General features: G+C 60.3%; 40 protein-coding genes and 1 tRNA gene (1 of these 41 only partly in view). 32 read left to right on the top strand and 9 right to left on the bottom strand.

Annotated features, from left to right (window positions below; genetic code table 11):
- The 3 genes from C1722_RS10680 to C1722_RS10670 form a co-directional block, all read left to right on the top strand.
- Positions 1–196, top strand: the final stretch of a protein-coding gene (locus C1722_RS10680) for a TetR/AcrR family transcriptional regulator (RefSeq protein ID WP_102379216.1). The gene continues 395 nt to the left of window position 1, outside the view; 196 of the gene's 591 nt are visible here — the last part of the coding sequence; the start codon falls outside the window, past its left edge; the stop codon is at positions 194–196.
- 102 nt (positions 197–298) lie between these two features.
- Complete coding sequence (locus C1722_RS10675) at positions 299–829, top strand: hypothetical protein (RefSeq protein WP_102379215.1); 531 nt, start codon at positions 299–301, stop codon at positions 827–829.
- A 29-nt stretch (positions 830–858) separates the two neighbouring features.
- The gene (locus C1722_RS10670; protein ID WP_102379214.1) at positions 859–2,892 is read left to right on the top strand and encodes an MFS transporter; all 2,034 of its coding nucleotides are present in this window, start codon (positions 859–861) and stop codon (positions 2,890–2,892) included.
- A 66-nt stretch (positions 2,893–2,958) separates the two neighbouring features.
- Here the strand turns inward: C1722_RS10670 and C1722_RS10665 are convergent, their stop codons facing one another.
- Positions 2,959–3,210 carry an FAD-binding protein gene (locus C1722_RS10665; protein ID WP_102379213.1) on the bottom strand — a complete coding sequence of 84 codons (252 nt, stop codon included), beginning with the start codon at positions 3,208–3,210 and terminating at the stop codon, positions 2,959–2,961.
- Between the two features lie 309 nt (positions 3,211–3,519).
- Here C1722_RS10665 and C1722_RS10660 point away from each other — a divergent pair, with 309 nt between their 5' ends.
- The gene (locus C1722_RS10660) at positions 3,520–5,376 is read left to right on the top strand and encodes a serine/threonine-protein kinase (RefSeq protein ID WP_102379212.1); all 1,857 of its coding nucleotides are present in this window, start codon (positions 3,520–3,522) and stop codon (positions 5,374–5,376) included.
- A gap of 366 nt (positions 5,377–5,742) precedes the next feature.
- Here C1722_RS10660 and C1722_RS10655 read toward each other — a convergent pair whose 3' ends face one another.
- Positions 5,743–7,476 (bottom strand): FAD-dependent oxidoreductase, encoded by a 1,734-nt coding sequence (locus C1722_RS10655; RefSeq protein ID WP_102379211.1) that lies wholly within the window; start codon positions 7,474–7,476, stop codon positions 5,743–5,745.
- 261 nt (positions 7,477–7,737) lie between these two features.
- On the opposite strand from C1722_RS10655, the gene C1722_RS10650 reads away from it, so the two are divergent.
- Together C1722_RS10650 and C1722_RS10645 are read left to right on the top strand one after the other, a co-directional pair.
- Positions 7,738–9,189 (top strand): response regulator transcription factor, encoded by a 1,452-nt coding sequence (locus C1722_RS10650; protein WP_180995150.1) that lies wholly within the window; start codon positions 7,738–7,740, stop codon positions 9,187–9,189.
- Between the two features lie 257 nt (positions 9,190–9,446).
- A complete protein-coding gene (locus C1722_RS10645) occupies positions 9,447–11,039 on the top strand; it encodes an FAD-dependent oxidoreductase (protein WP_180995149.1) in 1,593 nt (530 codons plus the stop codon).
- Positions 11,040–11,115: 76 nt separating this feature from the next.
- Here C1722_RS10645 and C1722_RS10640 read toward each other — a convergent pair whose 3' ends face one another.
- The 3 genes from C1722_RS10640 to C1722_RS10630 form a co-directional block, all read right to left on the bottom strand.
- Positions 11,116–12,561, bottom strand: a complete 1,446-nt coding sequence (locus C1722_RS10640) for a response regulator transcription factor (protein WP_102379208.1) — start codon at positions 12,559–12,561, stop codon at positions 11,116–11,118.
- A gap of 155 nt (positions 12,562–12,716) precedes the next feature.
- The gene (locus tag C1722_RS10635) at positions 12,717–13,589 is read right to left on the bottom strand and encodes a PfkB family carbohydrate kinase (RefSeq protein WP_102379207.1); all 873 of its coding nucleotides are present in this window, start codon (positions 13,587–13,589) and stop codon (positions 12,717–12,719) included.
- A 137-nt stretch (positions 13,590–13,726) separates the two neighbouring features.
- Positions 13,727–13,930, bottom strand: coding sequence for a DUF6724 family protein (locus tag C1722_RS10630; protein ID WP_102379206.1), 204 nt, complete (start codon positions 13,928–13,930; stop codon positions 13,727–13,729).
- A 217-nt stretch (positions 13,931–14,147) separates the two neighbouring features.
- Between C1722_RS10630 and C1722_RS10625 the strand changes: the two genes are divergently transcribed.
- The 18 genes from C1722_RS10625 (at position 14,148) to C1722_RS10540 (ending at position 37,495) form a co-directional block, all read left to right on the top strand.
- Complete coding sequence (locus C1722_RS10625) at positions 14,148–16,739, top strand: hybrid sensor histidine kinase/response regulator (protein WP_102379205.1); 2,592 nt, start codon at positions 14,148–14,150, stop codon at positions 16,737–16,739.
- A gap of 220 nt (positions 16,740–16,959) precedes the next feature.
- Positions 16,960–18,240 carry a serine--tRNA ligase gene (serS, locus tag C1722_RS10620; protein WP_102379204.1) on the top strand — a complete coding sequence of 427 codons (1,281 nt, stop codon included), beginning with the start codon at positions 16,960–16,962 and terminating at the stop codon, positions 18,238–18,240.
- A gap of 19 nt (positions 18,241–18,259) precedes the next feature.
- Positions 18,260–19,078 (top strand): hypothetical protein, encoded by an 819-nt coding sequence (locus C1722_RS10615; protein WP_102379203.1) that lies wholly within the window; start codon positions 18,260–18,262, stop codon positions 19,076–19,078.
- On the top strand, positions 19,075–19,485 hold the full coding sequence (locus tag C1722_RS10610; RefSeq protein WP_102379202.1) for a cyanophycin synthetase family protein: 411 nt from the start codon (positions 19,075–19,077) through the stop codon (positions 19,483–19,485). Before C1722_RS10615 ends, C1722_RS10610 begins: the two co-directional genes overlap by 4 nt.
- A gap of 4 nt (positions 19,486–19,489) precedes the next feature.
- A complete protein-coding gene (locus C1722_RS10605; RefSeq protein ID WP_102379201.1) occupies positions 19,490–20,770 on the top strand; it encodes an aminotransferase-like domain-containing protein in 1,281 nt (426 codons plus the stop codon).
- 75 nt (positions 20,771–20,845) lie between these two features.
- Entirely contained in the window at positions 20,846–21,829 is a 984-nt protein-coding gene (locus C1722_RS10600; RefSeq protein WP_102379200.1) for a D-alanine--D-alanine ligase family protein, read from the top strand.
- Positions 21,830–22,077: 248 nt separating this feature from the next.
- Entirely contained in the window at positions 22,078–22,683 is a 606-nt protein-coding gene (locus tag C1722_RS10595) for a YtxH domain-containing protein (protein WP_102379199.1), read from the top strand.
- Positions 22,684–22,800: 117 nt separating this feature from the next.
- Complete coding sequence (locus tag C1722_RS10590; RefSeq protein WP_102379198.1) at positions 22,801–23,739, top strand: PRC-barrel domain-containing protein; 939 nt, start codon at positions 22,801–22,803, stop codon at positions 23,737–23,739.
- Positions 23,740–23,763: 24 nt separating this feature from the next.
- Positions 23,764–24,633, top strand: coding sequence for a TVP38/TMEM64 family protein (locus tag C1722_RS10585; RefSeq protein WP_102379197.1), 870 nt, complete (start codon positions 23,764–23,766; stop codon positions 24,631–24,633).
- 176 nt (positions 24,634–24,809) lie between these two features.
- Positions 24,810–25,667, top strand: a complete 858-nt coding sequence (locus tag C1722_RS10580) for a TM2 domain-containing protein (RefSeq protein ID WP_102379196.1) — start codon at positions 24,810–24,812, stop codon at positions 25,665–25,667.
- Positions 25,668–25,804: 137 nt separating this feature from the next.
- Positions 25,805–26,743: a beta/alpha barrel domain-containing protein gene (locus tag C1722_RS10575; protein ID WP_102379195.1), complete on the top strand. Its 939-nt coding sequence runs from the start codon at positions 25,805–25,807 to the stop codon at positions 26,741–26,743.
- A gap of 540 nt (positions 26,744–27,283) precedes the next feature.
- Positions 27,284–28,828, top strand: coding sequence for a catalase (locus tag C1722_RS10570; protein ID WP_102379194.1), 1,545 nt, complete (start codon positions 27,284–27,286; stop codon positions 28,826–28,828).
- 277 nt (positions 28,829–29,105) lie between these two features.
- Complete coding sequence (locus C1722_RS10565) at positions 29,106–30,542, top strand: efflux RND transporter periplasmic adaptor subunit (protein WP_244902527.1); 1,437 nt, start codon at positions 29,106–29,108, stop codon at positions 30,540–30,542.
- A 5-nt stretch (positions 30,543–30,547) separates the two neighbouring features.
- On the top strand, positions 30,548–31,345 hold the full coding sequence (locus tag C1722_RS10560; RefSeq protein WP_102379192.1) for an ABC transporter ATP-binding protein: 798 nt from the start codon (positions 30,548–30,550) through the stop codon (positions 31,343–31,345).
- Positions 31,342–32,535, top strand: a complete 1,194-nt coding sequence (locus tag C1722_RS10555; protein WP_102379191.1) for an ABC transporter permease — start codon at positions 31,342–31,344, stop codon at positions 32,533–32,535. The genes C1722_RS10560 and C1722_RS10555 overlap by 4 nt, the downstream gene beginning before the upstream one ends.
- A gap of 82 nt (positions 32,536–32,617) precedes the next feature.
- Positions 32,618–35,224 (top strand): C1 family peptidase, encoded by a 2,607-nt coding sequence (locus C1722_RS10550; protein ID WP_146040650.1) that lies wholly within the window; start codon positions 32,618–32,620, stop codon positions 35,222–35,224.
- Positions 35,221–35,976 carry a peroxide stress protein YaaA gene (gene yaaA, locus C1722_RS10545; RefSeq protein ID WP_102379189.1) on the top strand — a complete coding sequence of 252 codons (756 nt, stop codon included), beginning with the start codon at positions 35,221–35,223 and terminating at the stop codon, positions 35,974–35,976. Before C1722_RS10550 ends, yaaA begins: the two co-directional genes overlap by 4 nt.
- 181 nt (positions 35,977–36,157) lie before the next feature.
- Positions 36,158–37,495: a serpin family protein gene (locus C1722_RS10540; RefSeq protein WP_102379188.1), complete on the top strand. Its 1,338-nt coding sequence runs from the start codon at positions 36,158–36,160 to the stop codon at positions 37,493–37,495.
- 232 nt (positions 37,496–37,727) lie between these two features.
- Here C1722_RS10540 and C1722_RS10535 read toward each other — a convergent pair.
- Positions 37,728–37,811 (bottom strand) — tRNA-Leu (locus tag C1722_RS10535).
- Between the two features lie 102 nt (positions 37,812–37,913).
- Here C1722_RS10535 and C1722_RS10530 point away from each other — a divergent pair.
- Together C1722_RS10530 and C1722_RS10525 are read left to right on the top strand one after the other, a co-directional pair.
- Positions 37,914–39,320 carry a Sapep family Mn(2+)-dependent dipeptidase gene (locus C1722_RS10530; RefSeq protein WP_102379187.1) on the top strand — a complete coding sequence of 469 codons (1,407 nt, stop codon included), beginning with the start codon at positions 37,914–37,916 and terminating at the stop codon, positions 39,318–39,320.
- A gap of 98 nt (positions 39,321–39,418) precedes the next feature.
- Positions 39,419–40,336 (top strand): tyrosine-protein phosphatase, encoded by a 918-nt coding sequence (locus tag C1722_RS10525; RefSeq protein WP_102379186.1) that lies wholly within the window; start codon positions 39,419–39,421, stop codon positions 40,334–40,336.
- Here C1722_RS10525 and C1722_RS10520 read toward each other — a convergent pair.
- Positions 40,287–42,686: a monovalent cation:proton antiporter family protein gene (locus tag C1722_RS10520; RefSeq protein ID WP_102379185.1), complete on the bottom strand. Its 2,400-nt coding sequence runs from the start codon at positions 42,684–42,686 to the stop codon at positions 40,287–40,289. The two genes, C1722_RS10525 and C1722_RS10520, sit on opposite strands and share 50 nt — an antisense overlap.
- A 27-nt stretch (positions 42,687–42,713) precedes the next feature.
- Positions 42,714–43,220, bottom strand: coding sequence for a MarR family winged helix-turn-helix transcriptional regulator (locus C1722_RS10515; RefSeq protein ID WP_102379184.1), 507 nt, complete (start codon positions 43,218–43,220; stop codon positions 42,714–42,716).
- A 564-nt stretch (positions 43,221–43,784) separates the two neighbouring features.
- Between C1722_RS10515 and C1722_RS10510 the strand changes: the two genes are divergently transcribed.
- Positions 43,785–44,396, top strand: coding sequence for an acetate uptake transporter (locus C1722_RS10510; RefSeq protein ID WP_102379183.1), 612 nt, complete (start codon positions 43,785–43,787; stop codon positions 44,394–44,396).
- 252 nt (positions 44,397–44,648) lie between these two features.
- On the top strand, positions 44,649–44,831 hold the full coding sequence (locus tag C1722_RS10505) for a hypothetical protein (RefSeq protein WP_102379182.1): 183 nt from the start codon (positions 44,649–44,651) through the stop codon (positions 44,829–44,831).
- Between the two features lie 344 nt (positions 44,832–45,175).
- Here the strand turns inward: C1722_RS10505 and C1722_RS10500 are convergent, their stop codons facing one another.
- Entirely contained in the window at positions 45,176–47,068 is a 1,893-nt protein-coding gene (locus C1722_RS10500; RefSeq protein ID WP_102379181.1) for an MDR family MFS transporter, read from the bottom strand.
- A 505-nt stretch (positions 47,069–47,573) separates the two neighbouring features.
- Here C1722_RS10500 and C1722_RS10495 point away from each other — a divergent pair.
- From C1722_RS10495 to C1722_RS10480, 4 genes are all read left to right on the top strand, one after another.
- Positions 47,574–48,845, top strand: a complete 1,272-nt coding sequence (locus C1722_RS10495; RefSeq protein ID WP_180995148.1) for an RNA polymerase sigma factor — start codon at positions 47,574–47,576, stop codon at positions 48,843–48,845.
- Between the two features lie 71 nt (positions 48,846–48,916).
- Positions 48,917–53,779 (top strand): leucine-rich repeat protein, encoded by a 4,863-nt coding sequence (locus tag C1722_RS10490; protein WP_180995147.1) that lies wholly within the window; start codon positions 48,917–48,919, stop codon positions 53,777–53,779.
- Positions 53,780–54,526: 747 nt separating this feature from the next.
- Positions 54,527–54,934 (top strand): MarR family transcriptional regulator, encoded by a 408-nt coding sequence (locus C1722_RS10485; RefSeq protein ID WP_102379178.1) that lies wholly within the window; start codon positions 54,527–54,529, stop codon positions 54,932–54,934.
- A 279-nt stretch (positions 54,935–55,213) separates the two neighbouring features.
- On the top strand, positions 55,214–57,671 hold a 2,458-nt coding region (locus tag C1722_RS10480), incomplete at its 3' end, for an autotransporter outer membrane beta-barrel domain-containing protein (protein WP_219724296.1).

Genomic DNA, 57,671 nt, shown 5'->3' with positions numbered 1-57,671 from the left:
GGAGGTCGGTGGGCTATGGAAGCGCGCGCTGGTGGAAAATGCGCAAGATTACGCCCCGCTCATCGGTCTCGAGAGGCTGCAAATCTTGTCAACCTTTCTTACGGGCCTGATCATTGACACGGCCATCTACGGCGCGTCCTACGATTCCGATACCATCCGCGCCGCCATCGTTGCGCTTGTGGGTGAAGACGAGTAGAAAACATTTTCAAAAAACTTTAATGTACAGATGTACATAATGCGCACTTTCTGGTATCTTCCTAATGTACAAATGTACAATAAATAAATGAAAGGACGAAACATGAGAAAGAAAGTGCGCGTTGCAGCCCTGCTTGCTTTGTTCTTGGCCATTGGCGGTGTGCTGGCCGGTTGTGGTGCAAGTCTTGATCGCGAAGTGGAAGTGCAGGGGATGACTCTGAAGGTTCCTTCCGATTGGCTCGAGGTCACCGGCAAGGATAACGACGACCTTGCCGGCACTATGCGCTACGTCGACACCGACGAGGACGAGAGCAACGTTGTGGTGGTTACCTACGATCTGAGGCCCGAAAGCGGGGAAGAGACCGCCGAACAGGACATTATGGCCAAGCGCGTGTGGGCTGAAGGCGAGTTGGGCGCCACCGAATGGGAAGATGAAGAGGTGCGCAGCATGGTCATCGACGGCGCGCAGGCCTCCGTGTACGAATACAGCTTCGAAAAGGAGATCGACGATGTTTCGCGCAAATACGAGTACGCCGTCGCCTACGTGTACAGCGAAACCGCCCATTACCAGATTCGCGTGATCGGCAGTGCGGCCTCGCTTGACGGCATCGTTGACAGCGTCGAGCTGGCGTAATGTCGGTGTCGAGGAAAGGCTGATCACTTATGGACAACAACATCATCATGAAGCCGTCCGCTATACCCAAAAAGTTGCTGTGGGCGTCGCTTGCCGTCATTTTACTGGGGCAGTTCGTCGTTACCATCGACCTTACGGTGCTCAACATCGCACTGCCGGATATCACGAAAGACCTGAAACCGACTTCTGAACAGCTGCTTTGGATCGTCGATTCCTATTCGCTTGTCTTGGCGGGCCTTATCGTGGCAACCAGCTCGCTTTCCGATCGCTTCGGAAGAAAGCGCATGCTGCTTATGGGCTTTCTGATCTTCGGCGGTGTATCTGCTGGCGCGTTGCTGGTGGAAGACCCCGAGCAGCTCATTGCTTTGCGTGCCCTGTTGGGTATCGGCGGTGCCGCCATCATGCCCGTCACTATCGCCATGATTCGCAGCATCTTCACCGATGCGAAGGAACGCGCCGTCGCCATCGCTGTGTGGTCGGCCGTGAGTGCCCTCGGCATGGCGTTCGGACCGTTGGTGGGCGGCCTGCTGCTCGATAGCTTTTCGTGGCACGCGGCGTTTCTCATGAACGTGCCGCTGATGGGTGTGGCGTTTGTTGCGGGCATTCTCATCCTTCCCGAGGTGAAGCTGAAAAATCCCGGCAGCTTCGACCTTCTGGGATCGGTCATGTTCCTTGTGGGCATGGTGGCGCTGCTGTGGGGCATCAAGCATGTGGCGGCCGAGCTCGAGTTCGATCGCGCAGGTATTATCGCGCTTGCTGTCGGATTGGTTCTCATGGCGCTGTTCGTGTTCCGCTGCATAAAATCGAAGAATCCCCTCGTCGATTTCTCCCTGTTTCGCAGTAAGCCGTTTTCTGCGGGCGTTGTTGCCACGCTGTTCTCCACGTTCGCCATGGCCGTGCTGCTGTATCTGTTGGCGCAGTGGTTCCAGCTGGTGAACGGCGACAATCCGCTTGAAGCGGGCATCAAGCTCGTGCCCATGGCCATCGCCAGCCTGATCGGCTGCATGTTGGCACCGGTGCTTGCGCAAAAGATGGGTCCGCGCAACGTGGTGGCAGGCGGCCTGATCGTCGCAGCCTTCGGTATGATCATGCTCGCGTTCTTCCGCGACAACCTGGAGCTTGTTCCCGTCATCGCTTCTACGTGCCTCGTGGGTCTCGGCTCGGGATCGCTGGCTCTCGGTGCGACGCTCATGATGCAGGAAACGCCTGCGGAGAAGGCATCGAGTGCCGGCAGCCTGCAGGAAGTATCCTACGATATGGGCAATGTGCTGGGTGTCGCCATCTTGGGAAGCGTCGCGTCTATCATCTACCGCGGAGGTTTGAGCACGGGCAAGCTGGCGGCTTTGGGCTTGGACGGCAAAACAATCGACCTCTGCGAGCAATCGTTCGCCGTTACTGCGGAAATCGCCAAACAGACCGGTTTGGACAAGCTGCATGATCTGGGTGCTGCGGCGTTTGACGACTCCATCGTCACCACTGCCATTATCGGCGGTGTCCTGACGATAGTGGTAGCCGTTATCGTGTGGGCGCTTATCCCGAAAGGAATGAGCATTGCCGAGAGCGAGGAGCCGGCAGAGGGGGCTTCGGCCGGGGAAGCGGATGGCGGCGCGACGGTTGTTCCCCCTGTTGAACCCGAACTTGCGCCCTCTGCGCAGCCGCAGGTGCCCGTTGCCGCGCCGGCTGCCGCCGCGCCTGCAATCTTGTCGGTTGGGGATGTGCCGGTTGTAGCTGTTGCCGCAGAACCTGCTGCCGGTGCGCTGGACTCGGTTGTCGATGCGCCGAATCCCGCTGCCATATGCCCGATTGAAGATGCGCCGAATCCCGCCGCACATGCCTCTGCCGCTGCGTCGGCTCTGGCTGACATCCCAAGGGATACGGTCGTGGTGACCTTGGTGCTGGACTCCGATGCGATGCGCGATATGGAATCCGTATGCCAAGAAATCGGCATGACGACCACTACGGCGTTCACCGTTTTCGCCAAGAAGGTGGTACGCGACCGCCGCATACCCTTTCAGCTTTCCGCAAGCCCCTGTGCCGCGCCAAGAAGTTCTGAAAACGGCTAAGTGAAACGGGGACTGTATCGAAACGATACAGTCCCCGCATGGCTTGCGGCTTCGGTCGGCCTTCGTTTACGCCGACGCTTCCTCTTTCGCTACTTCCTGCCCGGCGATTCGTCCGAACACGACGCAGTCGGTGATCGCGCAACTGCCGAGACGCACGGCCCCATGTGTTCCGCCGGCGATTTCACCCGCAGCGTACAGGCCGGGAATCGGCTGGTAGTCCTGGCCCATGACCTGCGCTTGCAGGTTCGTTACGAGGCCGTCCATGGTGTGATGGACCTTCGGCCAAAGCTTCGCCACGTAGAACGGGGTTCTCGCGATCCCTCTCGCTGTTCTGGAAGAAAGATAGAAAGCTCAACGGCCTCGAAGGGCTGTTCGTGGATATGGTTGTAAGCCTGTGCTGTACGTCCGCTTCGATTCGACCCGAGACGGTTTGAGCGCGGGGCCGGGCGGGGACGCGCGGCATGCAGCTGGTTTCTTTCCGTTGGGGTCATCGGATACCGAGTTCTCCTTCCGTTCCGTTGTCTTTCTCGGCAGGTGCACCTCGCACTCGAATGCGCTATCATAGGCGCAGACAACCCATGACGTGAAGGCTTTCTGAACCCGATACAACCGCAGCACGGAAGGCGCATGGCAAACGAACAGCTCATACTGAACCGGTATCGACCGATCGCCGAAGCGGGATCGGGCGGGTTCGGCACGGTCCAGGTTGCGTGGGACACGCGCATCCAGCGCCGCGTTGCCATCAAGTGCATCCAGCTCGATGAAAGCCAGGCGTTTCGCGCCCTGCAGGTCGAGGCGCGCGCCGCATACGGCGACTCGTACGGCAGTGCCGACCCCTACGGCGGCGACCCGTACGGCTACGACGAGCCTCTCGACCCGTACGCCGTTTCCCTTGAGAACCTTCCTGGACTCGACGAGGCTCGAACGGCGGCAATGCTCTCCGATCCGAACATCGTGGGTGTATACGATTTCGAGGTGCAGGGTGCAACCGCGTACCTCATCATGGAATACGTCGACGGCACCACGCTGACGGGCCTGCTTCAGCAGTACGGCGACCAGCTGTCGCTCGACGTGGTTGCCGCCATCTTCTCCTCGGTCGCCCATGCGCTTGAGGTCGCCCATGGTAATCAGGTGCTCCACCTCGATATCAAGCCCGATAACGTGCTTATCAACCATCAGGGGCAGGTGAAGGTGACCGACTTCGGTCTGGCCACGCTCTCCGATGCTTCGGGTTTCGGCACGGCAGGCGGCGGCACGATCGGCTACATGCCGCTCGAGCAGATGCGCCAAGAGGCGCTCGATGCTCGCTGCGATGAATGGGCGCTTGCGAGCATGACCTACGAGATGCTCACCGGCACGAATCCCTTCCTCGCGCCCGATCTGGTAAAGGCCGAGGCGGCTATCGAGGATGCGGAACTGCTGCTGCCGTCGCTGTGCTATGACGGGCTCGATCCGGAAGCCGACGACGTGCTGTTCTACGCGCTCGACCCCGACCGCGAGGAGCGCTACGACAACGTCGAAGATTTCGCCGAGGAGATGAGTCGCTTTTTCGGAAACTCCGCGCGCGGCCACAAGGAGCTTGCCGTGTTGGTGGGCCAAGCGGCCATCGAGGAGTTCGAAGAGGAGGAAGAGGTCGTCGAGCGCATCAGCCTGTTCGACCGCATCGGCACCGGAAGGCTCCAATCCATCTTTGTCCGTGTGTGGGCGGCGCTTGGCGTCGGACTCTTAAGCTTCGTATCGCTTTCGAACATCGAAGCGGTCGGCGGATGGGCGAATCCTGTGTTCTGGGGTCTGTTTGCGCTGTTCGTGCTTGCGGGGGTGCTGAAGCCCCACTTGGGCGCGCTGCTCTCGCTGCTCTCGCTTTCGGTGGCTCTTTTGTTCAACGAGGCGTTTGTGGTGGGTATTCTGCTACCAGTGTGCGTGATAGCCTGGTGGTTCTTCGTCGGTCGTATGGGAGACGAGGCTCCGAACGCCGTGCTTTCCCCCGTGCTGTTCGGCTCGTTTGGCTTCAATCCCGTCTCGCCGCTCGTTGCGGGGTTCTTCCTTTCCGTGAAAGAAGCCGTCATCACAGCGGCGATGGCGTTCGTTTTGAGCATCGTGCTTGCGGGCTTTGGCTCCAACAGCTTGCTCGGATGGAATGCGCTGGCATTTTGGGATTTCGGATCGCTTGATGTACAGCACAACATGGCCGTGCTTTTGCAGCAGCCCCTTACGTGGTGCATGCTCGCAAGCTGGCTCGGGGGAGCGGCGATCCTCGCTTTGCTGTGCCGTAGGCAGACGCGCTTCTCGGCGGGCCTCGGCGTCGTGCTGGCTTCGGCGCTCATGATCGTTGCGCTGTGCCTCGGCGCGTGGTTTTCCTCGGGCATGGTCTCGTGGATTCCCGCTTGGCAGTATGCGCTTCCGACGGTTGGAGCCGGTGTGGTCATGACTGTGGCCTGCGCATTCGGCGTGCCGATCCGTGCGGGAGAAGAAGATTGGGAATAAAAAAGTCGGCTCATTGCCGCTGAGAGCCATCGAGACGCGCTGGTAGATCGGTTCGGCGGCAGCCGCTTCTAGTTTATGGCAGAAAAACGGACTTTTTCGTCGCCAGAAGGCGCCGAGCATCTTCTAAGGAGACCGTTAGCACGCAAGCGGCTACGTTTTGCCTGGTTGTTGGCATGCCTTCTCGAGCGAGCCGTTGAGCCTGCTTGCGCTGCGACGAAAAAGTCCGTTTTTCTGCCAACTTGGGAGCGCTTTGCCCGCATATGGCATCCCTGGGCAAGCAGGCCGTCCGAGATTTGCTCTCGAACGGCCTGCTTGCTAAACAGCATTCGTGAAGCTTGGCGAATATGCGCGCTCGATGCCCTGCCCTTACTTCTCGGCGAGCGCTTTGCCCACCATGCGACCGAAGGTGGCGCATCTGCCGGCGTTGATGCCCACAGCGAGGTTCGGATAGGTTCCCGCGTAGAAGCCGCCCTGGTCGTTGCCGATGACGTAGACGCCCTCGATGGGCGCGCCGTCTTCGCCGAGGGGCTGGAGGCTTTCGTTCACCATGATGCCGTCGAGCGTACACAGGGTGAGGCCGCACGATTTCACGGTGCCGTAGAATGGGGGGTTGCGCAGTTCGGTCAAACGGAACGGTTCTTTGCCGAAATCGGGGTCTTGCTGGTTGTCGAAGTTCTCGTTCTGGCGTTCGCATGTTGCGAGGAACGTTTCCTTGTCAGTGATGCCGATCTTTTCAGCGAGCTCCTCAAGCGTGTCAGCCTTCTGGATGTAGCCGGCCTCGACGAAGCTTTCCATTTCGGGCGCAATCCACTCGTCAACCATTTCGGGCCAAGCGTCGTGGTCGGCTCCTTCGTGGTAGCAGATGGTCGAGCAGCCTGTGGTGTGCAGGCGGTAGATGTCGTCCTGCCAATTGGAATCCCAGATCTGATGCCAGAAGCGGTCGCCCACTGCACGCTTCGATGAGGCGTTCATCACGAAATCGTAGGGTGCGCTTTCGTTGTGGAAGCGGTTTCCCGCATGGTCGACGCGCAAAAACGGCTGCGAGCTAAAGAAGTAGTACCCATAGTTTGCACCCGTCGTATAGGCATCGCCAACCTCCTGATCCTGCGCGAGCAGGCAGCGGTTGAACGTGAGCGACGTATGCACGGCATCCATCTGTGCGCCAATGCGCATGAGCGCCTTGATGCCGTCGCCTGTGCAGGTAGGGAAGGCGTCGAACGTGCCGAGGCACGAGAGGCGCGTGGGCTGGAGCGCGGCGTACATATCCTGGTTGTATGCGTAGCCGCCGGTGGCGACAACGACGCCTCGCAAGGCGTTGATGCGGATGGAGCCGTCCTTGCTTTTCGCGTAGGCTCCTACAACCTTGCCGTCCTCCACGATCAGCGATTCCATCGGCGTTTCGAAGCGCTCTTCGCATCCTGGGAAGGAGGTGATGTAAGCGTCGAGGATTCGGGCGACATCCTGCTCTCGGGAGGGGTATTCGCCGTTGGTGCCGTGACCGGTCGCCCATTCTTTGTATAGCGTGCCTTCGGGCATGTTCCATTCGAGCTGTACTTCCATACCGTTTTCAGTCATGAGATCGGTGTACCAGTCGATGGCCTCGCCGGAGTTTTCGGCCCATTTCCGCACGAGGCGCGCGTCGATTTGGCCGAGCGCGTAGTGGTCCATGTCGTTTACGATATCGGCAGGCTCGATCGATACGCCATGCTCTTGCTGCTGTTTCGAGTTCACGGCGCCGAGAGCCGAAGATCTGACCGAGTTGCCCGCCGTCGACTTTTCGATAAGCAAGGTCTTGAGGCCGCTCTCGGCAGCGGATGCTGCGGCGAAATATCCCGAAGTGCCTGCGCCGATAACGAGCACGTCGAAGTCGAGTATTTCGGTGCAGTCGGCATCGCTCGTTTGCGGTGCTTCCCCGAGCCAATCCGCCTGCGAGGTCGGGGCGTTTGCGTTGGCAACGGTCTCGGCTTTCGCTTCGCCTTTTGCTTTCGGCGAACAGCCGGTCATGACACCGAGCGCCGCCAAGGCTCCCGCGGCTGCGGCTCCCGACAAAAAGGTGCGGCGGCTCACGATGGCTTTCGGTGCTTGCGTTTCTTGTTCCATGGTTGATCCCTCCTGTGCTTGTGTGTTGCGATTCCCTGCTGTCGTTTCGACCAAACGAGCATGCATCGAATGGGGGCGCAAGGCATCACCTGAAAGCTGGATTGTTGGGTTTTCACCTAGAATAGGTGACGGAAATCTCGTAGGTGATCCCTATGATGGCACAAGGGAAGAGGAATGGTTGCTCGGGCTTTGTGCGAGCCGCATCGTGCGGCGCGATCATATTGGAGCACATCGCAGCACGCGCCCGTATCAGGAGGATCGATGCGGCATTCGACTACGGTCAAGAGAAACAGTCTGGCGACGGCATTCGCTAAGATCGAGGAGAACCTGAAGGTTCGTTACTTGGGCATCGGGTTTGTATGGGCGTGGATCTACTGCTCGTTCGAAACCTCGGCGGTTTATCCCGACAGGGACGGCATCAGCATCAATGCGGATCCTTCGTGGTTGGTTTCGGCTACTGTGGTGGTCGCCGCCATGATAATCGGCGGTATCGTGCTGCGGAAAACGGACCTCTCGACGTCGAAGTGCATGCGTGTTGCGGCTCCCGTGCTCGTGGCGTTCGGCACCGTTCTCTCGGGCATTGTTCCCCTGATCGGAATCGAGCCGTGGCTGCTGTACTGCACAAGCGGGATTACGACGGGCATCGGTACGGCGCTCATCTGTCTCATGTGGGGCGATGCCCTTTCAAGGTTGGAGATCGAGCAGATGGAGATCGCGGTTCCGGCCGCCTCTCTCGTTACGCTTTTGTGCTGTCTCGTTTTTCCCTACATCCAGGGGGTACCCGGTATTCTCGCCGTTGCCTCGCTTCCCCTCATATCGGGCGCACTGCTTAAGCTTTTCTACCGCGAACGGGAGGGAAAGCCCGTTGCCGCCCGCATCGTCGATAGGCCGGAGCGGGGGATCGTGCTCGACCTCGTTCGTATCGCGGTCGTGCTGTTCGCGGCGTACCTGCTTGTTGGATGCCTCGGCGCCATGAGCGAATCTGAGGATCTCGTCCAGCAGGTTTCAGGCGTCGATGTCCCGACGCTCATCGGATCGGGCTTTGGACTCGTGCTCGCCATCTGCTTCATCATGTTCTCGGTGCGCATCGATTTCTCTTCGTTGTTCAGATGGCTGGCGCCGCTGCTCGTGCTGTCGGTGGCGCTTTTTCCGTGGCAGGAGGTTGCGCCGAACTTCATCTCGACCACGATAATCTGTATTGCCGATACTTCTATGCAGGTCATCGCCTATATCTACGTGATCGGCCTCGCCAAACGCAAAGCGATGTCGCCGGTTTTGGGCATCGGCCTTACGCAGGGGTTCGTGCAGCTTGGGGTGCTTGTGGGCAATCTGCTCGGAGTGTGGGCCGGGCATGCGGTTTTTGAAGGAACGCTCAGCGTGTTCGTGCTGGCACTCGGACTCATCTGCCTTATTTCGTTTGCGACGATGCTCGTGCCGCAGGGTGCGAAAAAGCCGTTCGTACGCGATCGCCCCGATGCGCCTGATGACGAATGGGAAACCAAGAACCAGTGCGCACGGCTTGCCGAGCGGTTCGGTTTGTCGACGCGCGAGCAGCAGATTCTCGAATACCTTGCGAAAGGCCGCTCGCAGCCCTACATCCGCGATGAGCTAATCCTCTCGAAGAACACGGTGGCCACGCACGTGAAGCACATCTACCAGAAGCTCAACGTGCATTCCCGCCAAGAGCTCCTCGATCTGTTCGAAGGGAGGTAGGCGAAGTGCGGTGACGATGCGGCGGGCTGCTGGAACGGCTGGCGATTTGGATGGCGCTCGGTCGCGGCGGCGTACGGTTCGCATTCGGTTTTCTTTTCGGGTATTGCTGACCAGCACCTTTACTCTAATTCATCCTTTTCGTGTCACACGGTTGACTCCTTTCGTGCGATAGCTCGGCTTTGCAAAGGCCCATAGTGGCATGCGGTCGGGCGGTGAAGGGATCCGCTTCGACGGACCGAAAGGAAAGGATGAGCATCATGGGAGAATCGGTATCCATCAGTAAAGACGGGCTTTCGCGGAGAAGCTTCCTCAAGGGCGCGGGCATCGGCGCAGCAGGTCTGCTCGGTGCAACCGCTTTGAGCGCATGCGCTTCGGGCGCTTCCGCTTCGTCGGCGAATGCGGCAGGTTCCGCCGACATAACGTGGGACGAGGAAACCGACGTTGTCGTCGTCGGCTCCGGGGCCGCGGGCGTCGCAGCGGCAATGGCCGCGCTCGACGGAGGCGCCGAGGTCATCATGATCGACAAAGGCGCCGCGCTCGGCGGAATCACGAGCGTGTGCGAGCAGTACTGCGCATACGATTCGTCGCTGCATCTTCCCCAGAACTTCGACGATGTCGAGGACAGCGCCGAGATCATGCTCGAAGACGCCCTGCGCGTGTCGCGCGGTACCGCCGACCGGGAACTAGCAAAAATCTACTGCGACCGTTCCGCAGAAACCATCGACTGGATGCTCGAGCACGGCTGCGAGTTCAAGGATACGTTGCGCGTGTCCGACGGCCGCCATGGCCAGGGCAAGTACATCCTCAAGGCGGCAGGCGATCTGACCGTCAAGTTCACCGCCGATATCGAGGCGGCAGGCGGCAAGACCATGACCGATACGCCCCTAACCGGCCTCGTGCGCGATGAGGAAAGCGGAAGGGTCATCGGCGTCGAGTGCGACGAGGGTGAAAAGCACATCAGGGCCCGTAAAGGCGTCGTCATCTGCACGGGCCCGTGGTCTGACGACGAGGTTCTCATCCCGCGCCATGTGCCCGAGACCCCCGAGATCGTCAAGCAATGCGCCGAGACGCTGGCGGCGTTCGGCATGCCGTACGGCCCCTACACCGGCGAAGCCATCCGCAGCGCCCAGAGTGTCGGCGCCGCTACGCGCCACATGGAGTACGTCATGTTCGACCCGTACTATTCTGTCCCCGAGATCATGGAGCAGCGCATCGCCCCCGCGGGCCTTACGCGCGCCGTCAACCAGATCCTTATCACGCCCGAAGGCGAGCGCTTTACCGACGAGGGCAAGTCGCGCGGCGATATCGCCATCGACATCCTCAAGCTCGAAGGCAACGTGTACTATCCCGTGATCGACAAGCGCCATCTTCCCGATCCGACCGGGTCGATCAAATTCCCCGAAGAGAAGCTCGACGAGTGGGTCGAGATGGGCATCATGGCCAAGGGCGAGACGCTCGAGGAGCTTGCTGCTTCGATGGAGGCGAACCTCGGCATTCCGCAAAGCGCCGCTCTTGAGACGATCAACCGCTACAACGGTTTCTGCGCTGCAGGCGAAGATGCCGATTTCGGCAAGGACCCCCACCATATGACCCCGATCGATGAGCCCCCGTTCTACGCAGGTCCCGCTGAGACGTGCCGCGTCATGTACACCCATGGCGGTCTTGAGACCGACGAGGGCGCCCATGTCGTCGATTTGGACGGTGCGGTCATTCCCGGGCTGTACGCTGCGGGCATGTGCACGGGCGGACCGCTCGGATACATCACGATATCGGGCAACTGGCAGATGAGCTCGCTTGTGTTCGGGCGCATCGCAGGCGAGAACGTCGCTGCAGAAGCTGTCGCCGAATAGCCTTGCGTTTCCCGTTGCCTGCGAAGGCCGCCGAAACTTCGGCGGCCTTCGTCGTTATGCGAGGCATTATTTGAGATCAGGAGCGCTGGTGAATCGAAAGTTCCATGTGATCGAGGAGATTCAAAAGCTCCTGCCTCGAATGGATTTCCATCTTCGCGTACGCGCGGCGCAGGTGCGATTTGATGGTGTGCTCCGAGAGCATGTAGTAATCGGCGATGTAGCGGGCGCTGCGGCCGGTCGAGAACTCTCCGATTATCTGGAACTCGCGCTCGGTTAGGCCGTAGGTTTCTCTCAGCAGCTCAAGCGAGGCGTCGTTGATGCCCACCGAGGTGGTGATCGAATCGCCCATCTCGTCGGGTGCGTCCGCGTAGCGCAGCTCCTTGCTTTTGGTGAAGAAGCGCAGATAGCTTACGAAGATGATCGCAAGCGAGATTGCGAGTACGGCGATTACGCAGGTGAGCGTCAGCTGCGGCTGCGCGACGAGCGGAGCGCTTAGAGGTGAGAGCGCAAGCGTGCGACCTGCGGCAATCGAGAGCTGGGCGGTGCCGACTGCGAGGCCCAGCAGGAAAAAGGCGGGCAGCTTGCGCTCGTGGGCCTCGCTGACGAACGTCATCCACAGCATGGCGAAGAAGGTGATGAGCAGCACGACCATGAGGCTTCCCGACAACGTGTCGCCCGACGGTGCGATGCTGCGGTACAGGAGCACGCCGACGAGGCAGGCGGTTGCGAGGGGATACGCCATGTCGATGTTCGCCTTCTGCGGCTTTGCGATCACGAGTGCGATGCACATGATGCAAGCCACGCCCAACCCGATAACGGCGGTCAGATCGGTTTGGGCGTATTCGATGTTCCTGACTATATCCATCTGCACGATGAAACCGCACGATGCGGAGAATACGAGCGTGCCGATGATCGTCCGCTTGGTGCGGGCGGTGAGCTCGGCCATCGATGTTTTCGGCGCGGCATCGTCGATCATGCTCTTGGCGACGGTTTCGTTGTTTTTGAGGCATGCCCCCAGCGCGACGAGCGAGAGGGCGACGACGACGAGCAGCGCTATGTGGCGATCCCCCGAAAACAGGGTGCTGGTGAGGGGAACCAAAAGCATGTCGACGATGTAGCCGCCTGCGATCATGGGAAGCGAGTAGACCGGCCGATAACTCGTGAAAACCTGCATCCAGCACAAGATGATGAGCGCCCAGCCTATGCCGGCGATAACCTGGGAGACCAAGATCATGGCATCGGAGGTTGCCGGCACAAACGAGAGGGCGAAGCGCAGCGCCATGGTCACCAGGCTTGCGATGAACACGGGGCGCGTTTCTTCCAGGCGTCCGAAATACGAGAGCAATGCGAGAAGCAGGTAGGTTGCTCCTCCGGTGGCGATTCCGGCTATGGCGAACGGCTCGGGCGAGTACGGCCCCGTTCCGAGATCGATCAGCCTTGCCCCTTGCAGAAAACCGAATCCGACAACGCTAAGCGCCATCAGGACGATCGTTTTGCGCGATATGGTTGCTTGTTCGTTCATGGGCCTCCGTGGTAAACGAAGCGGTGCCGTGTTGCCGCGCGACGCGGTGAAAGGAGCTTGTTCAGTATACTATGCGATCGGCTCAGATGGGTCCTATAGCAAAGCAGCCCGCCGTACGTACGGCGGGCTGCGATGGAAGCAAAGTCGATCGAGCGTTACTTCAGCAGGTCGGCGATTTTCCCGATGATAAGCTCGAAGCTGACGCCGCGCTCTTTGAAATCGGGTTGCTTGGCCGAGACGATCATGGCGTCGTGCACGAAATTGCCTGCGAACACGACCGCCTCCTGCAGGCTCTTGCCCGCCATGATGGCGGCGAGCAGACACGAGCAGTACAGGTCGCCGGTGCCGTGGAGCATGTAGGGGAGGTATTCGTTCTTCGCTTCGAACAGCTCGCAGTCCTGGCCCGCTACGAAGTTGCGGATGCAGGATTCGCCTTCGCGTTGGATGCCCTTGAGCACGACGTTCTTAGCGCCCTTCTCGAGCAGGCCCTCGATCATGCGCTTGGCGGTGTCGTCATCGATGTCGGTGCCGGGCCAGTCCTGGCCGAGGATGATGGACGCTTCGGTGAGGTTGGGCGTGAGGATGTCGGCACCGCAGGCGAGTTCGGCCATGGCGTCGCAGAGCTCGGGGGTGTAGGTGGGGTACACCTTGCCATGATCGGCCATGACGGGATCGACCACGCGCAGGGCGCTGGGATACATGTTGTAGAGGTCGCGGATGCGGTCGACTTGTTCGGGCGCCCCGAGAAAGCCCGAGTATACTGCGTCGATCTCGACGCCGATGTTCTTCCAGGCTGCCAGATAATCGGACAGCATGTCGGTGGTGTCGTGCATGTACCAGCCGGGATAAGCGGTGTGCGAGGAGAACAAGCCGGTGGGAACGGGACACACGTCGCAGCCCGCTGCTGAAAGGACGGGTATCGCCACGCCGAGCGAGCACTTGCCGTACCCGCACAGGTCATGCACGGCGGCTACGCGGGGAATGTAATCGCCCTCGCGCTGGTAAAGATGCAGTTCTTGGTTTTCCATCGAAAGTCGCCTTCTTCTCGTATCGTTTGCGCCGTTGCGCTGTACGGCATCAGGGTGGGTAACGGATAACACGATATCGCGCGCAAAGAAAAAGCGGCGCTAAGTGCTACCGATTCGTTATCGAAGGAAGTGCTCGACTATTTCGAGTCTTCGTCCTCGTCTTCTTCGTCGTCGAAGAACGACCAGTCGTCTTCGGCAGGCTCGTGGTTTGCGAAGCGTTTGCGTGTTCTGCGCTCCATGATGACGCTTGCAAGAATGCTCAGCACCAAACCGACCCCGATGAGCACGCCGATGCCCGGGATGGTCTCAAACAAGAAATGATAGAGTTCTCCGAGATCCATGAGTGCCTTTCCGATTTACATAAGGGCTGATCAACAAATTGTCATCGAACGAGCCCGTTCACATAGAAACATATTTTAGTAGAGTATACTATGCCCGATCAAGAGCAGGTATGACGTGACACCATAAATCCTCCGTTTGGTTTAGGAACAGTCACTAAGGCGACGAGCGGGAGTAGAAAACGTGCGGCCTCGGAATCGAAAACTGCATAGCAGCCAGATGCTGTTCGTCGTCATATCCGTGGTGGTGGTGCTCGCCGTTCTGGCGGCGTCCGTCACGTTGCTCGTCCACATCGATCAGAAGCTTCGCCAAGGTGCCGAACAGCAGGTCATGACGTTCACCGAGCAGGCTGCCAGCAACGTGAGCGATCGCATGGGCTACGTACAGGATGCGATCGGCGCCTTTACGGTAGAGAATCCCGATCCTGAGCGGGTCCGCCCCATGATGGAGGTGTTCAAAGAGCGGTTCGGTTTTTCGTCGGTGGCATTCGCCGGGTTGGACGGCGTGGGCCTCTATTCCGACGGAGAGCCGTTTTCCACCGATCAGCTTGCAGTTCCCGAAACCGCCCTCTCCATGGAAAAAGCCACGTATTCGGCCAACTACGACGTAGGAGACGGCCAGCGGGGAAAGCTCGCGCAGAACCCGCTCTACATCGACGGGGAACTGGTGGGGGCGCTCTACGTCGAGATTCCGTGCAGCATGTTCTCCATGGAGCGCAGCCTCGATATGTTCGACGGACGCGGCTACTTCATCCTCTTCGATGCCGATACACAGGAAATCATCGTGGCGCCAACCGAGCAAACCCAGGTGCCCATCACCTCCGATACGCTGATCTACGATTTTCTCTACGAATCTCAGCGAACCGGCGAATCCGACGACGCGCTGTTCCAAAACGATCGTTACGCGCAGGAGAAAAACTATATCGCCCTGCTGCAGCGCGCCGTTGCCGATGAGCGCTGCGACCTGTTCACAGGAGTTATCGACGGGAAGGAGAGCTACGTGTGCGTGGCTCCCGTCCATGCGGGCGATTGGTTCGTGTGCAACGTCATCCCCGTCGAAAACGTGAGGGCCGAGGGAAGCGCGGTCATGGCGGCTTTTCAGGTTGTGTTCGCCCTCTCCATAAGCTGCCTGCTCATCGTGCTCGTCGTATCGTATCTGTTCTACCGCAAGCGCATGCAGGAGCGGGGCGTCGAGATGAAGACGCGTCTGTACGGTGCGCTATCCGAGAGCCTCGATATGGCGGTGAACATGTATTCGCCCGACGACGCGATCGTAACGCCCATCGTGGCGAAAGCGAGCGAGATATTCGGCTATCCCATGTCCGATATCATGGGCAAGAGCAGCGTCCCCGACGAGATCGCGCTTTCGAAAGAGGGCCGCGACCTGCTCGACCGCATACGCAGCGGTGCAATAGAAAGCCTCGAGCAGGGGGAGTTCGCTTTCCGTGAGCCGTGGAGCGGCAGACCGAGCTGGGTGTTCTACTCGGTGACTCCGTTCGAGTATGAAGGCAAGCTGCAGCTGCTCATCGTGTTTCGCGATGTAACCGACGAAAAGACGCTGCAGGTCTCCATGAGCGATGCGATGGTGGCCGCCGAAACTGCGAACAAGGCGAAATCCGATTTCCTGTCGAACATGAGCCATGAGATCCGCACGCCCATGAACGCGATCGTCGGCATGGCTCAGATAGCGCGAAAAAACCTCGGCGACAACGAGAAGCTCAAAGAGAGCCTCGACAAGATCGATCTGGCATCCGACCATCTGCTTACCATCATCAACGACGTGCTCGACATCTCCAAGATCGAAAGCGGCAAGATGATCCTTGCGAGCGAAGTATTCAGCCTGTCGGACGTGATCGATCGCGTGGCTGCCAGCATGAGGGGGCAGTGCGAAACCCGCGGCCAGACGATGACGGTCGAATGGCGCAACATCGATACCGATGCGTTCGTGGGCGATCAGGTCAGGCTGCGGCAGATGCTGCTCAATCTGCTGGTCAACGCGTCGAAGTACACGCCCGCGGGCGGGCATATACGCCTCGAGGTCTCAGAGAAGCCGAGCAACGTGAAGAAATACACGCACGTAACCTTCGTCGTCTCCGACGACGGTATCGGCATGAGCGAAGAGTACCTCGAGCACCTGTTCGAGCCATTCGTCATGGAGGGGCGCTCGTCGGTGCAGGGCACCGGGCTCGGCATGCCCATCGTGAAGAACATCGTCACCATGCTCAACGGCGAAATCCGCGTCGAGAGCGAGCTTGACAAAGGAACGACCTTCACGGTTTCGATAGCCCTTCCGCGTGCGACCGAGGACGAGAAGAACCTCCTGGTCACCGATGCGCCGGCTTCGAAAATTCCCCGTACGCGGGAGGCGCTGAAACCGAGCGACAAGGATAGGCTCGTGGGTCTTAAGGTGCTGCTTGCCGAAGACAACGAGTTGAATGCCGAGATTGCCAAAGAGCTGCTCGCGGATGCCGGCCTTGAGGTTGATTGGGCCGAAAACGGAGAGCAGGCGTGCGAGCTGTTCGAGGATTCCGAGCCGCGTGCTTACGATGTGGTGCTCATGGACATCCAGATGCCGATCATGAACGGCTACGAAGCGGCGCGGACGATCCGCTCTCTGGAGCGCGAAGATGCCGTAACCGTGCCGATCATCGCGATGTCGGCCAATGCGTTTATGGAGGATGTCGAAGAATCGCTCAGATGCGGAATGAACGCGCACCTCTCGAAACCGATCGATATGGCTCAGGTGCTCGCAACCATATCCGAGCAGGTCGAGCGTGCGCGAAATGGGGATTCGGGTGGCGAGTCTGCCTGACGTGCGAGTGCGCGAGGCGGGTTCGCGTACTCGGCTCGTTTGGGCACTGGTGCTTGAGCGGCGAATCGCTGTTCGCAGAACCGCCCGCATGATGCGCTTGCGACCACCCGAATTGGTGAAGCCGTGCTGTTGGCGAAAACGCATCCCGCCGACAATTCGTCTGCGTTATACTGGAAAAACCGTCTACTGAATCCGTCCGAGACCTAAGGAGCGCAGTCGTATGCTAGACATTCGATTTGTCCGAGAAAACCAAGAGGCCGTCGCTACTGCGATGAAGAACCGCAACGCTTCATGGGATTCCTCGCGCTTCTCGGAGCTTGACGAGGCGCGCCGTACCGCCATCACCGAGGAAGAATCGTTGCAGGCCGAGCGCAACGCCGCGTCGAAGGCCATCGGGCAGATGATGGCGCAGGGCAACAACGACGAGGCCGAAGCTGCCAAAGAGCAGGTTCGCGCCATCAACGAGAAAATTGCTGCTCTGTCGGAAAAGCGCGACGAGGCGGAAAGCGCCCTGAGCGCGATGCTGCTCGCTACGCCGAATATGCCGGCTGACTCGACGCCTGTCGGCGCCGACGAGAACGATAACCCCGAGGTTCGCCGCTGGGGCACGCCGCCCGAGTTCGACTTCGAGTTCAAAGCGCATTGGGATCTTGGACCCGAGCTGGGGATCATTGATTTCGAGCGCGCCGTGAAGCTCGCCAAGAGCCGTTTCATCCTGCTCGGTGGCTTGGGGGCCCGTCTTGAGCGCGCCCTCATCAATTTCATGGCGGATACGCACACTTCGCGCGGGTACAAGGAGTGGTGGTGCCCTGCCATGGCAAACGCCGAGACTCTTACCGGTACCGGTCAGCTTCCGAAGTTCGAGGAGGATCTGTTCAAGACCTCCGAGGGCCTCTACCTCATTCCGACGGCCGAAGTGCAGCTTACCAACATTCATTCCGGGGAAGTGCTCGACGCCGAGCAGCTTCCGCTCAAGTACTGCGCCTTCACCCCCTGCTTCCGCGAGGAAGCGGGCAGCGCGGGACGCGACACGCGCGGCCTCATCCGCGTGCACCAGTTCGACAAGGTCGAGATGGTCAAGTACGCCAAGCCCGAAGAAAGCTACGACGATCTTGAGTCGATGGTCGAAGATGCGGAGAACATCCTGCAGCTTCTGGGGTTGCCCTACCGCGTGATTTCGCTCTGCACGGGCGATATCGGGTTCTCGGCGGCGAAAACGTACGATCTGGAGGTGTGGCTGCCTTCCTATAACGGGTACAAGGAGATTTCGTCCTGCTCGAACTGCACCGATTTCCAGGCGCGCCGCGCGAACATCAAGTACCGCGATCCCGAAAACTTCAAGGGTTCGCGTTTCGTCCATACGCTGAACGGTTCCGGCCTCGCAGTCGGCCGTACGATGGCCGCCGTCATCGAGAACTACCAGCAGGCGGACGGCTCCATCAAGGTGCCCGATGTGCTCGTGCCCTACATGGGCGGCGTGGAAGTCATCGAGAAGGCGTAAGGGTCGACGGACCAAAGACGTGGCTGCAAAACAATCGGCACAGCGCAAGAGCGTCAAGGGAGCGCCTCGCAGTTCGAAGGCGAAAAGCCCGAAGGCGGTTTCGTCGGGCCGGACTCGAAAAAAAGACGCGAAGCAACCGAAAAGGCATCGGTGGCTTCGCGTTGCCATAGGGTTGCTCGTCGCAGCCGTTCTCGTCGTGGTTGCCGCGTTCTCCTGGAATCGATGGCTCCGCTTTGACGATGCTGCCGACTTTCAGGGTAATTGGCAGGCGTCGGGCCAGGCGGCCGTTGTGGTGATCGACGGCAAGCAGATGCACCTGACCGATGAGGTCGCCTACGATTACACGCTCGATACCTGGGCGAAGACCATCGATTTCTCGTTCGGCAAGCTGTCGGGGTCGGGCACCTACCGCTTCTCCGACGATCGGCGCACCCTGACGATAATCGAGGGCGGCAACTCCGATCTGCTCCGTGATTTCCTGAGGATGTTCGGTCTCGATATCGGCGCCGAAAACGAGAGCGATCTGCCGGCAACCACTTTCGCGAAAGCGGCGGACGACGCCGCTGCGCTCGGCTCCGAAACCGGCGAACCCGCTGGGGAGAATCCGGATGGCGACGATTCGTCTGACGGCGATTCCGCAGGTGCCGATGCGGGAGGCCCTTCCGATGGCGGCGATACCGACGGCGAGGGAGCGGATGGGGGAGAGTCCGCTCCCGAAGACGGATCGGATGCGGGTTCTTCGGGTGGCACAGACGATGCCGCCTCGGGGGACGGTAGCGGCTCGGGCGGCGGCGCTATCCTGTTCGACGAGATCAACGATCGGGGCGTTTCATCATGACCGAAGCGCCCGATCCGCTGCGCATCGAATCGCTGGTGGTGCAGCCCGGTCGTATCGTGTGCGAGGTGGCCGTCGATCCCTCACAGCGCTATACCACGCCGCGCCTTGCGGCGACGCTGCTCGGGGAGCATCCGACGCTTGCGGGTCATGCGTGCGTGAACGAGGTGGGAGATACGTTCGGGTGCGTTATCGAGCGTACGCCGGTTCCGCATCTGCTCGAGCATCTTGTTATCGATCTGCAGGCGCGTTCGGGCGGGCGTCCCGACGATACGTTCGTCGGAACGACGGAGTGGGTCGATGAGGCAAGGGGCCGGGCGACTGTGCAGGTGAGTTTCACCGACGATTTGGTTGCCTTACGGGCTTTTCGTGATGCATCGGAAAAAATCATCGCCGCAATGCTAAAGTAAAAAAATGTCATCCGCACACATCATATTCGACAAAACGGGCGACAAAGTCGCTCACCGCGTCATCAAGATGCGGACTTCGGCCGTGCGCGATCTGTTCGCGGCGGCCTCCCGTTCCGATATCATCTCGCTCTCAGGCGGCATGCCCGATGTGTCGCTGCTTCCACCGAGCGCCATCAAGAAGGCCATGAGGGCGGCAGCCGAAGACGATCGCGCCGTTGCCCTTCAGTACGGTTCGACCGATGGCCGCGTGGAGACGAAGCAGGTGTTCTGCGATCTCATGCGCGATATCGGGGTGCGCTGTAAGCCCGCCGAAGTCATGATTACGAGCGGTGCGCAGGAAGCGCTCGATCTTATCGCGAAGGCGTTCATCGATCCCGGCGATATCATCTTGGCCGAAGGCCCCACGTACCTGGGTGCGCTGCAGGCGTTTTCTGCGTACGAGCCCGATGTGCGCTGCATTCCCTTCGATCACGAGGGTATGAGGATGGATCTGCTCGAAGCCGAGCTTGAGAAGATCGGCAAGGGCAAGGCGAAGTTCCTCTACACGATTCCGAACTTCCAGAATCCGGGTGGCGTGACCATGTCGCCCGCCCGTCGCAAGCGGCTGCTCGAACTTGCCGAAGCATACGATTTCTTCGTGGTCGAAGACGATCCGTACGGGCGCCTTCGCTACGATGGCGGACATGTGAAGCCGCTGCGCGCCTTGAACGATCAGGTCGTCTACCTCGGTACGGTGTCGAAGGTGTTCGCGCCGGGGCTGCGCACCGGCTGGGTTGTCGCGCCGAAGAGCTTCTTGGCCAAGCTCAACTTGGTCAAGCAGGGCACCGATCTGTGCGGCAGCGCGTTCAACCAGGTTGTGGTGCAGCACTACTTCACCGACACGCCGTGGCAGAAGACGCTGCAAAAGTTCGTCGATACCTACAAGACCCGTCGCGATGCCATGCTCGCAGCGCTTGAAAAATACTTCCCGCCCGAGGCGACGTGGACCCATCCCGAAGGGGGCTTCTTCGTGTGGGTGACGCTGCCCGATTATGTGGATACCGGCTCGATGCTGTCGGTGGCGCTCGACAAGGGCGTGACGTATACGCCCGGAGACGGTTTCTTCCCGAATGCATCGGCTGGGCAGAACTGCATGCGGCTCGCATTCTGCTTCGAGAGTCCCGAAAACCTCGACGAGGCGATTCGCCGCCTTGCCGCCGTTATCGAAGACCAGCTCGAGCTGTACCGCGCGTTTATCGAGGCGGGAGCCATTAAGGCAACAAGCCCGGAGGCGGCACAGCGGTAAGTTCGGCGCACGTTGGATGTACACCCGATTCGGCGGCGCGCGGCGTACGCCGAAACGAGACGATAAGGAAGCAGCATGAAGGTAGCAGTTTTGATGGGCGGAAGCTCGTTCGAACGTGAATTCTCCTTGGCGAGCGGCAAGCAGGTGTGCGAGGCGCTCGAAGAGGCCGGCCACAAGGTCGTGCCGCTCGACACTACATCCGATCTCGTACCGACGCTCAGGAGCGAGCGCCCCGATGTGGCGTACAGTGCGCTGCACGGCAAGCACGGCGAGGACGGCACCATTCAGAGCCTTCTCGAGTTCCTCGGCATTCCCTTCGTGGGATCGCCTGCGAGCGTGTGCCGCAGCACCTGGAACAAAGATTCGCTTCATACCACCATGGCGGCGTACCGTGCAATGACCGGCGATGCGCCCATTGCATCGTGGCCCCAGGGGATCAGCATCGCGCGCGATGCCTTCAAGGATATGGGTGCCGCGACGGCGCTCGATTTAGTCGAGGATCGCGTGATCGGCGGTTATCCCGTTGCGGTCAAGCCCGCTCATGGCGGTTCCGCGCTCGGCGTCCACCGCGTCGATCGCGTCGAGGACCTAGGCGAGGCTATCCTCGATGCGCTTTCCTTCGACGAGCATGTGGTGATCGAACAGTGGATCGAGGGCGTCGAGATGGCCGTATCGATTCTCGGCGACGGATGGGACGCTCACGCGCTTCCGCCGGTTGAGATCGTGCCGAAGTCGGGGCTGTACGACACCGCCGCCCGCCTCGATGCCGATGCCGTCGAATATTACACGCCCGTGCGGCTCGAATCGCTTTCCCCTGACGAGGCTCAGGCTCAGGCGATCCGCGCCGAGATCGAGCGTGCGGCGCTCGAGGTATACCGCGCCTATGACCTGCACGATCTGGGCCGTATCGACGTCATCTGGGATGGTGCGCAGGCACGCGTGATCGAGACCAACGTATCGCCCGGCATGACCGAGCTCTCGCTGTTCCCGGCGGCGTGTGCGGCGGCGGGCCTCTCGCTTTCGGGCGTGCTCGATCGGTTGGTCAGCCAGTACGCATAGGCCTGTCGGGGATCGGCTGAGGAATTGATGAAACGGTGACGGGGTCGGAGCTTCCGACCCCGTTTTCTTTTTTTGGTGGGACAGCAGGCCGCCCGCGCAACGATAGGCACGGCGTGTCGCCTGTTTACCCATGGTCGCATCGGTTACGGAAAAGCAACTGTTTCGTGGGCGAAGGATGTTTTGGCAGGGCCGCTAGGTGCGATGCCCTATAATGTGGCTCATCGAAAGCAATCCCAAAGGAGGCAGTTATGGGTAACAAAGGATTCGGGGCGTTTCTCGCAGGCGGTGCCATCGGCGCGATCATCGCGCTTCTGTACGCTCCCCGCAGCGGTTCCGAGACCCGTGCGATAGTATCCGATAAGGTCGGCGCAGCTTGGGGCGAAGCTCAGGAATTCGGTGCCCAGGCTTCCGAGAACGTCCAGCAGTTCTACCAGGATGCAACCGCTAAGGGCCAGGAAGTGTATCAGAACGCTGCCGCTAAGGGCTCCGAGGTTGTGAATGTGGCCACCTCGAAGGTGCAGGAAGCTGCCAGCAACGTCAAGCCGGTCTTCTCCGAGAAGAACGACGAACTGCGCGAGAAGATCGAAGCGGCGCGCCAGCGCATCGCCTCGCAGGTTGCCAAGAACGCCGAGGCGGCTCACGATGCGGTCAACGAGAAGATTCCCGTTGCGGCCGACGCCGCAAAGAACGTCGCCGAAAAGGCGCATGACGCGCTCGATTCCGTTGCCGTCAAGATTTCCGGCAGCGAGGCCGACGAGCCCGTGCAGGATAAGGTTGCCGATGCTGCGGAAGAAACCGTCGACAAGGTAGCCGATGCCATAGCTGACGCGGCGAAAAACGCCGACGACAAGTAAGCTGGGCATGCGCCTCGCGGTGCCTTTCGGGCACCAAGGCAGCTTGGCATTCTATGATCCTGTCAGATCACGAGAGAATAGGGCACCCGATATTCGGGTGCCCTTGGAAACTGAAGCATGGCTAAAAACTCCATTACCACGAACGAAATAATCGGCACCCGCGTTATCGGGGGCAAACGGGGAACGCGGCGTATCGGCAAGGTGCGCCGTATCGTGTTTCATCCCAAGGAGAAGCGGGTTGTCGGATTCATTGTCAAGAGGCCCGATTTGCTGTGGATGTTCCATCGCAAAGACAAGTTCGTCGCCATCGACGGATACGACCTTATCGACGGGCGCATCTGCATTCGCCTCGATGCGGATGCAACCGATCGAGCCGCCTGCAAGAAACTCGGCGTCGAATGGGACGATTGCGTTCTTTGGATCGGATTGCCGATCCTGACCGAAGACGGTACCGAGTTCGGTTTCGTGGGCAATGTGACGTTCAATCGCCTGACTGGTGCCGTGGAGATGGTCGAAACCGATGCCGGTGCAACGTCGAACGCTCTTTTGGGCAAGCGTCTGATTCCCGTCGAGCTGATCACCGGCTTCAAGCGCGGTGTCGGTGCAGCCATCGCGCAGACGGGCAAAGAGGGCGTGCAGACCGACAACGTCGAGTACGGAGCGATTCTGATTTCCGACGAAGCCAAAGAGATCGTCGCCGAAGGCGGTCTTGCCGAAAAGGCAGGAGCGGCAACGGCGGTTGCGGCAGACAAAGCTGGCAAAGCGGTAAAGAAGACGGGCGAGGCGGTCAACAAGGGCGCGAAAGCGGTAGGCGAGCGCGCCGAGGCGACCAAAGAGGGTTTTGTCGGATTCAAGGAGGAATTCCAGAAGGAAAGCGGTACCGCCGATAAGAAGAAGGCCCTCGAAGGCGAGGTCGAAGAAACCGAGTCCACGGGCGAGCAGATCGGCAAAGCGGTCAATCAGGGGGCGAAAGCGGTCGGCAAGCAGATCAAGAAATCAAAGGGCATGTTCTCCGCCTTTAAAGAGGAATACAACAAAGCACGCCACGACGACTGATCCAGTCGGAAAAGAACCAGGTATATGACGCAGAAACGCAGCAGCAACGAACCAGCGGGACACGGCTCGACCGGCAATACGGGAAAGTTTCACGCCATAAAGGAAGACGTCCACGAAAAGCGCGAGGAGCTCCACGAGAAGAAAGAGGAGCTTGCCGAGCGCTCGCATCAGCGAGTGAAGATCGGCGGCAAGTCGTTCGAGAAGGGCGACATCATCAAGTTCGCCGGACTCATTGCGTTTTTCTTGGTAATGCTTTTGATCTGCGCGCTTATTTTCCCCTACATCAAGGAGCTGTTCGAACCCGGCGGCGTCGAGCGCGTCATCGACAAGGTTCGGGATGCCGGTCCGGTCGGCGTGTTCATCCTGCTCGGCCTCCAGTTCTTGCAGATTGTGGTTGCGTTCATCCCCGGTGAGGTTACCCAGGTAGCCGCAGGCATGCTGTACGGGCCGTGGTTCGGGGCGCTCATCATTCTTATCGGGTGCATCATCTCGAGCGCATTCATCTTCGCGTTGGTGCACAAGCTCGGGGCGCCGTTCGTGCAGAGCATGGTGCCGACCAAGTATCTCGACAAGTTCCGAGCGTTCGAAAAGTCGGGCAAGCTCAACATGATCGTGTTTATCCTGTTCCTCATTCCCGGTTTGCCGAAGGACGTGTTCACGTACCTGGTGCCGCTCACCGATATGCGCATGCGCGATTTCGTGCTGCTCTCCAACATCGGCCGCATTCCTGGGGTAATCGTTTCGACCTACGCAGCCGACGGGTTGGTTGACGGGCGTATTTGGGAGAGCGTCATCATATTCGTTGCAGCGGCGCTGATTGCCGTTCTCGGCATCGTGTTCAAGGATAAGATCATGGATGTCGTGGGCAAGGCGACCAAGCACAAAGACGATTGATCCGTGCGGATGCGTGATTCTTGCCATCGGAATCGCACACAAACCTTAAGAAATACCGCGATTGCGTTAATCACTATGTCGGGCATGGAACATGGTTTACGAAACTATGACGGAACAACTCACCACGTATACTGCTCGGTATCATGGTGGCAACAATCCAACCGAAAGAGGTCATCATGGATACCAAAGATAACGATGCGAAAGCATCGATTTCCGATGAGATAGCGGCTGCCGAAGCCGAGTTGAGAGCCGCACAGGAAAAGCTCGATGCAGCGAAGGCCAAAGCCTCGCTCGAAGAGGTGCCTGCCCCTGGAGCAGAGCGGCCTTCCGATGGCGGCTCCGCCGCGTCCGCCGAGGCGGCGGACGGCTCGTTTGTCGAGGCCGTGGCTGTGACGAGCAGTCCTATCGAGCTCGAGGCCGAGCCGGTGTCGGTTCCTGAAGCAAACGAGCAGGATCCCAACTGGGTACCGTACGCGCCTGCAGCCGAGCAGGCGCAGGCCACGTCGCCGGATTCTGCAAGCTCGTATGCCGATCAGGGGGCATCGCAAGGCTCTGCCTATTCTTATCCCGGACAGGCCGCCCCGCAAGAGCCCGTCAATCCGTATGCCGGCCCCCAGCAGGATGCGGCCCAGCCGCAGAGCGGCTACTACTGGCAACAGCCCCAGCAAGACGCCTACAGCGCCTACAACACGCAGTACAACCAGTACGGACAGCCGCAGAATCCCTATTCCGTACCTCCGCAACAGCAGTATTACCAGCAACCGTACGCTCCCGTGGTGGCTTCGAAAGACCATGTTGCCGCCGGTTTGCTCGCCATCTTTCTCGGATCGCTCGGCATCCACAAGTTCTACCTCGGGTACAATACGGCCGGCTTCATCATGCTCGCCGTCACCATTCTTGGCGGTCTGATTACGCTTGGACTGGCCGCTGCCGTGATGGGAGTGATCGCGTTCATCGAGGGCATTCTCTATCTCGTGAAGTCCCAAAGCGAGTTCGAGCAGATTTACGTGTTCAATAAGAGGGAATGGTTCTAGGCGTACGCTGGGCGCGTAAGCGCTTCGGGCCTATCCCCGATATTTCTTGTGAAAAGCCTTCGTCCCGAGGGCTTTTCCTATAGAATTGAGCCCATGGTTTTAGTTCCTACAAGGGAATTCCTATAAAGGAGGAAGACATGCCCAAAATCACTCGTGATCAGGTGAAGGTGCCGGTCGACGTGATGCCGGAATCGCGGGAAGAGTACATTGACAACTACATGTTGGCAACGCGTGGAACGGGTCGCCTCATGCTGTTTGCATGCGACCAGAAGATCGAGCATCTGAATGCCGACTTCTACGGCGAAGGCATCGACATCGCCGATGCCGAGCCCGAGCATCTGTTCAAGATCGGGAGCCAGGGCGTGTGCGGTGTGCTGGCAGGCCAGCGTGGCCTGATCGCCCAGTATGCAGCCGATTATCCGGAGATCAACTACCTCGTGAAGATGAACTCCAAGACAAACATCGTCGGTACCAAGCAGGAAGATCCCTATTCTCCGCAGCTCTACGATCTCGATGCCGTGCTCGCCATGCGCGAGGCAGGCGTGAACATCGTGGGCATCGGCTACACCATCTACCTGGGCTCCGAGTTCGAATCCACCATGATGGCCGAAGCGGGCGAACTGATCGCCCAGGCCCATGCCAACGGCCTCATCGTCGTCTTGTGGATCTATCCGCGTGGCAAGGCCGTCACGGCTGAGAAGGATCCCGCGCTCATCGCCGGCGCTGCCGGTGTTGCGCTCTGCCTCGGCGCCGACTTCGTGAAAGTCAATCCTCCGAAGCCCGAAGACGGCACCTCGCCTGCCGAGGCCCTCAAGATCGCTTCGATGGCCTCCGGCCGCTGCGGGCTTGTGTGCGCCGGCGGCTCGACCGTCGATGCCGAGACGTTCCTCACGCAGCTCTACGACCAGATTCACGTGGGCGGCGCATGCGGCAACGCAACCGGCCGCAACATCCATCAGCGTTCGCTCGACGAAGCCGTGCGCCTGACCAAGGCCATTTCCGCCATCACGCTTGCCGACATGTCGGTGGAGGATGCGCTCGACATCTTCAACGGCGACGAGGATTTCTCACTGTAAAACGTTCGTCTCGATAGTGCGCAGCTTGCGGGGCCTCCTTCGGGAGGCCCCGTTTTTCGTGAGGCTGCTGCCGTTTTCGCTAGACCGCCGTTTTGGATGACCGTCAGATGCGGAAGACGTGGTGCGCGTGCGGGTGTGTTCGGGCGGGACGCTACCGGACGATTCGAGGGTTGGGTAGATTTCGGCGCATCAGGGCAGACGACGAGTGGTCGATCGTGAGCCGTTCCGTTTGCGCCTCTGCATCGCACTCGTCCTGCATCGCACTCGTCCTGCGTCGCGCCCGCCTTGCATCGCGCCCGCCCTGCATCGCGCCCGCCCTGCATCGCATTGCGGCCGATTCGCTCGGTATCGCTCGCAGCTCGGCGCGCTCCCGTCGATGTGCATTTTATGAGTACTCAATCTTTATTGATAATTAATACTAATAAGAGGCATCAATCCTGATACACTGGACCAAGCAACCAAAGGACGGTTAGAGGCTGCGTCGACAAAACGGCACGAGCCGCGTTGCGCAAGCCGACTGGCAACAAGGAGGTCCAACCCATGGATCAGGACACCACCAAACTCTACAGCGAAAACGGCGCGCCCGTCGCCGATAACCAGAACACGTTGACCGCAGGCGAACGCGGCCCCATGATGCTCCAAGATAACTGGATGATCGAGAAGCTCGCGCACTTCGATCGCGAGGTCATTCCCGAACGCCGTATGCATGCGAAGGGTTCGGGCGCGTACGGCACATTCAGGGTAACGGGCGACGTCAGCCGGTACACGAAGGCCGCGGTGTTTCAGCCCGGAACCGAAACCGAGGTATTCGTTCGCTTCTCCACCGTGGCGGGCGAGCGCGGTGCGGCGGATGCCGAGCGCGATATCCGCGGTTTCGCCATCAAGTTCTACACCTCTGAGGGTAACTGGGATCTTGTCGGCAACAACACGCCAGTGTTCTTCCTGCGCGATCCCAAGAAGTTCATCGACCTCAACCACGTTGTCAAGCGCGATCCCCATACGAACATGCACTCGCCGCAGTCAAACTGGGATTTCTGGTCGAGCTTGCCCGAGGCGCTCCACCAGGTGACCATCGTCATGTCGGATCGCGGCATCCCGAAGAGCTACCGCCACATGCACGGGTTCGGCAGCCATACCTACAGCTTCCTCGACAAAGACAACAAGCGCACGTGGGTGAAGTTCCACCTCAAGACCCAGCAGGGCATCGAGAACCTTTCGAACGAAGAAGCCGAGGCCATCATAGCCAAGGACCGCGAGAGCCATCAACGCGATCTGTTCAACGCCATCGCCCAGGGCGACTTTCCCCAATGGAAGTTTTGCATTCAGGTTATGGATGAGGAAACGGCCAAGAACTACAAGGAAAACCCGTTTGACATCACGAAAACGTGGAGCCAGAAGGAGTTCCCGCTCATCGAGGTGGGCACCCTCGAGCTCAACCGTAATCCCGAGAACTACTTTGCGGAAGTAGAGCAGGCGGCTTTTGCGCCGACGCACCTCGTGCCGGGCATCGGGCTTTCGCCCGACAAGCTGCTCCAAGGCCGCCTGTTCGCTTACGGCGATGCGCAGCGCTACCGTCTCGGCGTGAATCATAACCATATTCCGGTCAATCGACCGCAATGCCCCTATGCGGAATTCCATCGCGATGGCCAGATGCGCACCGATGGCAACTTCGGCGGCACGATCGGCTACGAGCCGAACTCCTACGGGCAATGGCAGCAGCAGGCCGATGCGGCCGAACCGCCGCTTGATCTGTTCGGTCCGATGGATGCGTGGGATCCGAAGGACGATCCGACCGACGATACCTTTTACCAGCCGGGCGATCTGTACCGCCTCATGACCGAAGACAAGCGTGCGTTGCTCGTTTCCAATACGGCTGTCGACATTGCCCCGTGCACCGATAACATCAAGCTGCGCCATGCGGCGCACTGCTACAAGGCCGATCCGGAGTACGGAACCCGCTTGGCCGAGGCGCTCGGATTGCCGGTCGACCGGGTGATCGAACTTGCGGGCATGTCGCATGAAGAGCGCATGGCCGCAACCGGGCAAAACGTTCCGGCCCTCAAAAAGGGCGGCGCGATGAAGTAGCCGAAACCGCTGCTGCGCGTGTTTGCCGGCGGCTTCCGGCAACCGCGCAGCACCATCTCGATACGCGGCCGAACTCGACTCCCTCGGTTCGGCCGCCGCTAGCCGATTCGGGCCTTCTCTTCCCAAAGGCCTCCTTTCCGATAAGCCCCTCGCCGATCCTTACCGCGAGGGGCTTTTCTGCGACCGTATTCTTTCCAAGCTTGCGATACCTGATCGTCGTGCTGTACTTTTGACCGCTCACCCCGTATGCTGGTTTCCGAGAGAATTGGAGGCCGCTGTGACGCGCAATGAGGAAATCCCGAACGACTCAGCCGATCCGCATCGGATGCCGGCGGCGGGGTACGGATACAACGCATACGATCCCATCGTCCCAGCAGCCGTCGATGCGGATGCTCTCGCCGATATGCGGGCGTACAGCAGCCTGAAGGAGAAGCGCAAGAAGGCGAAGCGCAAGAAGGCCATCACCATCGCTATCGTATGCACGGTTCTCGTGATCGCCATCGCGGGCGGTCTTACCTGGTTTTTCGCTTCGTCGGCCGCGGGTCCGACCGATGATGCGCCGCTTCCGACCGCGTTCGTCGAGAGGGGTACGTTTTCCGATGCCGTATCGGCTTCAGGCAAGCTCACGCCGGTTTCGTCGGTGAGCGCGACGCCTGAGGTGGACGGGCTGGTCGGTGAAGTGTTTGTCTCGGAAGGCGATACGGTAACCGCAGGCCAAACGCTGTACACGATCGTTAACGACGATCTCGACAAGGCGGTCGTCCAGGCGCAGCAGGGCATCAACGAGGCGAGCAACGGCGTTTCCCAGGCGCAGCTGGCGGTTGATGAGGCGTACCGCTCGAAGCAGGCGGGCCTCAACGCAGCAGCATCGGCTTCGGCGGTTGCCGATGAAGCCGAAGCGGTAGGGGGTTCCGCTGCTCCGACGTTCGATGTCGCCCAAGCCGATTCCGCCATCAAACAGGCGGAGCTTTCGCTTGCAAGCGCCCAAACCGCTCTCGCGAACGCGCAATCGGCCTACGACGATGCGGTTGCCAAGGCGGAAAAGCGCACGGTGGTCGCTGCGATAGACGGAAGCGTCGTGTCGGTCAACATCGAACCGGGCAAGGCGCTGGCGAATGCGTCAGGTGCGGCGTCGCCGATGCAGATCGCCGACCTTTCTCAGATGACGGTGTCCGTCGAGGTTAACGAGATCGACATTCTCAAAATCGAGACAGGGCAGGAAGCCGTGCTCACGTTTTCGGCCATCCCCGATCTTTCGCTGACGGGTACGGTGAGCCGCATCGCCACGATGAACACCGGGGCGTCGGACGGCGCGAACATGGGGTATACGGGTACGGTTACGTATGCGGTCGATCTGCTCATAACCGAGCCCGATCCGCGTTTGAAACCGGGCATGACGGCGAAGGCATCGATCGAATCCCAGAAAATCGAGAACGCCTTGATGGTGCCGGTATCGGCCGTGCAGACCATGTCGGCAACCGAGGGGTTCGTTTACGTGGTCGATCCCGAAGATCCTGCGAACATGGAGGAGCGCGCCGTTGAGATACTCGCTTCGAACGGGCTGACCATGGCCGTCAAGGGTGCTCTTGCGGAAGGCGACGAGATCATGATGGTCGGCGACGTTGGCGCGAGCGGATCGATGGGATACGGGGCCGATGCGGGTGGGAGCGCATCCGGTTCGATGGAGGCTACCGCTGAAACAGTCGTGGGGTAGCGGCTATGGCTCTCGTCCTCGAAGCACGCGACATCCACAAGATATACGAGGGGGCATCGGGGTTGACCCATGCCTTGCGAGGCGTCTCGTTCTCGGTTGAGCAAGGGGAGTTCCTTGCCATCATGGGCCCCTCGGGGTCGGGCAAATCGACGCTCATGAACATCCTGGGCTGCCTCGACACGCCCACGACGGGATCGTATTTTCTCGAGGGGGTCGATGTGGCGGCCTACAATGAAGACGAACTCGCGGAAATTCGCGCAACGCGCATCGGGTTCGTGTTCCAGTCGTTCAACCTGCTGCCGCGTTCGACGGTGCTGCGCAACGCGATGATGCCGCTCATGTACACCGCATGCCCGAAGAAGGAGCGTGCCGAGCGGGCGCGATCCGCGCTGAGGAGCGTATACCTCGACGAAGCCTTGTTCGACCATCGCAGCAACGAGCTGTCGGGCGGCCAAATGCAACGCGTCGCCATCGCTCGGGCGCTCGTCAACGATCCTGCTCTCATTCTGGCCGACGAGCCGACGGGCAACCTCGATACGGCCACGGGCGAGATGGTGCTTGCGACGTTCAAAGGGCTGCGCGATCAGGGCAAGACCATCGTCCTCATCACGCACGAGCCGGATGTGGCGGCCCATGCCGACCGCGCCATCCACATACGTGACGGAAAGCTTGCGGGGAAAGACTGTCCGGTGCATACCCGAGATACCGACCCGATGCCGGCCTCCGTCGGGCACGACAGCATAGCAGGACCCGGGGCGTCTCCTTGTGGACAGGCCGGCCATCAGCGAGGCGGTGTGCGATGAAGCTCGGCGATCTCCTCTACGAAACGTGGTATGCGCTTGCGGCGAACAAGGGGCGGTCGTTTCTTACGATCCTCGGCATCGTGATCGGCATATCGGCCGTTATCGCCATGACTTCGCTCATCGGGGGCATACAGAACACGCTCATGGGCGAGCTGGGATTCGCTCAGGCCCGTCAGGTTGCGATCAGCGTGAATGCACCGCAGGGGATCACGTTCGACGATCTCGATGCACTTGAGCAGATGATGCCCGATTACGAGTTCATCACGGGGTCGACGCAGATCGGCACTTCGGTCGGCACGGGGACCACCACCGTTGAAAACGCCACGATCTTCTGCGCGAAGCCCGAGTATTTTATCGCAAACGGCTCGAACCTCGAATCGGGCAGGCTGTTTACCGAGAGCGAGGAGAAGAACGGCGCCCGCTACGCGGTGATCGATCAGAACTCGGTCAAAGAGGTGTTCGGCAGCGTCGATGCGCAGGCGGTCGGGCAGACCATCCATATCGGAAACGACGACTACCAGATCATCGGCGTGCTCCAGTCGTCGACGCTCGTGTCCTACGGGACGATGATCTACGTTCCGTATTCGACGGCCGTGCAGCGCCTCGGCGTCACGGACGGCTACCTGCAGATCACCGGCTTTGTTCGAGAGGGTGCCGATATCGAATCGGTCGTTGCCACCACCACTTCTACGGTGGCGCGTTACTTCGGTTTGGCGGGCGAAGACGATGTGTACGTGTTCTCCTTCGACTCTATCATCAAGGAGATGGAGACGACCATGGCTTCGTTCTCGCTGCTTATGGGATCGGTGGCGTCCATCTCGCTCTTCGTCGGCGGTGTGGGTATCATGAACATGATGCTGACCAACGTGACGGAGCGCATTCGCGAGATCGGTCTGCGTAAATCGCTCGGTGCCAGGCGGCGCGACATCACGAAGCAGTTTTTGCTCGAGGCGATCATGCTGTGCGTGATGGGGGGCGTCATCGGCATCGTCATGGGGCTGCTCGGCGCATGGGGCCTCGGTGCGGCGGTCGGTGCGATGCAGCCCGGCATGACGGTCGTGCCGGCCATATCGCTGCCCGTCATCCTCGGAGCCGTCGGCGTCTGCGTGCTCATCGGCGTCGTGTTCGGGTATTATCCGGCGCGCCGTGCGGCAAAGCTCGATCCGGTCGAGTCGCTCAGGTACCAGTAGGGGTTTCGGGCGATTGCGCGCAGCGCTTGGCTTGGTATACTGATGCGCACCGAAGACCGCGAAAGGCTGGAGGTTCGTGATCATGACTACGATGCGTATCGGGGCTGCCAGGCGCTCCCTCGTCTTGCTGCTGGCGCTTGCCCTCGCATTTCTGCTGGCGTGTCCCGTCGCGGGCGTTGGCCCCAGGGGCGCCTTTGCCGATGAGCCGTCGAGCGGGGAAGATCTTCCGCAAGATGCCCTGAAACCCGTTGCGCCGCTGGAAGAAACCCGCTTGGCCGAAGGGGGGCATGCTGCAGCGCCCGACCGTTTCGAGCCGAACGATACGGCTGCGCAGGCTACCGATACGGGATTTCCCGCCCGGGTGGAGGCGACCGTCCATTCGGCCGACGATGTCGATTGGTACGCGATCGACCCCGAAGATACGGGTGAGGTGGCTTTGATGCTTACCTCGCCGGTTCAAGCCGCCTATCGGATGCGGCTCTGCGACGAAAGCGGTGTGACGCTGCGCGAATCGTCGTTCGAATCGGGCTTGCAGAGCATTCGCTGCGCCGTCGGTGACGGCCGCTACTACGTGGTAGTCGAAAGCCTAGACGGGGCGTTCGACCCGGCGAACCCCTATACGCTCGATATGCAGCGCCATATGGAACCCGCCTCCGTGTCGTCTCTCGACCTTTCGGAAATGAACATGCTTACGGCGCTCAACGACTCCGCTTCGGGCTTTGCATGGGATTACGGCGTTAACGGAGGCGGTCATTTTCTCATGTCGCAGGCGTATTTCTCGCAGTGGGCGGGCCCTGTAGCGGAATCCGACGATCCGTATAGCGCTGCCGGTCCTTTCGAATACCGCGATCTGGGCACGCAATCGCCCTACCATGTGCAGAATGCGCTGTATCTGCCTTCGGGGCAGAGCGCGAGCTTCCTCGATGATTTGAAAGCGGCCGTCATGACGTACGGCGCTGCCGACATCTACGTGCTGTGGGCGCTCTGCTACGCTACGCAGGACAACACGCATCTGTTCGTCGACAAGCGGGATTTCGAGTACCAGGCTGTAGAGGACGGCGTATCGTACGACGGCGGCCACATCGTCACGGTGGTCGGATGGGACGATACGTATTCCAAAGATCGCTTCGAGGGCAATCCCTATGCGCTGGACCGCTTCGGGTATACCGGCGCATCCACTCCTAAGCCGCACAACGACGGCGCGCTCATCTGCAAGAACTCGTGGGGCGACGATGCCGGGGAGGGCGGGTACTTTTACGTTTCGTACGAAGACGCCTTTATCGGCACGAACAATCCGACGGTGTTCATGGCAGGGGATTCATCCGAAAGCTACAACCATCAGTACCTCAACGACCCGTACGGAACGAACCTGTTCTGGACCAGCGACGAAGCATTCACTGCGTCGGAGGTTTTCGTGAACCGGCAATCGGAACGCGAAACGCTCAGGGCCGTTTCGTTTTCGATCGGATCGGCGGCGCGCTACGAGATAGCGGTCACGACGAACGGGCAGACCGAAACCGTGGCCACCGGCGAGAAACGCTATGGCGGCTACTACACCGTCCATCTCGGCGATGCCGCGGCCATCGAGCCGGGGGATGCGTTTCGCATCGACGTGACCGTGCGGCCCGCAGCGCAGGGCGACAAGGTTCGGATGGGCGTATCCGCGAACGTGCCCGGCGAGATCAGCGGTATCGTCGAGGTGAGCGGACGGGCGTTCATCGACGAGGGCGGGACGGTTACCGATGTGGGCGAGCAGGGATTCTACCCGAGTATTCGCGCCTATACCGACGATCCGGCTTCGGGTGGCGGCGGACAAGATGCCTTGTACGGACGCGCCGCTTCCCCCGTGGCCGACGGGGTCGACGCGCAGGTTGAGGCGTGCGCAGAGGTCGGACTTCGCCAGCGCGATCCGCTCGGCGAAGACGAGGTGCGCGAGAGGACCGAAGACAGCATCGCGGTAACGTCCGTCAACCCCGAGCTCTACGGCGGCATCGGCGTGCGCATCGACGGTTCGGCGGGGGATTCGGCTATCGACCCGTTGAGCCTTGCGGCCGATCTGCCTTCCTCGTTCGATCTGCGCCGAGAGGGAACGCTCACGCCGGTGAGGAACCAGGGCGATCTCGGGTCGTGTTGGACTTTTGCCGCCATGGCCTGCGCCGAAAACTATTTGGCCCGAACGGATGCCAATGTGACGGGGTATCCCCGTTCGCTTTCGCTCAGCAGAAACAAGGTTTCCCTCGATCTCTCGGCGGGCGAGGAAGCGCCCGTCGAATTGACGGCCGTGCTCGAAGGCAGCGAGAATCTGCCGCTTTCGACGGTGGCCTGGTCGGTGACCGGAGACGTCGGGAGCGTTCGACTTGAAACAGGCCGGAGCACGAGCGGCGAAGCCGTCACGGTGCTCACGGCGCTCAAGCCGGGCACCGTAACCGTGCGCGCCGAAAGCGATGCCGACATGAGCGTTGCGGCTCAGTGCGTCGTAACGATTTCGAGCGGCGGTAGCCAGGGTGTCGAGCCGCTGCCCACCCCGAATGTCGATCAGCCCGACCGCCAGGTGGGAAGCTTGGCGGCGGCGGGAGATCGCGCGGCGGTGCCGATGGCGGTCGTGGGTTCTGCGGCGGGGCTGGCTTTCGCTGCGGCGATCACCTCGTATGCGGTTCGTCGGAGCTCGGGGGCGAAGCGCTCTCGATGAAAATCATCGTTTCTCCCGCAAAGAAGATGAACGTCGTCGATGACGGGTTCGCGTGGCGCGATCTGCCCCGCTTCACCGAGCATGCGGAGGTCCTCATGCGGGCGATCCGAAAGCTCGACTACGCCGAAGCGCAGCGGCTCTGGAAGACGAGCGATGCGCTGACCGAGCTCAACTACCAGCGCTTTCGCACGATGGATCTGCGGGGTGCAGGCGCGCCGCTCTCGCCTGCGGTGTTCTCGTACGAGGGCATCCAGTACCAGCATCTGGCGCCGACGGTGATGGAGGAGTCCCACCTCGAATACCTGCAGGAACACCTGCGCATCCTCTCGGGGTTCTACGGCGTGGTGCGCCCGTTCGATGCCGTGGTGCCGTATCGGCTCGAGATGCAGGCGAAGCTGGCGGTGGGTGGCGCGAAGGACGTGTACGGCTATTGGGGCGACACGCTTGCTCGGGCGCTTGCCGAGGAGACCGACCTCATCGTCAACCTCGCGTCGGTCGAGTACGCCAAGGCGGTGCTGCCGTATGTCGATCGGCTCGGCATGGATGTGGTAACGTGCTTGTTCGGCCGCATGCAGGGCGGCAGGCTCGTACAGCGGGCCACGGCTGCGAAAGCGGCGCGCGGTTCGATGGCGCGCTGGTGTGCCGAAAACGGCATCGAGGACAGCGCCGATCTGCGGGCGTTCGACGTCATGGGCTACCGCTTCTGCGCCGATCTTTCAACCGACGATACCTTCGTATTCGAAACATGCTGAAAAAGATCCGACAATCGGCGGGCCCGATTCGTATTCGTAGCAGCAACGTTTCGGCGGTTGCGATTGTCGAGCCGGTTAAGCGTCGCTATACTGCATAGGCAATGCGTGCGGCACGAGCGTCTGCCGTGCGGCACGGCAGGCTGCGTATCCAGCATCCTGCAGGTCGAAGGGAAGAATCGATATGAAACGACACTTGATCGCGATCGGCGCGATCGCCTGTTTAGCAGGTGCGCTGGCGCTCGCTGCGTGTTCGGGCGGTACGAACGATGCCCCATCGGGCGGCGAAGCGCCCGGCGGCGCGTCCGCCTCTACGGCGGATGCGTATGCCGTGGCGTCGCCCGCCTTTCCACAAACGCCATCGGAGGACGACGGCGAAGCGTGGATGAAAACGCTTGACGAAAACCCACTCGACGAGGAGTTCGTCGAATCGCTTTCGGGTTTTTCGTACAAGACCGCGAGCGCGGTGCTCGGGGAAGAATCCGAGAACAGCACCTATTCGCCCATCAGCCTCTACTATGCTTTAGCACTCGCTACGCAGGGAGCGGCGGGGCAGACGGCCGACGAGATGAACGCGGTGCTCAAAGCGCCCGACCCCTCGGAGGTTCCCCTCGAGGCGGGCAACCTCTACCGCGTCTTCTACGGCGATCCGTTCTCGAAGATCGATCTTGCCAACTCCATCTGGATGCGCGAGGGCGATTCGTTCGAGCAGGATTTCGTCGACGTTGCCACCCAGCAGTTCTACGCGACGCCGTTCTCGGTCGAGTTCGGCACGCCCGAAGCCGATGCGGCGATTGCCGATTGGATTTCCGCGAACACGAACGGTACGATCGAGCCCGAGGTGCAGACGACGAGCGATCAGCTCATGTCGATCATCAACACGGTGTATTTCAAGGGCAGCTGGTCGGACCAGTTCGATGCTGCCAGCACCAGGGAGGATACGTTTCATACCGCGAGCGGCGATGTGACGGTCGAGTTCATGATGCAGCGGCTCGACAAGCCGCGCGATTTCGTACAGACCGATACCTATACGCGGGCCAGCCTCGATTTCGTCGGCGGGGCCACGATGTCGTTCGTGCTGCCGGCCGAGGGCGTGAGCGCGCACGACATCATCTCCGACGAAGCGCTCCTCGAAGAGGCGTTCACCGCAGATCCCGACGATGCGGCCTACATCACCTACACGGTGCCCAAGACGACGTTTGCAAGCTCGTTCGACCTGATTCCGCCGCTCGAATCGCTCGGCATGAAGACGGCGTTTTCCGACGAAGCCGATTTTTCGAAGCTGACTTCAACGCCCGCCTACATCTCCCACATCAAGCAGGAAAGCTACATCATGTGGGATGAGAACGGCGCCGAGGCGAGCGCATACACCGATATCGGCATTTCGGAGATGTCGGCCGCCCCCGATAACCTCAAGGAGATAGAGTTCACACTCGACCGACCGTTCCTGTTCGAGATTCGTTCGTCGCAAGGCGTACCGCTCTTCATAGGCGTATGCGAAAACCCGGAAGCGAACGCTTAGGATCCGGTTCGCACTCGGGATGCCTGCGCGGTTCGAACTAAGCGCCCACATGCGGCGGACGGTTGCACCCCCGCAGACGACGCGAGCGGCACCTGTGCGGACGAGTCATCGTGCGAGCCTTCGGTGCGCGTCGGTGACGGCTCGTTGCATCTCGGCAACAAAAGATGCGCTCGAACAGCGCTCGTCGCATAATAAAAGCAGCCCCGTTGCGGGGCTGCTTGCGTTTGCGGTATGGTGCCCGAGGCGAGAGTCGAACTCGCACGTCTTTCGACAACGGTTTTTGAGACCGCCGCGTCTGCCATTCCGCCACTCGGGCGCAAGCAGAAATTATAGCGGATAGCGGAGCTACCGCCAAGAAGAATCGAGACCTGCACGGTTTATCCCCGATATTCGTGCAGGAACATGACAGGAGGCTGGCATGGAGCACGAAGAGCTGAGCATGAAGATCGACGCGTACATCGACGAGGTCTGGGAACAGGTCGTCGAGGATATCGATACCCTGGTGCGCATACCGAGCACCGAGGATTTGGACAACGCTGCGCCGGGAGCTCCGTACGGCCCGGGCCCCGCCGAGGCGCTCAAGGCGGGCGTTGCGCTTGCCGAAAAGCTCGGCTACGACGCCCATAACTGCGACGGCCACATTGCGTACGCCGATTTGCCGGGCAAGAGCGAAACCCAGATCGGCATCATCGGCCATCTCGATGTGGTGCCGGCCGGCTCCGGATGGAACTTCGAGCCGTTCCAAGTTACCCGCAAAGACGGGTATCTGATCGGACGCGGCGTCCTCGACGACAAAGGTCCGAGCGTCGTTGCCATGTACGCCATGAAGTTCTTCCCGCAGCACAACATCGAGCTGCCCTACACGATCCGCATGATCATGGGCGGCAACGAGGAAAGCGGCATGCGCGATGTGGCCTATTACCGCGAACGCTATGACGACCCCGCGTTCATATTCACGCCCGATGCCGATTTCCCTGTGTGCTACGGCGAGAAAGGCGGCTTCGACGGACGCTATACGAGCAAGAAGATGGGCGACGATGCGGTGATCTTCGACTTCCAAGGGGGCGATGCCACCAACGCCGTTGCCGCCCAGGCTTTCGCCGTCGTCAAAGCGGATGCAGCCGATCTGAAGGAAACCGACCGCATCACCGTATCCGACGCAGACGGCTATGCGCGCCTCGACGCCCAGGGCATCGGCGGCCATGCTTCCAAGCCCGAGGGTACCATCAATGCGATCGGGCTCATCGTGGACTATCTGCTCGAGAACGACTTGTGCTCGACCGACGAGCGGACCTTCCTCGAACTGCAGCATAAACTGCTTTCGGCGAGCGACGGCAGCGGCGTCGGCGTGAAGACCTCCGACGAGTACTTCGGCCCGCTGACGCTCATCGGCGGCACCGTGCACATGGACGACGGGCGCATCGTGCAGACCATCGACATCCGCTATCCCACTTCGATCACTTCAGACGAGCTCATCGAGAAGCTCGGCGCTTGCGCCGACGCCATCGGGGCGACCTTCGAGAACACGCTTCTGATGGTGCCGTTCTTGGTCGAACCCGACTCGCCGATGATTCAGGCGCTGCTTGATTCGTTCAACGATGCGACGGGTATGCACGAGAAGCCGTTTACCATCGGCGGCGGCACGTACGCGCGCGAATTCGCTTCGGGTGCGAGCTTCGGGCCGAACATGCCGTGGCTTTCCCATCCCGATTGGATTGCGGGCGAGCACAGTGCGAACGAGGGTGTGAGCGAGGACATGCTCAAGACCGCGCTCAAGATCTACATCCTTACGATCGATCGGCTCATGCAGCTCGACTTCGCATAGGAACGCGGGCTGCGCGATCGCGGTCCGAACGTATTGAGAGCTGCGCGCCTTTGCCGTTTCGGCGGCGTAGGCGCGCAGTTTACGAGAAGGGATACCCCATGGATCTGATACCCACGATGCCGGGCATCGCACTGGAAGAAGACGCTCTGCCCGACGGCGCGATCGTCGACGGCGACGGGCACATCGAGCTCGAAGGCCTTGCGAACACGCGCGATCTCGGCGGGATCAAGACTCGTGACGGCAGGTCGATCCGCCCTAAGATGCTGCTGCGCTCCGGCGCGCTTTCGGGCGCTACCGAACACGATGCGGCGGCGCTCATCGACGAGTACCGGCTTGCGAAAGTGCTCGATTTCCGCACCGAAGAAGAGCGTCTGAAAAGCCCCGATCCCGAGGATCTGTTCGACGGCGTGAAGTTCGTCGATATACCGATCCTCAATACCCAGGCGCTCGGCATCACGCGCGAAGGCGGCATCAAAGGCTTGCTCAAAGCTGTAAAGACCATCGAGAAGAACCCTGCGGATCTCATGATCGAGATATACCCGAGTATGCTGCTCGACGAGACGAGCAGCAAGGGTTATGCGCAATTCTTCGATGAGCTGCTGGAAAACGAGCCGCCCGTCGGTGCCGACCCGGTTGCGGAGGACGAAGAGTCCGCGCAGCCCGGATCGGTGCTTTGGCATTGCTCGGCGGGCAAGGACCGCGCAGGTCTTGCCGCTGTGCTGCTGCTCCACGTGCTCGGCGTGCCCTACGAGGCAATTCTCGCCGATTACCTGGCCACGAACAAGTACATGGAAACGCGTACGCAGGAGGTGCTCGACTCCCTTTCCGCTTACGGTATGGCCGGCAAGCTCGATGAAGGCGTGCGTGTGCTCAATTCGGCTGATGAGCGGTTCTTGCGGGCGGCGCTCGATGCCGTCGACGAGCGCTACGGCAGCCTTGACGAGTACCTTTGCCAGGTGCTCGGGGTTACGCCCGAGAAAGCGGAAGCGCTGCGGACAAAGTTTCTCGAAGGGTAGCATCCGCCTCGATCTCGTCGATCTTCTCGACGAGCGGTCGCGAAAGCGCATCGTCGGCGAGCACCCATACGCGGTCACCTGCCGAGAAGCGCGTGTTGCGGCTCGGCTTTATCTTGATGAGCGCGTTGTGCTCGATGGCGACGACGAGCGAACCGTAGGAACCCCGCAGGTCGACCGAAGCAATAGAGCGCCCCCTGAACTCGGCGGCAGGACCGACGGTGAACGAGAAGCAGGATGCGTCCACCTTCGAGTCTTCGCCGGCGAGGTATTCGTCGAGGGTGATGCTCGCGGCCTCGTCCTCCTCGATCAGGTCTTCCTTGAAGAGCTTCTGCAGGTAGGCATCGACTTCGTCCTCGGTTCCGAGGAAGGTGAGCAAATCGCCCTTGCGAATGCCGAGCTCGTCGTGCGGATCGCTGATGCGGCGGCGCAGATCTTCCTTGGTGAGCGTGGGCAGCAGCTTCGAGCCGATCATGGTGCCGTTGCGCTCGATGGCGATGAGATCGAGGTTGTAGGCGATTCCGAACAGGTAGTCGGCTGAGTTTTCGGTGCCGTTGCGCGTGAAGGTCCGCGTCGTCTCGACTTCGACCACGTAGAGCTGCCGCTCCACCCAGAAGGCGCGTTCCTCGTCATCGAGTTCGGCCTGCCGCTCGGCGAGGATGCTCTCGTTGAGATTGCCGATGAAGCTCGTTTCGAGCTTGAGGAAGCCCGAATGGATCCTCTTCGACCGCGCAAGCGCGAACGTGAGGGCGAAGGCGAGCGCGAGGAACCAAAGCGTGCGCGCTCCTCCGAGCACGAACACGAGGTACATTACCATGGCGCACGAGACGGCGAGCCCGATTGCGGCCAAGGCGAGCAGCGGCACGTGGTTCTTTCTGTTCTCGACCCAGAGTATCCAGAACTCGCCCTTTCTTCCGCTGTAGAACAGATTCGACATGAAGAGCCCCGTGATAAGGATGCCGGCGGTCGACAATCCGATGCTGAGCGCCGGCTCCGGCACAAACCCCGAAAGCATCGGTTTCACGGCGTTGAGCAGCTCGGCGGAGGCGACTGCCGCGATGACGACCAGGCCGACCTTCATGCCCCATCGCTTGAGATAGTCGATCCATACGTTGCCGTCTTTGTCCTCGTCGGCCTTCTCCTCGCGCTTCGCGAGGCGATCGAGCAGCGATTGCGGCAGTATCCTGACGAGCAAGCGGTACGCGCGCTCGGAGTTCTTGATGTAGAACGGCGTCGTGAGCGTGGTGACGACCGATACCGCGACGATGACGGGGTAGAGGAAGTCGGCCGTCACGCCGAGCGATACGCCGAGCGCGGCGATGATGAACGAGAACTCGCCGATCTGCGAGAGGCTCATGCCGGTTTTGAGCGATGTTTTGAGCGATTGGCCCGAGAGCAGGGCGCCCAGGCCGCTGAAGATGGGTTTGCCGATGAGCGTGACAAGCGTGATGGCGATGATGGGGCCGATGTTCTGCATGATCATGGAAGGCGATACGAGCATGCCGACCGACACGAAGAACACGGCACCGAACAGATCTTTGATCGGCTTGAACAGCTCCTCGATACGAGGGGCCTGCACGGTGCCTGCGAGGATCGATCCCGCAAGGAAGGCGCCGAGCGCCGCCGAAAAACCGATGGCGTTGGCGAGCACGACCATGCCGAGGCACAGCGCAATCGACACGATGAGCATGATCTCGTCGTTGAGCGCGTTCGCGACCTTCTTGAGCACGGTGGGCACGATGATGATGCTCAGAACGAACCAGATAACCAGATAAAGGGCCATCTGGCTGATTTTAAGCGCAACTTCGCCGCCATCGACCGCAGATCCTACGGCGATGGTGGAGAGGAACACCATGAGGAAGATGCCCACGATGTCCTCGATGACGAGCGCCCCGAATACGAGCTCGGTGAACTTCTTCCCCTTGAGTCCCAGCTCGTCGAACGCTTTCACGATGATGGTGGTGGACGAGATGGCGAGCATGCCGCCGAGGAACAGGCTCGTATAGAACGACCATCCGAGCAGCGTGCCGCACGCCATGCCTGCAGCAATCATGAGCGCCATCTCGACAAGCGCCGTGATGATGGCGGGTTTTCCAACGGTCGAAAGCTTCACGATGCTGAACTCGAGGCCGAGGCCGAACATGAGGAAGATGACGCCGATCTCCGACCAGGTGGAGATGTTCTCGGTGTCGGAGATGTTGGGTATCCAGCCGATGGCCGGGCTGATGAGGAAGCCGGCGATGACGTAGCCGAGCACGAGGGGCTGCTTGAGCTTCTTGCAGACGATGGTGACTACGGCGGCCACCGCCAGCAGCAGGGCGAGATCGGTGACGAGTTGCGGGATGTGCTCCATGCGGATCCTTTCGTGCGGGTTCTTCGGCTAGGGCTTGCGGATGCCGGGGTGCTCGGCGTCGTCGGCTTCGGCGAGGGCGGGGGTGCGTTCGGAGCCGACGTTGTCGGCGAGTTTTCGCAGTATGCGAATCAGCGTTTCCGCATCGTCGCGGCCGAGCACGTCGAGCACCGAGATCGCCCGTCGTCTGATATGGTCGTGCAGACCGCGAGCGTATGCGCGACCCTCGTCGGTCAACGTGATGCTCGCCTTTCGGCGATTCGAGGGCACGACGGTGCGATCGACGAGCTTCTTCTCCTCGAGCCTGCGCAGGATGTTCGCCATCCGTCCCGTTGTGATGCCCATCGTCTCGCTCATGGCACCTGCGGAAAGCCCGGCATCGGCCTTGAGCAGCAAAAGCAGGGCGGGGCCTTCGCCGTGGTTCAGCGAGTCGAACGCTTCGCTTTGCGCAGCCATCAACTTGAGCGCGTCGAGCCATTCGGGAACGAGATCGGCGTAGCGCGATTCGATCGATTCTGCAGCATGGGGGCCGTTCATTTTCAGATCCTCGATTCGGCAGTCTCAGCCCGAGCTTTGGTCATGCAAACGTTCCGCTCGGTCGATTCGGTTCATAATGCTTCTAGTAAAAGCTTTTATAAGAAGATATCAGATTAGAAAGGCATTACCTATATTGTTCACACAATGGACAAGGAAGCATGCACCTTCGGCATGCGGGTTCGCCGCCATTCGGGCGGGAGGCATTCCCCCGTCCCGCGATGTCCGCCAACCGCCGCCATTCGGGCAGAAGGCACTCCCCCCGTCCCGCGATGTCCGCCAACCGCCTCCGTGCGACGTTTTGGACGGTTTTTCCATGGTAAATTTTATATTTTCCCAGTTCAGATAATTGCCCTTGCGTTTTTTCTTGGAAAAAACGTCGCACGGAGGCGGTTGGCGGACATGGGCGACTCCGTTCGAATGGCGGTTTCGCTTCGGGGCCGTTACCGACAATCCGGCACGTTCGTTGACAAAACAGGTATTGTCATACTTTTTTGAGGAAAAGCCAGTATCATTGCGGAAACTTTTTCGAGAAGTTCACTATGAATTATGACAGGGGGTATTGCGATGGGTGAGGAAAAAGCGCAATCCGTGGATCGACTGGCCGATCCGAGCGCGTTGGGTCTGTTCGGGCTTGCGGTGATCACGCTGGTGGCATGCACGCAGAAGTTCGGCATCACCGAAGGCGTGACTGGGGTGATGAGCTGGGCGATCTTTCTGGGCGGCTGCATGCAGCTCATTGCGGGCGTTTTCGATTTCAAGAAGAACAACGTATTCGGCGGTACGGCGTTTATCGCCTACGGGTTCTTCTGGTGCGCAATGGCGTTTTCCTGGGCGGTTACGAGCGGCATATTCGGCGAGCAGGCTGCTCTGGCATTCGATCCGAAGCAGACCGGCGTTGCGTTTCTGGCGTATCTGATTCTCACCGCCTTCATGACGATCGGTGCATTGCGCACGACCAAGGTGCTTTTCTTGATATTCCTTGCCATCGATTTCCTGTTCATCGGCCTTGCGTTGAGCTCGTTTGGCATCGCTACCGAGGTAACGCACATGCTTGCAGCGGTAAGCGAGTTGGTCATCTCGCTTCTGAGTTTTTATGGAGCAGGCGCTAACGTGCTCAATCGCCATTTTGGAGAAGAATTCCTTCCGCTGGGGAAGGCGTTTTGGGCCAAGGGGTAGAGGCGGGGATCGGGACAGGGCGGGGGCAGGGTGTCGCTGTTCGGGGCCGGGATGTGCGGCTTGAGCTGACGCGTCGTTTTGGTTCGGATGCATTCGGGTGCGGTAGGTTGCTGCTGCAAATCCTTTGCGCTGGGTGCTGGTCGCCAAACTGCATCAGAGGTTTTCCCGTCTCGTAACCCGCTCGCCATATCGCGCGGGTATGCTCGATGAATGCCCGAAGCGGGCTGAAGGCGAACATAGGAGGCGCGTATCATGCCGTTACCGGAACCGAGGGCGAACGAGAAGAAGGAAACGTTCGTATCACGTTGCATGGAAGAGGTTACAACCGAAGATCGCGAGAAGTGGCCCGACCAAAAGCAGCGCGCTGCTGTTTGCTACCGTCAATGGGATTCGTGGCAAAAGGATCACGGGCATCCCGAACGGGCGGAGAAATAGGCGGAGTCCCGCATAAGCTGTCATAGATGTGCGCTGCTGGTAGGGTTTTCGGTAAAACCGTACAACTTTGGCAGAGATTTACGATTCTGACCCCCTGAAGGTAAGAAGCGACGTTCTTGACCTGCGCCTCTCGTGCAGATGCATAAAACTATCAACTCAGAAAGCGCGCAAATTGCAGTTTTTGGGGTCACGATCGAAAATCTCTGCCAGATTGGGCCTCATTTTGGAGAATTGCACTATGGTTGGCCGCCATCGTTTGGGTTGCGTGCCGCTGTGCGCTATCGAGCACTGCCGTTCGTGCGGCAGTGCTCGATTTTTCGCCGAAGCGCTTCGGCGATATAGCTTTACGCGGGTTGCTCGCTTTCGAGGTACGATTTCATCGAGTACTGCGTGACGTCCGATCGGTTGATGACGCCGACGATATGGCCGTCGTCGAGGACGGGCACTTTCTTGAGGTGGTTTTCTCCGAGCACGCGGCACACTTCGGGCAGGTCGGCGTGGATGTCGACGCCGATGATGCCCTTTGCGCCGATGTCTTTCGCCTGCATCTGCATGAGGTCGCGCAGCTTATCGTCGAAATCGGTGCTGTCGCGCCCCATCTGCATGATCATGACGACGGGATCCACGTACATCTGGCTGCGTTTCGAGAGGTGGCGCATGATGTCGCCGTCCGATACGAAGCCGACGGCGTTGCCGGCGTTGTCGACGAGGGGGGCGGCGCTGATGTGCTTGTCGACAAGCAGCTTCATGGCGTCGATGACCGTCGCATCGGCGTCGAGCACGTACACGTCGCGCTTCATGATGCTTTCGAGCACGCTGCGGCGTGCGTTGTCGACATCGGTCTTCGCCGTCTCGCCGGGCTTGTCCTTCACGAACGCGATCGTGAGTCCGAGACCGACTACGCACAGGATGCCGGCAGCGGCGAACGCCATGTTGATGCCGAAGATGTTCGCATGCACGTAATCCATCGAGCTGCTGCCTGCGTTGGTGGCGATGGTCATGATCGAGACGAGCACGGCGGTACCGAGCGAGCCGGCAACCTGCCTGAAGGTGTTGTTCACCGAGGTGCCGTGATTGATGAGCGTGTTGTCGAGTGCGTTCATGGCCCAGGTGGTGATGGGCATGTTCACAAGCGAGAGCGAGAACAGGCGGACGGTGTAGAGGATGGTCAGGTAGGCGATGCCGGTTCCGTCTCCAAGAAACGCCATGGCGAATGTGGTGATCGTGAGCATCGAGAGGCCGACCAGGCTCAAAACGCGCGGCCCATGCTTATCGAACAGGCGCCCGGCTATCGGCCCCATGGCACCCATGACGATGGCGCCGGGGAGGATGACGAGGCCGGAAACCGTCGCCGAGTAACCCATCAGCGATTGCAGGTAGATGGGCAGCAGGATGCCTGCAGCTAGAAGCGATGCCTGTACGAGCATGCCGATGATGGTGCCGATGAGGAACTTCCGATTCAAAAGCACGCGCACCTGCAGCATGGGGTTTTCCATTTTGAGCTGACGGCGGAAGAAGTACACGAGCGCTACGATGCCAACGACGGTTGCGATGGCGGCCTGCACGCTGATCCCGTACGATCCGATCACGCTGAACCCGTACAGCAGGCAGCCGAAACCGAGGGACGAAGATACGACCGAGGGCTTGTCGAGCGAAGTCTGCTTATCGGGTGCGGAGGTGCGCTCGAGCACGAACAGCGAGCACGCGATAACGAGCGCCGAGAGTCCGGCGATGATGAAGAACATGTCGTGCCAGCTCGCATTGTCGATGATGAGACCGGCGACGGTCGGGCCGATTGCGGGCGCGAACGCGATGACCACGCCGAACAGGCCCATCGCGCTACCGCGCTTGTCGACGGGGAAGGTGAGCATGAGCACGGTCATAACCATCGGCATGAGGATGCCTGCGCCCGCCGCCTGCAGCAAACGGCCGGCGAGCAGCACGGGAAACGACGGCCCCCAGCCGGCAAGCAGGCTGCCTGCCGTGAAGATGCCCATCGCGACCACGAACAGGTTGCGCGTGGAATAGCGGTCGGTCAGGTAGGCCGTGATGGGAATCATGATGGCGTTCACGAGCGTGAAGCCGGTGGTGAGCCACTGGGCGGTGGCGGCATCGACGCTCATCTCGGTCATGACCGAGGGGAGTGCCGGCGTGACGACGGTTTGGTTGAGGACGGTGACGAACGTTCCGAACATCAAAACGGCCAGCATCATGATCTGTTTACGGCTCAATCCCATATGCGCTCCTTTGTGCCTGTGCTTTGGTGCTCCGGCCGTAAAAAAAGCGCTTGCGCGCCCGGTGCCGAAGAACCTCTGTGCGTTGTTTTTCATTTTTGTGAAACTTGACTATTTTACGGCTTAGTTACCATGAGCGTGTGAATCAGATATGGGCATTCTCAGAATTATTTTAGTACCTAAATTATTAACCCTATGCAACATGTGGGCGGTTTGGTATGAAGCAGGGCCGACAAGTCGTTCGACATGCGGCGATTCCGATGATCGGCGCCCGCTTCCCGGGTCCGCTAACAGGTAATATATTATGTAGTTACTATGATCCCTTTAAAAATAATAGGTAATAACTAGGATTTACGGTATATCTATCAGAGTTTATGGAATGAATTACAAATTTTGCGATTTTCTACCATTTTAGTGACAGATGTTTGTACAGCCCGGGAACTATACCTATAGAACGCGCGCAAATCACGCTCGCGTTCGAGAGCATAGAACGGACTAGGGAATGCATATGGGTGAGAAGAAGGCACGTCGTTCAGACGTGCGAAAGCTGGTTGACAGAGCGCGGCGAGGCGATAGCGAAGCCTTTGAAGCGCTCATCGGCTCGTGCCGCTCCAAGATACTGTATCTGGCGCTGCACTATGCCGGAAATGCCGACGATGCGGAGGATTGCGCACAGGAAGCCGTGCTCAAGGCGTATCGGGGGATCGGGAAGCTCAAGGATCTCGATGCGTTCGATTCGTGGCTCCACAGCATCGTCAAGTACACGTGCTATCGGAGAAACGGCGCGATGGAGCGAGATACGATACTGATCGGCGGCGATCCCGGGGCAAACGATGCGATCATGTCGATCGAAGAAGCGCGTACGGAGTTCTTGCCTGCCGAATATGCCGAAGATGCGGAAAAGCGGTCGTTCGTTCTCGAGCGCATCAAAGAGCTCAACGAGAACTACCAAGAAGCGCTGCTCTTGTTCTATTTCGAGGGGTTCTCCTACAAGGAGATCGCCGCTACGCTCGGCGTCAACGCCAACAAGGTGACGAACGATCTCAAGCGAGCGCGTCAGGCTCTCAGGAAGAAGATCGAGGAGGCCAACGGCGGTGCCGTCCTGGCGTCGGCCATGCTTCCGACGGGGGCCATGCCGACGCTCGCGCGCATCTACGAACTCGATTGCTCGCACCTGGTAACGGTTGATATGGAGCGGCGGCTTATGGAGTATGCGGGTTCCGTATGCGCCGTTACTTCGGTAGCCGGCGTCGGCGCCGCTGCTGCCGCAGGCCAGGGGGTCGCGGCAAAGCTTGCCATCGGTGGAGCGTCGGTCTTGCTCGTCGCCGGTATTGCGACGGGCGTCGTCGTATCCGGCGAGCCCGCGGAGTCGGTGGCCGATACGCCTGCGCTCGTCCAACCGGTTGAAGAGCCGACCGAGCCTCCCGAACGAGAACCCGAGCCCGTCGTCGACGAGCCTCCCGCTGAAGCGCCTATCGCAACGCTGGCCGACATGATCGGGAGCGACGGGGAAGAGCGGCTGCTCGCCTTGGCGAGTCAGGGAGGCAGCGGTCCGGACGTCGCCTCGTTCGTTGAATCGCTCGGCGCGGCGCAGCAAGGATACGCCGAAACGCTCGAAGGGTCGCTGTTTGCGGTCTACGAGCTCATCAAGCAGGACAAGCAGTTGTTCGTGATCGTTAAGGCGATTCCGGGAACCGAGGCCGTCGAAGTGGCGTATCGCTTCGGGGGCACAGGTCCCGTACCCGACATGTTCGAGTTCGTCTCGATGTTCGATAGATGAGGTTCGCTATGGGAAAGCCGAAGAGTAACGACCTTTTACATGAAGACCAATCCGAAGCAGGAGGTGAAACGATGCTAAAGACGAGAAAACGCAAGGTAGTGGGCGCGGCGCTCGCGGCGCTTCTGGTGGCGAGCATGGCGCTGATCCCGCTGGCATCGGCCGATAACAATAATGCGAGACCGTCGCCCGAGGCAGCCCAGTCGTTCGAGTACACCGAGACGATGCTCGACGGGACGCTGCAGGAACCCGGGGAAGCAACCTCGGATCCCGGGCAGGGCGAAGAGGGAGCGGAGCAGGATGGAGCCTCAGGCGATTTGTCCTCCGAGCAGGCGCCTGGCTCCGGTGCGCAGCCGCCTTCGGGCGGGGGCTCTGCGCCGGCTTCCGACAGCGATGCCCCTGACGACCTTGCTCCTGAAACGGATACGCCTTCGCCAGCCGATGCCGGCGGAGGCGAGGAGGCGAACGGCGCAGCTTCGATATCGGGACTCGTGTGGCACGACGAAAACGAGGACGGTGTTCGCACCGCCGATGAAGCGGTTGTTCCCGGGTTCGCCGTTACCCTGTGCGACGATAGCGAGCAGCCTATTGCCGAGACTCGCACCGAGTCGGACGGAACCTATTCCTTTTCCGAGGTGGAGCCGGGCGCCTATCGCGTGAAGGCCGAAGCGCAGACGATCGACGGAACCGAATACCTTCCGCCGCTTCCCGATGCCGATACCGAGCGCGACAACAAGTTCGAAGCCGATCCCGAAAACGAAGAGTCCATCGCCTACACCAAGCTGATCGAAGTCGAGGCCGACGCGGCCATCACGGCGCTTGGCGCAGGCGTGCGTTCGGTCGAGGACGAAGCGCTTGTTGGGCCGCTTGCGCTCGATGAGCTTATCGTGGATATGGGGGATAACCCGATCAACTGGGCGAATCTCGAGACCGTGCTCAAGAGCCTCTTCTCCGAGGAGGACATCGCCTCGGCAACGACGCTCAAGATAGTCGGCGGCCAAAACAGGTTCCAATTAAGCGGTTCGTCGACGACTCCCTCGATGACCTATCTCAACAGCCTCAACATCACCACGATCGACCTGTCGACGTTTACCGGCGAGTTCTACGCGTACGCGCTTGCCAATGCGAAGAATATCACGACGGTGGCCCTCGGCACAAACATCACGGCAATTCCTGCGTCGGCGTTTGCGGGCTGCACATCGCTTACGACAGTGAGCGATACGCTCGGCAACGCGGCGGCGAATCCCGGCATCGTCGATCTTGCCTCGACAGGCGTGACGCAGTTCTCGGGCATGCAGTCGTTTCGGGGGTGCTCCTCCATCACGGCGGTTACCGTAGGGCCGGATGTTTCGTCGCTCAACTACGACGTGTTCGGCGCATGCAGCTCGCTCACGACGTTCGGGGGTTCGGTAGCCGATGTGCGGGCGTATCCGGGCGTCCTCGATTTTTCGAGCACCAACCTGACGGCGCTCGGACAAAGCGCGTTCAGCCAGTGCTCCTCCATCACGACCGTCGCGCTCGGCAAGAACATCGAGGTGCTTCCCGGAAACCTCTTCACCGACTCGAAAGCCCTCTCCTCGGTGAGCGATACGCCCGAGCATGCGCTTGCCAATTCGAAGGTCATCGATCTCGAGAAAACGGGCGTCACAACGCTCGACGCGGCTGGTCGGCAGTTCGCGAACAACGAAGCCTTCACAACCGTCACGCTCGGACCGGACATAAAGCAGCTGCCCGGCAACGTGTTCGCCGGCTGCAAGGCTCTGCGGACGCTCAGCGACTCGCTCATCAACGCGACGGCCAATCCGAACGTGATCGATCTCGAAAAGACGGCGGTCGCATCTCTCGACGAGAGCGGCTGGCAGTTCGCCAATTGCTGGAACATCACAACCGTTGCTTTGGGGATCGATATCACCGTGCTTCCCCCCTACGTGTTCACCGGTTGCCTGTCGATGCACTCCTTGAGCGACACGGCCCTCAACGCGCAGGCTTCACGCGGATTCATCGATTTCGAGAAGCTCTCCCCCATGACGTTCCCGAGCGGTGGCTGGCAGTTCAACGGTGCTTCTAACGCGATCGTGTACGTGGGTGCTGACGGGATGTCGTTTCCCAATTACTCGCTGGGAAGCGATACCGCGTTCGTGCCCGAGACCATCGATTCGGTAGCGTTCAGCGCAACGCCCAAGGCGAGCAAGTTCTACGTACGCGGCCCCGAGGCCACCTCCCCCACATCGGTTGAGAATGCCGAATACCAGGCGATCAACTACTACCTCGAAACCAAGATAACGTCGAGCGGTGAAGGTGCGGCTACGGTGGACACGTACAACGTCTACAACCCTTTCGTAAACGATCGGATCAACGAGCGCGAGATCGCCAAAGGCAACCTCACAAGCGGCTGGCGCTACGTCGAAGAGGGCAAGGAGCTGCGGTTCACCGTGTTTCCGTACTTCGACAGCAAGCTGAAGGAGATAACCTACAACGGCGAGGTCGTCGAGCCGTTATCCATCGAAAACGAGACCACCTACATTCTTCCCGCGCTGACCGAGGATACCGAAATCCACTTCGAGTTCACGACCGAGTACAACATCATCCACGTCCACCAGGATCGCAACGGCACCCCGATCGCCGGATACGGCGATGAGTGGTTCAGGGGCGACGGCGGGGATTCCTATGACGGCGAACCGACCGACATTCCCGGCTACGTTTATCAGGGCTTCCAGTTTGCGTCGGCGACGTCGGGAAACCCGTCGCTGGTCGCCGACAAGGCCGAACCCCATATCGACGAGATTGAAGGCAATACGTACCTGTACCTGATTTACGGCCGCGATGCGGGCGGCGGCGAGAGCCCCGGCGCCTCGGGAGGCGGAACGCAGCCCGACGGCGTCGAGGACATCGATATCGTGCGCCATTGGGGAACCGTTGAAGACGGTGCGTTCACGGCGCTTCCTTCAACGTCGTCCGACACCCAGATCGTCAACATAGGCAGCGCCTTCGCGCTCGCCGATACCGACGCCCCCGTGCCGAGCATTCCGACCGGGTACTCGTATGCGGGCTATCTTACCGACCAGGATGCGGCGGGCACCACGCCCCATGCGGGTGCGCCCGACATTACGGCATCGGTTTCGGATGGCAACCGCGAGGTGTACTACATCTACGAGCAGTCGAGCTATACGGTAACCGAGCATCATGTGGACCGTGCAGGCGAGATGGTGTCGGCGGATACGAGCGAGACGCTGGGGCACGCCGAGCGCTATGACGGCTCCAACGTCAAAACCCTTACCGGTATGGTGTACGTCGGCGCCGACTACGCTACCCCCTCGGAGGAGAACCGTTCGACGGTTGAGGGCGGGGCGACTCCTGAGATCGCGAGCGTCGAATCGAATGCCGAGGTGTGGTACGTCTACGGAGCCGATAACGGCGGCGCGACGCCTCCGGGTCCGGGCGGGGGAGGAGTCGATCCCGACGGGTTCGAGGACTTCTCGTTTACCCGGCAATGGGTGACAAGGGGCGTTGATGGGGCGCTTGCCCCGCTGCCCTCGACCGACCGGGATGTCCAAATCCTCAATGTGGGGACCTCGTTCGAGCTCGGGCACGACGATGCGCCTGCGCCGGCGATCCTCGCTGGATACGAATACCAAGGCTATCTGACCGACCAGGATGCGCCGGGAGATGCGCTCCATGCGGGTGACCCCGCCATCGAATCGAGCATTGCGAACGGCGACCGTGTTGTCTCCTACGTATACGCGGCTCCGCTCGACGGTCCGGGCATCGAGGCTCCGCTCGAGACGGCGCTCACGATCACCGGGTCGGCAGATCGGGGCAATTCGGTTACGGTCACGTTCGCAAACGGGCAGACGGCAACCTCATCGGCAAGCTCCTTGACGCCTCTCGCTGCCACCGGCTATTGGTCAGTCGATGTGCCGGCTGGCGTGATACTCACGCGGGGCGATGCTGTTTCGGCAACGCAAACTGATGCGTTCGGTCGGACGAGCCCGCTTGCGACTGCGACGGTGCAGCCGGTGGACCATACCGTGACGATCTCATACGCCGACGATGCGGGCAGGACCATACCGGGCGGAGCCACCTCGACGGTTGCGCATCGCAATCCGTTTTCGTACGCCCCGCCTGCGGTGACCGGCTACACCTACAGCGGTTGGGCGCTCAATGGCGCCGATCAGGGGTCGGGCAATCCGAGCATTCCGAACGTGACGGGCCCTCATGCCATCACGTTGGTCTACAAGGCGTCCGGCGGATCGAATCCCGATCCGGGTCCGAAACCCGATCCAAGCCCCGAGGAGGAAAACTACAACTTCGTGAAGGCCCCCAACGTTAAGAGCGTGAAGCCCGGCGAGACGATCACCTATACCTTTACGGGCTTCGAAAACAAGTGGGGCGCCTCGCTCGACCGTTACGCCATAACCGATAAGCCCGATCAAGGACTCGATTTCGTATCGGCATCGTTGCCTGCCTTCTCGGGCGCCGCCGACGTGAGCTACGATGTGGTGTATTACACCAACCACAAGGGACGCACGGTGCTTCATTCCGGCATCGATGCGAACAAGCCGTTCAGCTTCAACGCCCCTTCGCTCAGTGCAGGGGAGCACATCACCGGTCTCGTGGTCGATTTCGGCACCGTGCCTGCGGGTTTCGGTACGGGCAACGAGATCACCATGCAGTTCAGGGTCTGGGATAATCCGCCCTCGAAGACGCTCAACAACGTCGGCATGCTCTCTTACTGGAAGGACGGGGAGGCGTTCGAGTTCTCGAGTGGAAAATCGGGTTCTGTGGTGCTCGGCGGCTACTTCTCCGATCTGGTAAGAACGGGAGACGGACCGTTCATCGCCGTCGCCTTGGCGGTTGTCGGAGGCATTGCCGCAGCGGTAATCGCGATCGTCAGCTTGGTTGTTCGGTCGCGTCGCAAAAAGCGTGCCGCACAGTAGGTCAATCCCCGGTGCGAAAGCGGCATCTCACCCAGCTGCTTTCGCCCGGGTTTTGATACGGGCCGTCTGCTTCCCTAGAGCAGGCGGCCTTTTTACGTATGGAATCTGGCGGATGCGACGAATGCCGATGGGCGGGCAAGCGTGCCTGGCCCGCACAAAAAAGGCAGATCGGCAAGAAGTTGTGTGGAACAGGACGCACATCTGCGCCAAATTAAGAAAGTTCTTTCATTTTTTCTATTAATGTAATATATTGCATTAATAGATTGGTAATCTACGAAGGAAAATGCCTTGAGAATCGGCTTCGCCATACAGGGACGAACAGCAAGAAACCCTGAAGATATCGGGGGGGGGCGCAATATTCCACCCCGCTTCTCTGCGCGCTTTTTCGCTCTTTCGTAGGTAAGAAGGAAATATATTACCATAAATGCCGCCGTCGGCTCGCTTGTCGAGCCGACGGCGGCATTGTTTTGCGCCCGCTCAGCCAGATGGAACAGCGTCTTGTTGCATCCGCTCGATCTTGGCAACAGATGCGGTGCTCGCGGGGTGCGAGTTTCCCGCATCTCCTCATCCCCGAAAAAAGACATGTGTTTCGGCGCGGCCGCAAGGCCTTGCTGCAACGCTGCCGGACCGCCGATAGCAAGGGAGCGTTCAGATAATGGGAAAGAACATACGCGATAAACGCACGAGTGGCATGCAGGGAGCAGCCTCGTCTGCATGGGTGGCCGAAACCCGCCCCAACGAGAAAAAATGTATGAGTTGCTCGCGTTCAAAAAGAGCATCGACACCATCCTGAGAACAAAGTACGGGCATCTGACGGGACGGCAGTTCCTGGTGCTCGATGTCGTCGCATCAAGGGGAGGATCGGCAACGCTGACCGAAGTTGCTCATGCGAACCAGTGTTCCACCCAGGCGGCACGGGCGTTCGTGAACGTTCTGCAAGACGAGGGGTACCTCATCGTGTTCGAGCCGAAGGATGGCGACAAGCGACGCATCGACATAGCGCTTACCGAAGAGGGGGAGCGGCTTGTCGAGCTCTGTCCGACGGAGGATAAAGGCGAACATGCTATGGCAATCGAAGAGCACCCCGATGCGCTCATCACCAACGCCTCGATGTTTTTCGAGAGATGGGCTTCAGCTGCTTTTGCGAGCAGATAACGACTGTCCTCAATCCGAGTCCCATGTGACAACAATCGAAAGGAGCAAGGCTATGAATACAAAACGGTTGCTGACAGTGCTGCTAGCGCTGACGCTCTCGACCTCGATGGTCCCCGGCGTCGCCTTTGCGCTGCCCAGCGAAGATGCCGCCGACTCTGCGGGGGGGGTGCAGGGCATGGTGCGCTTGCCAATGATGCAGGCGGCGCTTCAACCGACGCACCGATCGAGACCGATGGTGGAGCATGGGAGGGTGCCGACACAGGTTCGAACGATTCCAGCGTGCTTTTATCCGAAGGCGATGGTATTGTTGCGCTTGATACCGGGGTGCACGAAGCATCGCCCCTCTCCGATTGGGGCGAGGGTGGCGAGCTGCCGGTCGAACCCGGCGATCCCAGCGACGAGTCCGTGGCGGTATCGAGCTTCGACGAGCTGAAAGCGGCTCTCGAAGATCCCGACAACGCACTTGCCAGCGAGGACAACCCGGTTGCCGTCGAGGTGTCGGGCTCCATTGCCGTAACCGGAGAACTTCGGATTGTCGGCCATGTGGTGCTCAAAGCGCAGTCGGATAGCGAATTGCAACTCCGTAGCACGCAACAGCTTACGCGCGATCCTGGATACGCCGGGTACCTGCTCGTAGTTGACGAGAACGCGAGCCTCGTGCTCGAAGATATCGTGATCGACGGCAACAAGGGAGCTGTCACTGCTGAGAACGCGCTCGTCAAGGTGATGTGGAACGGCGCCAAGCTCACGCTGGGTGCAGGTGCCGTGCTCCAGAACAACGACGTGACGGGCGCAGCCGACCAGACCATCGACAAGAGCCTCCAGAAGGGCTCGGGCGTGTTCGTGCAGGGTGGCCATATGACCTACGCCGACGGCGAGCTCGTCATGAACGACGGAGCACTGATCACCGGCATGGCGGGCGACACGCAGCGCGCATCGAACTTCGAATTCAATGCGGCGCATGCGGCGGTGGTGACCGAAGGTCCCTTCACCATGAACGGCGGCGAGATAAGGGACAACACCGTACAGGGCGTAATGGTGAACGGCTATGCACTCTACGGTAACACCTTCTATTCGAGCACGTACCCCAACGGGCTGCTCACCATGGAAGACGGAGAGATTGCGGGCAACATCGTCGACGGCGACGGCGCGGGCGTTCATGTGAACGCCGCAACAGCGACCATCAACGGCGGCAAGATCGTTGATAACGAGGCGTCGGGGCGCGGCGGCGGTATCTCGGTTTCGACGCGTGTCGAGATAGGCGTGTATTCCGACAGCCCCTATATCGGCCATCTGTACACCTATGGGGGAGAAATCTCGGGCAACAGCGCCGCGTACGGCGGCGGCATTGGCACGCTGACTGCCTTCGGTAGCGGTGGCGGAGCGGGCAAGCCCATGGCGAGTTCGGGCTACAACCATATGTACCTGCTCGGTGGCACCATCGCGAACAACACCGCCGACCACGGCGGCGGCGTGTTCAACGAGATCACCCATCTCGAGATCAAGAACGCATCCATCACCGGCAACACGGCGCACGGCTACGGCGGCGGCGTGCTCAACCAGGACGGAAGCTGGGTGTACGGTTCGACCTACAGCTGGTTTGTCCTCGAAGACGCCACCATCAAGGGCAACGTTGCCGAGGGTGCGCTGCCCTCGCCGCACACCGACCTCGGCATGACCGATAGCCACGATTTTACCTGCGGATTCTACGGCAACGAGATATTCAAGCACGGTGGCTACTTCTGGGTTTCGGGCAATGTCGAAATAGGCGATCCTGATCTCGGCGGCGGCATTGCGGTTCATGCTGGCGACGCCGTAACGAACATCAACAGCGCGGGCGACCCGTTGACGGGCGCGATCTACTATGAGTACATACAGACGAACAACCAGGTGATGCCCGGCGGCATCCACGGCAAGATATTCGTGCAGAAGGACACGCTCGAAACATGGGGCTACGGCGATGTGACCGAAGACGAGATCGCGTGCTTCAAGATGCTGCCGAACGGCACATACCCCAACGGGTTGTACCCCTATTACGAAACCTATACGACCTACGACTACACGCAGCCCAGCTATCCCGAAATCACCATCGGCGTCGGCGTGTGGGCCTACGAGGCGCCCGAGGTCGCCGAGGAGCACGTTGTCGTTTCGCCGACCGAGGCGCAGGGCTTCGAGGATCTTCGCGCATCGGGTGATATAAGCGGGTACGCCGATGCGGTCGGAGCGGTCAACTGGCAGTACGGCTACCATAAAGACAAAGACATCGAGGATCCGTCCGAGATCGATTTCGCATCGCTCGCCTTGTCGACCCCCTATGCCGGCATCGGCACCTACGGGCTTGCGTTCACGACGCCCAACCAGGGGCTTGAGGCCACGGCGAAGCTCACCGTCAACGATCGCGACGCGCTCGAGGTCGATCTGACCGTAGGCGAGGCGGTAGCTGCCAACAACATCACCATATCGACGGCCGATGTGGGGGCGTTTACGGCCGACGATTACACGCGTGAGGCGCAGGCGGTCGCGTGGACAACCGATGGCAACAACACGGCGCTTGAAGCTACGCCGAGCGCATCGGGCATCGCCGCCATACCGGCTTCCGCGGGCATCTACTATCTGTCGTTCGCTTCGCCGGGCGGCGTGGAAACGACGATTGAGGTTACCGTCGTCGATCAGGAGAGCATCCTCTCGGTCGCGCGCCTCTTCGGCCCCCACCGCTACGCCACGGCGGCCGCGGTGG

The sequence above is a fragment of the Raoultibacter timonensis genome (genome assembly GCF_900240215.1).
GTDB classification, from domain to species: domain Bacteria; phylum Actinomycetota; class Coriobacteriia; order Coriobacteriales; family Eggerthellaceae; genus Raoultibacter; species Raoultibacter timonensis.
This window is presented reverse-complemented; position numbering and strand designations above follow the sequence as displayed.

Bases quoted from the DNA above. Each gene is read 5' to 3' on its own strand.
- C1722_RS10675 (WP_102379215.1), top strand. From the start codon at position 299: ATGAGAAAGAAAGTGCGCGTTGCAGCCCTGCTTGCTTTGTTCTTGGCC.
- C1722_RS10670 (WP_102379214.1), top strand. From the start codon at position 859: ATGGACAACAACATCATCATGAAGCCGTCCGCTATACCCAAAAAGTTG.
- C1722_RS10660 (WP_102379212.1), top strand. From the start codon at position 3,520: ATGGCAAACGAACAGCTCATACTGAACCGGTATCGACCGATCGCCGAA.
- C1722_RS10655 (WP_102379211.1), bottom strand. From the start codon at position 7,476: ATGGAACAAGAAACGCAAGCACCGAAAGCCATCGTGAGCCGCCGCACC.
- C1722_RS10650 (WP_180995150.1), top strand. From the start codon at position 7,738: ATGCGGCATTCGACTACGGTCAAGAGAAACAGTCTGGCGACGGCATTC.
- C1722_RS10645 (WP_180995149.1), top strand. From the start codon at position 9,447: ATGGGAGAATCGGTATCCATCAGTAAAGACGGGCTTTCGCGGAGAAGC.
- C1722_RS10640 (WP_102379208.1), bottom strand. From the start codon at position 12,561: ATGAACGAACAAGCAACCATATCGCGCAAAACGATCGTCCTGATGGCG.
- C1722_RS10635 (WP_102379207.1), bottom strand. From the start codon at position 13,589: ATGGAAAACCAAGAACTGCATCTTTACCAGCGCGAGGGCGATTACATT.
- C1722_RS10630 (WP_102379206.1), bottom strand. From the start codon at position 13,930: ATGGATCTCGGAGAACTCTATCATTTCTTGTTTGAGACCATCCCGGGC.
- C1722_RS10625 (WP_102379205.1), top strand. From the start codon at position 14,148: ATGCTGTTCGTCGTCATATCCGTGGTGGTGGTGCTCGCCGTTCTGGCG.
- serS (WP_102379204.1), top strand. From the start codon at position 16,960: ATGCTAGACATTCGATTTGTCCGAGAAAACCAAGAGGCCGTCGCTACT.
- C1722_RS10610 (WP_102379202.1), top strand. From the start codon at position 19,075: ATGACCGAAGCGCCCGATCCGCTGCGCATCGAATCGCTGGTGGTGCAG.
- C1722_RS10605 (WP_102379201.1), top strand. From the start codon at position 19,490: ATGTCATCCGCACACATCATATTCGACAAAACGGGCGACAAAGTCGCT.
- C1722_RS10600 (WP_102379200.1), top strand. From the start codon at position 20,846: ATGAAGGTAGCAGTTTTGATGGGCGGAAGCTCGTTCGAACGTGAATTC.
- C1722_RS10595 (WP_102379199.1), top strand. From the start codon at position 22,078: ATGGGTAACAAAGGATTCGGGGCGTTTCTCGCAGGCGGTGCCATCGGC.
- C1722_RS10590 (WP_102379198.1), top strand. From the start codon at position 22,801: ATGGCTAAAAACTCCATTACCACGAACGAAATAATCGGCACCCGCGTT.
- C1722_RS10585 (WP_102379197.1), top strand. From the start codon at position 23,764: ATGACGCAGAAACGCAGCAGCAACGAACCAGCGGGACACGGCTCGACC.
- C1722_RS10580 (WP_102379196.1), top strand. From the start codon at position 24,810: ATGGATACCAAAGATAACGATGCGAAAGCATCGATTTCCGATGAGATA.
- C1722_RS10575 (WP_102379195.1), top strand. From the start codon at position 25,805: ATGCCCAAAATCACTCGTGATCAGGTGAAGGTGCCGGTCGACGTGATG.
- C1722_RS10570 (WP_102379194.1), top strand. From the start codon at position 27,284: ATGGATCAGGACACCACCAAACTCTACAGCGAAAACGGCGCGCCCGTC.
- C1722_RS10560 (WP_102379192.1), top strand. From the start codon at position 30,548: ATGGCTCTCGTCCTCGAAGCACGCGACATCCACAAGATATACGAGGGG.
- C1722_RS10555 (WP_102379191.1), top strand. From the start codon at position 31,342: ATGAAGCTCGGCGATCTCCTCTACGAAACGTGGTATGCGCTTGCGGCG.
- C1722_RS10550 (WP_146040650.1), top strand. From the start codon at position 32,618: ATGACTACGATGCGTATCGGGGCTGCCAGGCGCTCCCTCGTCTTGCTG.
- yaaA (WP_102379189.1), top strand. From the start codon at position 35,221: ATGAAAATCATCGTTTCTCCCGCAAAGAAGATGAACGTCGTCGATGAC.
- C1722_RS10540 (WP_102379188.1), top strand. From the start codon at position 36,158: ATGAAACGACACTTGATCGCGATCGGCGCGATCGCCTGTTTAGCAGGT.
- C1722_RS10530 (WP_102379187.1), top strand. From the start codon at position 37,914: ATGGAGCACGAAGAGCTGAGCATGAAGATCGACGCGTACATCGACGAG.
- C1722_RS10525 (WP_102379186.1), top strand. From the start codon at position 39,419: ATGGATCTGATACCCACGATGCCGGGCATCGCACTGGAAGAAGACGCT.
- C1722_RS10520 (WP_102379185.1), bottom strand. From the start codon at position 42,686: ATGGAGCACATCCCGCAACTCGTCACCGATCTCGCCCTGCTGCTGGCG.
- C1722_RS10515 (WP_102379184.1), bottom strand. From the start codon at position 43,220: ATGAACGGCCCCCATGCTGCAGAATCGATCGAATCGCGCTACGCCGAT.
- C1722_RS10510 (WP_102379183.1), top strand. From the start codon at position 43,785: ATGGGTGAGGAAAAAGCGCAATCCGTGGATCGACTGGCCGATCCGAGC.
- C1722_RS10505 (WP_102379182.1), top strand. From the start codon at position 44,649: ATGCCGTTACCGGAACCGAGGGCGAACGAGAAGAAGGAAACGTTCGTA.
- C1722_RS10500 (WP_102379181.1), bottom strand. From the start codon at position 47,068: ATGGGATTGAGCCGTAAACAGATCATGATGCTGGCCGTTTTGATGTTC.
- C1722_RS10495 (WP_180995148.1), top strand. From the start codon at position 47,574: ATGGGTGAGAAGAAGGCACGTCGTTCAGACGTGCGAAAGCTGGTTGAC.
- C1722_RS10490 (WP_180995147.1), top strand. From the start codon at position 48,917: ATGCTAAAGACGAGAAAACGCAAGGTAGTGGGCGCGGCGCTCGCGGCG.
- C1722_RS10485 (WP_102379178.1), top strand. From the start codon at position 54,527: ATGTATGAGTTGCTCGCGTTCAAAAAGAGCATCGACACCATCCTGAGA.